Below are 57,671 nucleotides of genomic sequence, written 5' to 3' on the forward strand. Positions count from 1 at the left end.
GAGACTGTTTCTAGGTCTGCCACCTTCTTGCTCAGTGAAATCATGAACTTTTTGATAATCTGCCCCGTCTAAGCCAATGGAAAAAATCACCCCTTGACCATATTTCCCTCCCATGTTAGTCATTCCCCAAAGCCTACCTTCGTGCTCAATGAGTTCACCTAATGGCATGCTGCCATTCACTCCATTAAAGGCATGAACATACTTGAAATTAGACCCATCTGCATTCAGATTAAAAATGGCTCCATGCCCCGCACTCTCTGGTGAACTCGGGCTTCCAGTACGCCCCATAACCATGCCCCATAGTTTTTCCTTAGTCTTTGTTAGACTAGCAAAGGGATAGCCATGGACTCCATCAAAGTCATGAACTTTGGTGAAATCAGAACCATCGTTATCGATGTAGAAAATTGTTCCGTATCCATGTGCTCCATTATTGGATGTCACACTCCACAGCTGTGTGTTTTGTGCAAACCCAATCTGGTATAGCAACAAAAAACCTAGAAAAAACTTCAGAGGCAGTCTACTCATTACGCAAAAGGTCTGCAGGATTTTGAATGGCTGCTTTGCGAATTTCCCAGACAATTGAGACTCCGCCTATCAAAAGGACTATAACAAAACCTGATAATAACTCTACTATGCCAATAGTCGCTTTGTAATCGTATGTCATCAAGAGTTTTTCATCCACAACATAGTATGCGATAGGAATAGAGATCGTTCCTGCGATCAAAAGCATCCAAACAAAGCTTTTCGAGAGAATAAACATCAAATGACGCACACTAGCGCCTAAAACTTTCCTTACGCTTATCTCTTTCATTCTACTTTCCGTGGTGAACACTGCCATGCCCAAAAGACCTAAAACTGAAATAGATATGGCTAGAAATGCTAAAAATGATATTAGCGTAAAGGTTGTCTTTTGTGATGCATAGGTCTTTGCAATATCATCTTTGTAAAATTTTGCTTCAAAAGAACTTTCTCCGTCATGTAATTTATAGCCTGCCTCTAATTTTTGCATTAGCCCCACCAAATCACTTCCTGTAAATTTTACACCCAATAAACCATCGTTCTGCCCATGTAAACGCTCTACAAAAGCAAAGCTCTTATTCATCATAATCTCTCCTTGCCCTTGGGTATTTATCGAGACATTGATAAAGTTCTTTGCCACACCTACTATTTGAAGCCTAGCCCCCCAATAGCCTCTCATGTGTATAAATTTGCCAACAGCCTCTTCCGGTGTTCCCAAATTAAGCGAAAGCAATGCATGCTCATTTAAAATGACTCGTTCTCGACTTTCACCAGGCAACATAGGATTAAGAAATCCTTCGCCAGCGAGTAATTCTATGGCATGCATTTCTAAGTACCGATGATCTATTGCATTCCAAAAGAGCATAACCTGCTCAGACTTATCATCTGGTTGAACAAGGGCCAATTCGCCATTGCCCGTACCCATAGTCATCATAGAGGTTGACATAGCACTTACTTGGGAAATTTTTGAATACTCATTTTCCAGAAGATCCAAATAGTCTCCTTTAACTTTGATATTCACAATGTTTTCAGTATCCAAGCCTATGTCATAATTCAATGCAAACTGGTATTGTTTGTTCACAATAACCGCACACATGATAAGACCTATTGATAAAGAAAACTGAAGTACTGAAAGTAGGCGTCTTAGATTAAGCCCTGCAAAGACCTTAATTTTACTTGCATCGCTAAAGATAACGGTAGACTTGAGCTTCGATAAGAAGTAAGCCGGCATAAAGCCTGCTATACATCCGACCAGTATGGTGAAAACGACAAAATATACCGCTTGTCGCCACCCAATTGACAGAGAAAACATATTATGCCCACTAGACGCAGGATTGGGTAGGTTTAAAAAGGTAGGCTTGATGATAGCAAACATGCCTAAGCCGACTAAAAGCGCCAGTAATGACAATATCACCGCTTCCACAATAAATTGAGTGAAAACCTGAGATCTTCTTGCCCCAGAAACCTTTCGAATTCCAATTTCTTTCGAACGCCTTAATGACCTAGCCAAAGACAAATTTGTATAATTAAAGCAAGCAGAAAGCAGTACAACAAGCGTGAGCACTAACATGATATTGAGTTGAGATCCAGAAAAACGAGGCCCGAGTTTATTTTCATATATATCACTTGTTACAATACTATTCATGGGCTGTAAGAAATGAGTAAGAGGCTCATCCTGTGTTTCGTTATATCCTGCTACGATCTGTTTCATGGACACTTCTACATCCTCTGGACTTGTATTTTCATTTAAAAGCAGGTACACGTAGTTATTTTGAAAATCTTGCGGATCATTTTTATAATTGACATTCCAGCCTGTGCCTGTAGCCGGTTGATCATAAGTATCCATCGAAACCAGTGCCTCAAATTGCAAGTGAGTATTTGCAGGAAGATCCTCCATGATACCAACAACTACCGCTTGAATTTGACGCGTTTGCCAACCACCGGTGCTTTGAAAATCTAAGGTTTTACCATAAGCCTCTTCGTTGCCGAATAACTTTTTGGCAGCTGACTCAGTCAAGACAATCTTATTTGGTCCATCAAGGACCGTCTCAGGGTTTCCTTGTTTCAACTTGAAAGAGAAAACATTAAAAAAATCATCTGTTGAGTATATACCAGAAAGGTGTATAAGTCCTGACGGCATTCGGATGTCAGCAGAGACTCCTTCTCTCATTATTACCTGATGCGCGATACCTGGAACCTGTTTACCAACTTCGCTACCAACAAAATACGAAGATGAACTCATGTTCATTTCCTGACCGTACATCAACTTATTAGAGCTAATTCGATAGATCGACTCGGAGTTTTCGTGAAAATCATCAAATGACTTGAGTTCTGAAATCAGCAAAATCATCAATATGCCTATTGACATGCTGATAGCGAGGCCTACTACGTTTATGGCAGAAAAAAGCGCATTGTTTTTAAGGCTTCTAAAAGAGGTTTTAATATAATTCTTAAACATACCGTATTGATTGAGTTGTTGATTGCCTTCAATTTTTTTTAATGACCATGGCTGTAGGAAATTGAGCACATGAAACCAGTAAAACACTTCTCGCTTCCATTTAGGCTTTGCTAGCAGTTCTTCTTTATACTCTGCCAAGTCGCCCAAAATCTCTTCTACAAATTCCGCTTTACAGCACCAAGAGAGCAATCGTTCAGAAAAGGACTTTGTCTCTCTATTCATTTCTCAAACTGTCTATGGGATTAGATATAGCAGCTTGGCGAATTTGCCAGCCAATGGTAAGCCCTCCTACTACCAGCACAACTAAAAACCCTGAGAGAATTTCAATAAAGTTGATTGGCGCCCTATCCCAGAAGGTGTTCAGTAATTGACTTTCCACTATTTGCAGCGTGACCGGAATTGCGATAAATGCCGCCAAAATCATGAATAGAAGAAAATTCTTAGAGAGGAGATAGAGCAAGTCTTTAATACGCGCTCCCAATACTTTTCTAATACCTATCTCCTTCATTCTGGTTTCAGTATTGAAAATGGCCATCCCTAAAAGGCCTAATGTTGAAATGCTAATGGCCATGATAGCGAGAAATGAAATAATGGTATAAGTGCCTTTTTCAGCTTTGTAAGTCTCAGCTATGCTGTCTTCATAAAAGGAAGCATTAAACGGATGAGTTTGGTCTTGATCCGCATAAACCTTCTCCATTTTAGTAAGCAAATCCACTAAGTCGGTACTCGAAACCTTTAAATTCAACGCTTTATAGTCAGTCGATTGATTGGTTTGAATAAAAGCCATCGGTTCAAGAAATTTTTTAGTCAAGCCAATACTAACCGCATCTTTGAAAACACCTTTAATTCTGACTTTGGTGCCATTATATAGAACTTGTTTTCCCAAGCTTTCTTCTGGAACACCAAGATTCAATTCTTTTAAAAATGCTTCATTCACCAAAATATTATTAGCCAAAGCATCTTTTCCTAGCGGTGCATCAAAAGTCTCTCCTGCTAGCATTTCAATGTCATGCATGTCCAAATAATTTTCATCAACCTGATTTAATAATGAAAGTGCTCTTCCACTTCTATCTTCTGAGAAAATCATCCCAACAGTAAGTCCATCACCTCCTACTCCAAGGACCCATCCTGATTTAGAAACTTCCTCTACCTCAGGTATTTTCGAATACTCATTCGCCAGTACATCTATATAATCACCGTGAATATCCACCGTTAAAACATCTTCTGTTTCATAACCTAAGTCATAGGATAAAGTGTACCTGTACTGATCATTAATCAAAACAGCGCACATAATTAGGCCAATTGACAGTGTAAATTGGAATACAATTAACACACTTTTGAGGCTCATTTTTCTGGGTAATCTGGCCTGAACCGAGCTCTTAAAAGCATTTATGGCTTGGACTTTGGAAAGAAAAATGGCTGGTAAAATCCCGGCCAACAACCCTACCATAATGGCTAGGAAAATGAAATAGATTATATGTTTGAGGCTGATCAGTAACTCAAACATTTCGAACCCGTTTGCCGATGGATTAGGTAATGATAAGAAGGTAGGTCTGATAAATATAAAAAGGCAAACACCAATAATTAAGGCTAAGAAAGAAATCACAACTGCTTCAACAATGAATTGGATAAATACTTGAAATCGAGAAGCTCCCACTACTTTTCTTACGCCAACTTCCTTCGACCTTCTTAAAGCTCTTGCTAATGAAAGGTTCGTATAGTTAAAACAGGCTGACAAAAGAATGATCAGTGTCAATGCTGACATGATTAATAACTTACGTTTGGAGAAAGTAGGGCCAGCACTATGATAAGTATCACTCGTAATAAATGACGACATCGCTTGCAAGTTGTGCGTCAATGGGTTGTCTTCTCTTTCGGTATTAAAGGAGGCCAGTGCACCAGACATCGCGTTTTCAACTTCATCGGCCTCCGCAGCATCATTCAATACTAAATAGACATAAAGGTTGTTAACAAAGCCGGGGTTGGTCTTGTGATTCAAACCTTGCTCTATAATTGTGCGCTCTTTAGTCTTCAGAGAAATAAGGGCTCCAAACCTCAAGTGAGAGTTAAGGGGTGGGTCTGCTACAACACCTGAGACCACTCCATTCTTTAAATCCGATACCGCAACAGCACCGTTTTGTAAATAACCGCTCATTTCAGCCGTTAACAACTGTCCGATTGGATCCCGATCTCCAAATAATTTCTCAGCTACAGATGCTGTTAATACAACTTGATTAGGTTCTGAGAGGACACTGCTCGGATTGCCTTTTATAAGTTCAAATGAAAATAAACTGAAGAAGGATTCATCCGCGAAGTAACAGTCTACTGGAATGGCTTTTTCTTCCGTTCCGATATCCAGTTTGGTCAAGGTGTTTGTCATCACCAACACCTCTTCCACGCCACTTACTTCGGCCTTTAATTGATCGGCAATGAAATAGGAACCAGTTGCTTGTTTTACCGTGACCCCGCGATTCCCTTGAACTTGAGTTGAAGTAACTCTATAAATTCGATCTCTTTTTTCATGAAAATTATCAAAGGAATAAACCTCTCCTAAAAACAATATCATCAGTACTGCCACAGACATACTCATGGCTAGGCCTAAAATGTTTATTCCAGAAAAAGCGATGTTCTTTCTTAGGCTTCTGACCGATGTTTTAAAGTAGTTTTTGAACATACCGTATTGATTCAGTTTTTGACTTCCTTCTACTTTTTTAAGTGCCCAAGGCTGTAGAAAATTCATGACATGAAACCAGTAAAATAGCTTCTGTTTCCAAACAGGCTTTGACTTCAATTCCTGATCATATTCTGCTAAATCGCCTAAGATTTCTTCGATATAATCATTGCGACAAAGCAGTTTTAAAAACCTGTAAGACAGTCTGTTTGATTTTTGAGTTTCCAAGGAACCGTTGTTAGTTATTGCCAATCGAAAGTTCTGGAATCTGAGTCCAAAGACTGACCTTTACGTCTTGACTCTTTTGAAGTGCTTTCTTGCCTGATGCTGTAACAGTAAAAATTCGCTTTCTTCTGCCTCCACGTACTTCTGTGGCATCGCTCATATCAGACTCAACGAAACCTTTCTTTTCTAAACGGTTGACCGTTCCATGTACAGCCCCTATCGTAACCGTTCTATTGGCTTGCTCTTTAAGTGCCTTGCGAATGGCAAACCCATAAGCCTCTTCTTTTAACATGACAACCAAGAGTAAAATCAACTCTTCTAGTTCGCCTAAATGCTCTTTTTCCATTTATATGTTCTATTTAATAGAACTAATTTACGGAAGAGATTTTAATATGTTATACTTTATAGAACAAATATTAAAGCAAAACCTCTTAAAAGGCCGTTAAGGGTTGAATTGGAAGATTATTTAATTGAAAGTTTCGGAAAAACAGGAGGAGTTTTCTCTTTGTACTTCTGAAACGCTTCGTTTTTAGCATAGCGTCTTTCGAGCATCGGCACCCCAGAAACATAAAGCAATAAATAGGTGATCAGCAATGGACTGGCTAATCCAATCCATCCATAAGGCATTGGTAAAACAATAATTGCTATCCCCCACCACATTAAGATTTCACCGAAATAATTCGGATGGCGCGAATACTTCCAAAGACCTGTTTGGAGTACTTGTTCTTTATCTCTTCGAACCTTCTTGAATTTGCTCAACTGTCGATCCCCTACAACCTGCCAGTAGTAACCTACGACCCATAGCACAGTACCAAAACCAGATATAAAAGTCAGCTCCCCATCGATTGATTGAGCCGTTAAGACGATCGGAATACTTACCACCATTAAAAGGGCAACTTGTAAGATATATACTTGCAAATAAGACCTCCAATAGAAATTACTTCCCCAAGCCTTTCGCCATTGGTTATACCTAAAGTCTTCTTTCTTTTTACTATTTCTTACGCCGATATGTAAGCTTAATCGTCCACCCCAAAGACCAACCAATACATATACCAATAAACTGAGATCGGATTGATAACCACTTAAAAATAGATATAAGCAAATCCCAACATAACCCATTCCCCAGGCCACATCAGCAATATCATTTCGCTTTGTTATTAATGATATAATGAACCATAGATTGGCATAAGCGAGCCCGAAAAGGAGAATATTGGTTACAATACTGGTCATAACATTAACCAACTGGTAATAACAAAACCTGCTGTACTGACAGAAGCGGTAAGTATTGAACCCCAAATAATATCGATAAATACGATTTTTATAGGCCAGTCTCTCAAGGTGGCAAGGTTCGTTAAATCATAAGTAGCGTATGTAAAAAAGCCAAAAAGTGCTCCTTTTATAACAGCCGACTCTAAGGAAGCCTCATCTAATGACGGTACAATGGCAAAATAAAATATACCGACTATAAAGAGTAAGTAGAACACGATAGCGGCAGCCCAATTCACCTTAGGCGCCAAAAGCTTCCTCAGGTGTTTGTTATATAAGTTCTTCGCGATAAAACCCAACCATAGAATATCGATCGCAAAAAATACGACGGTTGTTAGAAGGTAAGATTTGACTAAAAGTGCAAAAGACATAACTGTAATACCTAAGGTAACTCCCTGATTATGGGATTGTTCAAAAACAGTTGATCAATTGTTTGAGATAGCACAACCTATAATCACCGCTTATCAAAATGGCTATTTATGGGGATAGCTCTCAATCTACAAGAGGTTTAAATTACGTCTAAGAAAATCGATTGATGTAACAAATACACACTCTCTGCCTAACCAATTAGAATCAACTTAAATACAACTGATGAAATATAAAACAGAGTTAAGAGATATATCCTAGATGATAAGAAAAGTAGGTTTGTATATTTTATCATTATGGTTGCTATTTTTCTTTGTAATTATAGTTACTGTTCAAGTTCCCGTCTCATTTAGTGATTCGGCTCAATTCATTGGATTCAAAAACTTATTGTCGTCCAATTATCTATCATTAATCTCTTTTTTCTTCTTAATAGTTGGATTTATAGTTTACTCTAAATTCAAATTTGATTTAAGTGGGACAACTAATATTCCATTTACAATTGTCAAAATTGAAAGCGTTAATTATGAACATCTTACGTTTCTTGCTACTTATATCATACCCTTAATTTGCTTTAATTTATCCAGCCCTAGATATCTGGTGGTCTTACTTTTTTTACTAATCGCAATGGGGTTCATATATATCAAAACTGATCTATTTTACGCTAACCCTTCATTGGCATTACTTGGTTTCCATATCTATAAGGTTGACGGCAACTTTAAAACTGGAGAAAGAGAAAATATAATTTTATTAACGAGGGAAAGACTTGTAGAAAATCTAAAGGTCTCATACATAAAATTGGATGAGAGAATTTATTATGTCAAAACATTGAAAAATGAATAAAAAGCAACTGATAGAGTCACTAAACTTTTTTATTAACAATGACCAACTAGGAATTACAGTCTACTGTCTTCTTAAAAAAGATGAAAGTTTTATGCCGAAGGCGCTTGATATCAAAGATAATGATGTAGCATCTCTGACGCAGTTATTTACAACAAGTATTAGTCAAAATTTATTACATAAAGAAGAACTAAGCGTCCTGCCACTTTCATCTTCTGACGAACGCAAAAACGTCATTTATGAATATGACTTAGAAATCCCAGAAGAACTAAAATCATTAGATACTATTTTGAGTACTGACAATATACCAAAGTTCAGTTTTCAAACTGATGATTTCTTAGATATAAAAGCACTATTGATCGAGATAGGTAACAATGAAAATCAAATCGTCTTATATAAAACGATGGCTCCAATTAATATTTTTGGAAGAAAAAGCTTCTTTTTGAAACAGGTTCTATCCAACGAAAGGTTTGAAAAAATAAATGAAGACTTTATTCGAATAAGTTCAGGTTTTCAACTATTGAAAGTTAACAACTCACTCTTCGTTATTGATTTAGAGACTATTGAAAAATTCTTTGGGTTCCATGATATAATAAAAAAAGAAGCAACCCAAAGCCTGGATGTCATCGAACAGATTAAACTATTAGAGAATCCAGAAACCTTGAAGGAGCTAATCGAAGATGTAACTTTCGCTCGTAAGTTGACGAAGGTGGCTAAAAACTCTCCGGTAATAAAAACTGGGATCCCCAACAAGGATATTATTGGATTCACTTTAACTCATCCAGCGGTAAAAGGAAAACTGAGGTACAATCAAACAAAAGATAAAATTCAGCTGGATACAAAGGTTTCTAAAAATCTTTTCGTGAAACTGCTTAATGACGATTTCCTTACTTCGGAGTTGACCAAGTTATACTATGACAGTCTCGCAAAAGATGGAGTATCAGAAGAGCAATCAACTAATGATATCAACTAACTAAAAACATTGTTAATAACCTTTAAAGACACGCAATTCATTTAGATTCATATACTTTAATAATACATGTCCTAAACTTATAATTTCACTAACCCCTGACATAATATGTCATATCTTGTGCGTAATTTGAAACACAAGAATAATGAACCACCTATCTAGACTTTTATCAATACTTACCATACTCAAATCAAAAAGAGTAGTTACTGGTCCTGAGTTAGCTAAAAAGTTTGAAGTGAGTCTTCGGACTATTTACCGTGATATAAAAAAACTCGAGGAATCCGGCGTGCCTGTCATCACTATTGAGGGAAGAGGTTACTCCATTATGGATGGATACATGGTTGCCCCTATCATGTTCGATGAAATGGAGGTAAATGCCCTAATTACCGCTGAGCAATTAATTGCCAAGACCAATGACGATTCGCTCATTCAACACTTTGAGCAGACCCTACAGAAAATCAAGTCAGTTTTTAAAAGTAGTCTTCAAACCAAGGGCGAAATGCTCGAGAGCAAAATGCGTGTCTTCAAAAACGATACGGATCCTACTAGAACCTCATCGCTCTCCCATGTGCAAATGGCAATCATCAATTTTAAGATGATCGAAATGACGTATCAGGCCAAAGGCAAAGCAACCACTTGGCGAAAAATAGAACCATTGGCCATCTATAGTTTCAATGAAAAATGGATCGTTTTAGGTTGGTGCCATCTAAGACAAGATTATCGGGCTTTTCGGCTCGATCGGATTCAGAACTTTAGGATTTTGGACGAAGTCTTTCAAGACAGACATTTTGATCTCGCCCAATATTTTGTAAGATGTTCAGAAATTGAATACAACCCCTGACACAATATGTCGCAATCACTTTTTAAGTTTACCGTATATTAAACTAAAAATCATCAATTATGACAACACAAGAAATCGCAACTAAATGGGCAGAATATTGCCGCACAGGTCAAATGGATAAGGCACTACTGGAACTTTACAGTCAGGACTGCGTGAGTCTTGAAATGGAAGGCGCACAAGGTTTCCCTCAAAGAGTAGAAGGTATGGAAGCCATCCTGGAAAAAGGAAAAATCTGGGAAAGTATGGTCGAAGAGTTTCACGGACTGGAAATCGAAGGGCCAATTGTGGCTGGAAATCACTTTACAGCCACTATGAAAATGGACATCACCATGAAAGGTCGACCAAGAGGAATAGATGAGGAGATTGCTTTGTACAGAGTCGAGAACGGCAAAATTGTTTCTGAGCAATTTTTTTACGCCCTGTAAAGAATTTTTGGTCCAAATGTTCACCCTGAGCATTTGGGCTTTTTATTGATTTTGAAAAGGGTGGTAAATTAAGCCCGCTCCTCCTCTATCGTAGAGATTCCGGGTCACCCCGAAATTTCGGGGCGGAATGACGACAACCTCCTCCGTCCTACGGACACCTCCCCCCAAAGGAGGAAAAACAGATGCCATTTCTGTCCCCAAGCCACGCCTCGTTTTCCCTGAAGAAACGAAAGGACTTCTACATTGACACAATGTTCCCTCGATAAACTCGGGATAGAAAGGTGAGAGGACATATCTATTCCAGAAAGCGAGAGTTGAACAAGGTTTTGAAAAAAATCTTAAATTGAAGAAACGAGTAAAATGAGTAAGAAAAAAATCAACTGGCTAAGTCTCTTTTTAGAGTTCTTCGTAGTGCTTGTAGGAATCCTCATCGCATTTCAACTCACCGAGTATGCCGAAAGTAAGAGGCGAGAGCAGAACTTAGAAACGCATTTTAACGACATTTTTAAAGAGACTGAATACAACCAGCGCAACTTCTCTTACGCTAAGTCCATAGCCGATTGGAACCTTAAAAAAATTGACTCTACCCTGACCTTGATTTTGGAAAAAGGCGATCTAAATGAAATCAACAGACTATCGCATGATATACTAAATTATGGAGGCTTGTACATAAGGCAAAATGCTTATACCTCTTTAGTAGAATCCGGAGACATGAAGTATTTCAAGCGTTTTGAAGAAAGAAAAGCGGTAGTCGACCTATATGAATACTATGTATGGGTCCAGCTGATAGAAAGCCTATCGTCTAACAGTTTTTCAGAAGACATCATCCCATATTTCAAGGCCAATTTTGACTTAGTAAATCAGACTGTGCAACCTAGATCGAGCTATGATAACAAGCAATACCTTAACGCGCTTGCCACTTACCGCATGTCAATTGCTCAGAAAATTACCAAGTATGCAGACTGCGAAAAAATCATCGCAGGTTTTATCAAGTTCTATAACGAACGTTAGCCCATGTCTAAAGACCTTATCATCAGGCCTGTCGAATTGAAAGACGCAGAAGCACTTTGCACGCTTGGCAGATTCACTTTACATGAGACTTTTGAAGCGCCGAACTCCAAAGAGAACTTAGACACTTATCTAGATAAGAGTTTCAGTTTAGCCAATGTTGAGGCCCAGTTCAAGTCTCCACCTTCCGAATTCTATTTTGCCACTCTTCATAAAGAGACCGTTGGCTACTTAAAGCTTAATACCTCTGACCAAGGCTTAGAGATAGAAAGTATCTATGGAATCGGTTCAGCGCAAGGTAAACGAGTTGGTAAAGCACTGTATACCTTCGCCCATGATATTGCGAAAAGCAAAAAATCCGCTTGGCTTTGGCTGGGTGTATGGCAAGAGAATGTCAAAGCAATTGAATTCTATAAGCGTAAGGGCATGGAAATATTCGATACACGTCAATTCCAATTGGGCAGCGAACTTCAAGATGATTTTTTAATGCGTATGCGAATCGTTTAGCAGCGACAAACTCACAATTGGATCTCCAAAAAAGTAAAATGAAATCAAACACAGTATTAACTAAGACAGTTAGAAACTCATGAAGCCAGAAGAATTAGCACAACTATCGGATGAAGCATTGCTTAAAGAAGCGGGAAAAATTAAATCCTCCCCTATCACAGATGCTTTTTTGATTGGTTTTTTGATTGGCATACTCATTTTTGGAGCGGCTGCCAGTGCCTGGGGTTTTCTTGGCCTACTTCCTTTGTATCTAATTTTCGTATTCCTTAAAAAAGGGAAGAAGCACAGTTCACTGCAACAAGAATTGAAAAGACGAAATCTAAAATGACAATGGTCATAACTGCAATAGTCATCACTTAAATCAATCGATACATTCAGAAAGATTAGAAGATTTCCGCTTATGCGCGAATCATGATAGAAAACATACAGTATCTATCTTCCTGAAATAGGCGGACTAAAACTACTAGCCTTCCAGCTCGACGACTAAATCATCTTGTTCTACCATATCGCCAGCTACTAGATAGACCTTTTTTATCTTTCCAGCCATAGGAGAAGATACAGTAGTTTCCATTTTCATGGCTTCAATCACAAAGAGCGCTTGATTGTCTTTAACCACATCACCAGCTTTCACTTTTACTTCGGCTAATCGGCCTTGCAATGGCGATCCAATTTCATTTTCAGCTTCCGCTTTCTTATTGGATACTTTCGTCACGTTAAAAGCGAGATCCTTCACTTTTATGACTCGGCTCTGGCCATTTAAAGCAAAGTGTACTTTTCTTAAGCCCTCTTCATCAGGTTCCCCGATATACACCATTTTTACAATGATGTGTTTTCCCCTACCAATCTCGACAAAGACTTCTTCATCTTCCTGTAAAGCATAGAAAAATGCCTTGGTTGGTAGCTGAGAAACTTCACCATACTTCTGCCAGTGCTCGTAGAAATCTCTAAATACTTTAGGGTAAAGCTTATAGGACAGGAAGTCGAGCTCGTCGCAATACTGATCAAATTCTTTTTGGAAAACAGCAAATTCCTTATCGAAATCTACTGGTTCCATATGAGCATTTGGCCTATCCGTAAATGGTTTTTCGCCTTTTAGGATAATCTCTGTAAGCTTTTGAGGAAAGCCTCCCGGCGCTTGGCCTAATTCACCCTTAAATAGACTCTTTACAGACTCTGGGAATGAAAGTGTATCACCTCTTTCTAGCACATCTTCCGGGGTTAAGCCATTGGAAGTCATATAAATGGCCATATCTCCTACTACCTTACTCGAAGGAGTTACTTTCACTATATCGCCAAACATATGATTGACTAAGGCATAGTTCTTCTTTACTTCTTCAAACTGATCTTCCAAGCCTAAAGCCGCTGCTTGAGGCCTTAAATTTGAATACTGCCCTCCCGGTATTTCATGGTCATACACCTCAGCTGTTCCAGCTTTTAGGCCACTTTCAAACGGATAGTAGAACTCGCGTACATCTTCCCAATAATTGGAATATTTATTCAAGCAATTCACATCTATTTTAGGATCACGAGCATGCCCTTGCAACGATGAGGCTAAGGAATTAAAGTTCGGTTGGGAGGTGAGTCCTGACATGGAAGCAATTGCCACATCTACAATATCGACACCTGCTTCAATTGCCTTAAAATAGGTGGTGGCTTGCATGGAAGAAGTGTCATGCGTATGCAAATGAATCGGTAAATCGGTGGTTTGCTTCAATGCACCAATTAAGGCTGTCGCTGCATCTGGTTTAAGCAGACCAGCCATATCTTTTATGGCTAAAATATGAGCACCAGCATCTTCTAATGCCTTGGCCATATCCACATAATACTGAAGATTATATTTGGTATCCTTATCCAAAACATGCCCTGTATAACAAATACAAGCTTCGGCTATGGAGCTAGTTCTTTCTCTAACTGTTCGGATGCTTACTTTCATTGCTTCAACCCAATTGAGCGAATCAAAAATTCTAAAAACATCCATTCCATTCTCAGCACTCTTTTCAATAACCTTTTCGATCAGGTTGTCAGGATATGCCTTATAGCCCACGCCGTTCGATCCACGGAAAAGCATTTGCAACAATATGTTTGGAACCGCCTCCCTAATTTTCTTAAGTCTATCCCATGGATTCTCGTTTAAGAAGCGCATGCTCACGTCGAAAGTAGCTCCGCCCCACATTTCCATGGAAAAAACATTGGGATGGTTTTTGGCAAAGCCTTCCGTTACTTTCAGCATGTCTAAAGAGCGCATTCGCGTAGCTAGCAAAGACTGATGTGCGTCTCTTAGCGTAGTATCTGTAAATAATATTTGTGGCTGATCTTTAATCCATTGTACCAATGCATCTGGACCACCATTTTCAAGGATTTGTTTGGTACCTGAAGGGTAAGCTCCCAACCTATCGAATTCAGGCACTTTTGGCACTCGGAATTTCGCCGATGGGTCAATCTTTTTCACATTTGGATTTCCATTTACGGCTACCTCACCCAAATAATTCAGTAATCGAGTTGCCCGATTCATATACCGCGGCATACTGAAAAGCTCTGGGTGACTTTCTATAAATTTGACAGTCGCTTCTCCTTTGTAAAAGGTCGGGTGTCTCAATACATTTTCCAGAAACCCCTTATTGGTCACTACACCTCTAATTCTAAACTCTGAGAGCGCTCGTTCTAAGCGTTGGGCGGCACCGGTAAGCGTACGGCCAGATGCGGTAATTTTCACCAACATAGAATCGAAGAATGGCGATATGGTTACGCCTGCATAACAGTTTCCTGCATCTAGTCGAATTCCGAACCCTCCCGGAGACCTATAAGCGATTATAGTTCCGTAATCTGGTTTAAAACCGTTAGCAGGGTCTTCTGTCGTAATTCTACATTGTATAGCATAGCCGTTTATCTGAACATCTTCTTGGCTCCTGATAAAGATTCTTGGATCGCTCAAAGGGTAGCCTTGTGCTATTTCAATTTGTGAACGTACAATATCAATTCCTGTAATTTCTTCGGTAATGGTATGCTCAACTTGCACTCTAGGGTTTACTTCTATAAAGTAGATATTCTCTTCTGCATCGACTAGAAATTCAACGGTACCCACATTATTGTAATTGACCTCTTTGGTGATCTTCAGGGCATATTCGTAGAGTTTTTTCCTTGTCTCTGATTTTAAACCGATCGATGGTGCCACTTCTACTACCTTTTGGTAGCGCCGTTGTACAGAACAATCGCGTTCATACAGGTGAACCAGGTTCCCATAATTATCGCCCATAATCTGTACTTCGATGTGTTTTGGGCTATCGATAAACTTCTCTATGAAAATTGTGTCATCACCGAAGGCTTTTAAAGCTTCGCTAGCTGCCTCATTATATGCTTTTACTAACTGGCTTTCTTCTCGGACCACACGCATGCCTCTGCCACCACCACCAGATGCTGCTTTTACCATCACTGGAAATCCAATTCTTTTAGCTTCCGCCAAAGCGACATCGCCATTAATTAAGTCTTCTTCGCTATCCTGAATGATTGGAATTTCTGCCTTTATGGCCACCAGTTTTGCCTGAAGCTTGTCTCCTAGCTGCTCCATTACCTCAGGTGCTGGCCCTACAAAAGTGATCCCTTCTTCGCGACACCTTCGAGCGAGGGTAACGTTTTCTGAAAGGAAGCCATAACCGGGGTGAATCGCATCGACATCTTCCCTTTTGGCCACCGTTAAAATTTCTTCTATGTCCAAATATGGCTTTAAAGGAGCGTTATCTTCTCCTATTTGATAGGCCTCGTCAGCCTTGTAGCGATGCAAAGAGTAGCGGTCTTCATAGGTATACATGGCCACCGTCCTAATCTTCATTTCAGACGCTGCACGGAGAATACGGATAGCAATTTCTCCTCTGTTGGCTACTAATAATTTGGTAATTTTCTTAATCCTTGGCTCCATGGTTTCAAGCTAAAAAATGATGAGTGCTTTTCTACTGCTAAACTAACATTTATAGAGACCTTACCTAGCATATACTTCTTCTTGTATGCATCCGATTGAAAACTGCTTTACATTATTTCTATTGCTTCTTAAGCATTTAAGTCAAAAGATAGTTTATCAGGATTTGTCGGTTAATATTCCTCTTGATTCAATCAGGCAGGTTATTTTTACAGAACTTTTGAATATGCTACTTACCAAGTAAATGAGTCCACTATCTATAGATATTAAACCAGTGCAAACTTCAGAATTGGAAGAACTCCGATCTTTTGGTGAAGCTAGGTTTCGTGAGACTTTTGAGGATCAAAATGATCCGGAAAACTTAAACGCTTATTTAAAAAGCAGCTTTACACTAGATAAGATTGGCGCTCAATTAAAGAATTCAAATTGTCAATTTTATTTTGCCAGGGTAAACGATAAAACGGTCGGATACCTTAAACTCAACCTTTCCGAAAGCCAAGTAGAAATTGAGAGAATCTATATTGAGAAGGCTTATCAAGGGCTGAAAATCGGGAAAGCACTTTTTACAAAGGCATTAGAAATTGCTAAACTACACACTGCCAAATGGCTGTGGCTTGGAGTTTGGCAAGAGAATAAAAAAGCGATCGCCTTTTATGAATACTTAGGCTTTCGAACTTACGACACTCGACAATTCAAACTGGGTAATGAGCTTCAAGATGATGTTCTGATGCGTTTACCCATTACCTGATTATCGGAAAGAAGTATCTGAAAACATCTACGAATTATAAATGCTCTCAGACCTTTCTAATCAGTTTACTACTTCACTCTGGACAAGATCCAGTCCGAAACGAGATTTAATACTTTTGGAGACATAGTTTCTTCTATATTGTCATACTCATTCATAGCTCCGGTTTCTGCTACTTGGAAAAAATGATTCATGCCTTCCAAAGCAATTACCTCAAAGTCTTTATTTCCTCCTTTTACTAGTGCCTCACGGATTCCTTTCTGATTTATATCGGCCACAACTTGTTGGTCTTTAGTACCATTAAGAGAAAGTACGGGACAGCTAACTTTTTCAAGTACGTCGGCTGGATTGTAATGATAAAAGTGGCGTATCCATTTTGTAGTCCTCATTTCTACCAAACCTTTTACAATTTGTTCTTTTTGAGGGCTATCCCCGGCCATGGCATTGAAAAAAGGTGAATTATTGTAAAATCCAGTAAGCTCTTTTTGAATTTCAGCCACATCTCCATCAGCAGAGGCAATGTCTAAAGCGTCGGTAATGAACTTATCGAAGGCTTCTTCATCTGGCACGGGGCCTCCTCTTAAAGTTCTGGCTTGAATCCTTGAAGTTTCATATCCCGAAACGCCAGTACCCGCTAATAAGACTATAAAGTTTACATCATTAGATTTAGACGCTACCAAAGGCGCTATAATTCCTCCTTCACTATGCCCAATTAAGCCGATTTGGTTTACGTCTATATCATTTCTAGTCTTTAAATATGAAATTGCACTTTCTACGTCTGTAGCAAAATCAGCCGTCGTTGCATCTGTAAAAATGCCCGTTGACTCATTCACCCCTCTATCATCATACCTTAAAACGGCCACTCCTAGTTTTGTCAAATGATCGGCCAACACTAAGAATGGCTTGTGTCCAAAAATCTCTTCATCCCTGTTCTGTGGACCACTTCCAGTAATCAATATCGCCACAGGGTGTTTGCCTGCTGTATTTGGAATAGTGATTGTACCTGCAAGTGTTACATTATCCTTTTCATTCTGGAATTTAACATCCTCAGATTGATATGGATATGGTGCAATTGGTTCTTGAGGTCTGACCTTCTTGGCAATTAATTCTATTTCCTCTTGTTTCAAGTTTAGAGGTACTTGATTTGGCCCTTCTATCATGTGCCCGTTCATCTGTTTAGTGGCACTATCGTAAACGCCTTTATATTCGAAGCCAAAGTTCTTACCATCGATATGCAGTTGATCTTTTATGAATGTTGTTTTTTGAGTTTTTATTCCCTTTAGGCTCCTAATTGGAATGTCCATAGTTGTTTCTAGACCTTCTGCAGTTTTACTGATATGAAATATGAATTGCATTTTACGCGCTCCAGCACCCAATTCACCATACCAATCGCCAGTTACTTCTTGCGATTTTAAGACCATTGCCGTGGTAATGGTCAATACAATTATTATTAATCCTCTTATCATAATTTTTGATTTATCGTAAAGGCATACCAATCCCAGTCAACCTTCCGTCTGATTTTTTTACTTTAAATATTATTGTTGAATTATAAGGCGCTTTGCGATGATCTGCGGCCTCAGCAAACAGTTATTGTTTAGCGTTATAACATGTCATCAATTGATGATTCAGGCCCTTCGTTTTCCATGCGCACTAACTTTTCTCGCATCGACCGAAGGTCTGTTTTTTGTGATGCATAGAATGTTCTATGCTCCCATTTTGCCGCCATATAGGTAATTGCGAAAAATATTGCAACCAAAACTAACACCCACCAAGCTGAGCCTGCCTCTAAAAGAGATGTCATGGATAGTATGACAATACTGAGCAAGTAAAAACGACTAGTTTTAGAGAATTTTACCTGATAATCCGCTGTCGCAATGGCATTGTCTAAGTCCCCCAACATGCTTTTATCGAAGTTGTCTTGAGATTTTAGTCTTCTGTTCCTTTTATTTATTATTACCCCTGCGGTGATCAGCATTAAAAGCGCCATTAATAGGCCAGAAATACTCACTTTATTTTTAACCACAGTTGGTACTATTATCATAGCACTTGATAAAATATTGGCTACGATAAACACCTTCTCAGTTAAATCTGCCGTTCTTCGGGCCTTTTGTTTTTTATTAATTACCCTATTGTGTAGCGCAGTTTCGTCAATCGCATACATGGCTTGACCATTTTGCGCGTCCCATATTTTTTTCATTTCTTCAAATTCCATCTTACGTTACTTTTTCTGATTGTTGGGTCAAGTGCTTCTTAATTCTATTAATTCTCACACCGACATAACTTTCTGAAATACCCACGATCTTGGCCATCTCCTTATAACTAAATCCATCTAGCATAAGCAGACATAAAGATCTATCTACATTATCCAATCGGGCAATTTGCTCATAGAGCCAGCCAAGTCGTTCATCTTTAAATTCTGATTGTTCGGTCAGAATATGTGCTTTGGCTATATCTTCTCGTCCTTCTTGGTGCTTCCGTTCCTTGCTACTCCATTTTATGGCATTATTCAAGGCAATTCGGTACATCCAGGTGGAAACTGCGCAGTCGTTCCTGAACTTCGGGACAGATCGCCAAACTTGAACAGCTATCTCTTGAAAAAGATCTTCTTGGTCTTCAAGATTGACCCCATAGGCTCTGACTACTTTAAAAAGTATGCCTTTGTGCTTTTGCAGCCAGTCGTTAAAGACTTCGTTTTGTTGTTGTTCTTTCATTTAGCGAATTGTCAATAAGTTAGTACTTAGCAATTCACTATTTCTTACAACGACGAGAAGTTTTTTTGAAAATAAATTACATTACACTGATATTCAATCGCTTACATAGCGATTAATTTACCTCATATTGACTTTTACGAGGTGCATTTTTAGTAAATCGAGCAAGCGATAATGAAGATGGTATTGGTTTATCTTCTAAAACATGGTCTGCAATGAGCTTACCGATCGCTGGGCCCATTTTAAAACCATGACCTGAAGAACCCGCCAATATAATGGCCTTCTTACAACCTGGAATTTTATCTATAATGAAGTCACCATCTCGAGAATTTTCATAAACGCAGGTATGGTGCTTTAGCACTTCTGCATTCGTAAGTTCAGGAAAGCGATTCTTCAGCACCTTACGCATATGGTGTAAAATTTCCTTGGTAACCCCTCTTTCATCTTTATTCAGGTCCAGTGCCCAAGTTCTTTCATCATAAGCAAACTTGAACCCCTCCTTAAAATGGTCTGGTATACCGTAGAACATTTGATCTGCGGCTCGAAATTCTAGCCAAATGGGAAGGTTGTAAAAATGAGATGGCGCTTTGAAATAATATACTTCCTGACGAGAAATATGTATATATGGCCTTATGGCAGGCACTAATTCAGAGAGCCAAGGCCCACAAGCGAGAATAGTGTAATCCGCCGATAGTTTTTCTCCTGAATCAAGGATTACACCTTCTACTTGATCATCAGTTTGAAGAAGTTTAATCACATTGGCTTGAATATATTTGCCACCCAGATGCTCAAATCTATCTTTAACAACTTCACAAGCTCGATTAGCTTCTAAATACCCTGCTTCAGGTTCGATAAAGGCGCTAGTGATATCCGAGAAGTTTATTTCAGGGTATCTCTCTTTTAAAGACTCAATTGGCTCCTTAGCGAGACAATAGCCTCTTTTTTCCATTAAAGGAATAGAAAGTTCGGCGTATGTAGGAGGCACTTCACGAAACAACCACAACGCCTCTTTTTGATGGAAAAGATCTTCTTCCCACGATTCAGAATAATGCTTCCAAAGCTTTAGTGACTCTTCTGTCAAGTCGGTATAATCCTTATTCCCGCCATAGGCGAGTCGGATAATCCTGCTTTTACCTCCACTGCCTGCCCATGGATTACCTGGCCCTTGCTTATCAATCAAAGTGACTTCGCAACCTGATTTTTGCAAATGATAGGCTGTCCAGCCACCCCAAGCCCCAGCACCCACTACGATAATTCGTTTAGACATAATCCTTTTACTTCTCGTCTGAATTTATACAATCTATCCATTAACTTAAAGGCACGCGCCAACAGACAACATCAAAAGTTATGAGTAAACTCTTACACCTAGAAAACGACTTACAGGAATTATTTGTAGACCTACATGCCTCTGGCCTTTGGGCTGATGGTAAGGAAATTTCGGATGCTATTACTCATATAAACCCAAAAGAGATTCTTGCCGCCTACCGATCCGAAAAGCAAGATGACAACTTCGATATAAAAGCTTTTTATGAGCGCTGCTTCAGTAAGGCGCCTACGCGTGAAATAAATTATAAAAGCGATACTTCAGCACCTGTTCAAGATCATATCCTTAAGCTTTGGGAAATTCTTTCTAGAACGCCTGAGAAATCGGAATTCCATTCTTCTTTGGTAGAATTGCCCTATCCGTACATTGTGCCTGGTGGCCGATTCAATGAGATTTATTATTGGGATAGCTATTTTACCATGCTGGGTCTGGCAGTAAGCGGAAAAGTTGACATGATTGAGGCGATGGTGAAGAATTTCGCTTATATGATCAATGAATTTGGCTTTATCCCTAATGGGAATAGAAGCTATTATTTAGGCCGATCACAACCACCATTCTTTGCCTTAATGGTATCACTTTTAGCCGAAGAAAAAGGCGACGAGGTACTTAAGACTTTTCTTCCTGCTTTAATTAAAGAGCATGACTTTTGGATGACTGGAACTGATCAAGTTACAGCAGGTAATAGTTCTTTTAAACGCGTAGTTCGCATGCCCGATAGTAGTCTTTTGAATAGACACTTCGACAACATTCCGAACCCGCGGGCAGAAATGTATTCCGACGACGTTGAGTTGATTGAGTCTAAGGGTGATGCTGGTAAAAAGACATTACTCGACATTAGGGCTGCTTGTGAATCTGGATGGGATTTTAGTTCACGTTGGTGTGAGAATGCTGAAAGCCTTGAAACAATTCGAACTACTGATTTGGTGCAGGTAGATTTGAATTGCCTTCTTTATTTTCTAGAAAACCTGATCGCCAAAGCCAGTGACAATTCAGATCAGCACGACAATTATTCTAAAATGGCAGATGATCGGAAGCAGGCCATTCAGAAGTATTTCTGGAATAGTGAAACTTCTTATTACCACGATTTCAATTGGGTTGTAGGTGAGCAAACTAGCTCCATTAATGCAGCAGCGGCCTATCCTCTTTTCTTTGAAATTTCCAGCAAATCACAAGCCATTGACGTAGCCAAAACAATGGAGAAGGAACTGCTAAAAGATGGCGGTTTATTAACCACCAATTTTGAATCTGGCCAGCAATGGGATGCCCCAAATGGCTGGGCACCGCTTCAATGGATGGCGATTAAAGGCTTGCGTAATTACGGACAGAATAATTTAGCCAATCAGATTAAAAAGAATTGGATTGGCCTGAACACCAAGGTGTTCAAAAACACGGGTAAGATGATGGAAAAATACAATGTGGTCGACACCAACTTACTAAGTGGTGGTGGTGAATACCCCGTTCAAGATGGTTTTGGCTGGACAAACGGGGTGCTCTTAAAGCTACTATCAGAATAGTCTTGCTATTTATTAGGCCGATCATCTACATAGTCATAACCATGTAGTTTATCATCTTGCGCTGTAATGCCGCTTAACTTAGATAAAACTTGATCCGTCGCTTCTAGCTTGTCCATAAATATTTCAAATATCTGCCTTTGGTCATTACTCCAGACACGCTCCATCATTACAGGAAGCCTCTTTCTTAAGCTTCTAAACTCCGAGGTTTGCGGTTGCTCCCATGCGCACATTTGAGCACCAATAATTTGGTTTGTTCTTTCTAATTGGATCGGTACAAAGGAAGGAGCACGAGGAAACCAGTTTTCCCAACGCCAAACATTCCAATTGTAGATGGTTTCTGGTGCAAATTTCTTTCTATTCACAACATAAAGAGGTTTCCAAGATGTATTTACCACCGTATAACCATCTCTTACCAGGTCATTGGGCAAATAGCGATTAGTTTCAAATTCATAGACAATGATGTCTTTAGGAATCTCCACCTCACCATCAGTCCTAAAGCCTTCCCAAACTGCCATTTGCTTGCCATACTTCTTCACCATATCGTTCATTCTAACCAGAAAATGACGATATAATTCGTGTACGTCTTCACCTAAATTATTGGCTTTCATGTAGGACTGAACATGTGGATCATTATCCACTTTATGGAAAATAGCCTCGTCTCCACCGATATGGAAATATGGTGTTGATTTAAAAATTGGTATTAGCTCACCAATGATTTCATCCAATGCCGTATAAACCTCTTCTTTACCCATATTGATCGTCCATGGGTTTTCTTTGATATCCTTTAAACGAAAAAGCGCTGGATAGGCCTGAACTATTGAGCTCGCATGACCAGGTATGTCAATTTCAGGTATAATAATGATGCCTCTTTCCTGTGAATATCGTTCTAGCTCTTCTAAATCTTCAAAGGAATAATGTCGATCCTTGGTAGATAGATTCGGGTATTTCCTAGAAGGTAAGGTGTAAGATTGGTAATCAGTAAAATGAAGATGAACATAGTTCGACTTGTAGAAAGATGCCATATCAATTAGGCTTTTCAAGTTTTCTACCGTGTGCCAGTTCCTTGCCAAATCGATCATTAAACCTCTGTATTGAGAGTCAGGCCTATCGTCTATTGTGGTTACTGGAAATGCCAACTGGCCTTCATCATCAACAGCGGTTTGTAAAAGCGTAGACCTTGCCATGGCCAAAGCGGCGTAACTTCCCCCACTTACTTTTACAGTATTTGAAATCTCTATTATATATGCCTCAGGTCCAAACGAATCGTCTAACATAAAGACAATATCCGCTGAATTACTTGCAGATTCTGCGACTTGTAATGAATGACCAGAAATAGATGCCAACTCCTTGACAAACAGTTCCATTAAAGGCTTTAATGCTTCATCTGATGCATAAACTTCGCTGGCATTTGACAACCTCACTAATTGATCGACGGGTGTAAAAGACTTTGGTACCGGCACCAAGTTAAAGGCATACTCTTCTTGTATATTGTGTAAAGAAGTGGTTTTGTCACAAGAAAAAATTGTGAATACTAGTACGAAGAGTAAAAGTGAATTTCTCATTGGTTAGGTTTATTTGAATTTAAAGGACATTGCCTTTTCGAGGTCAGAACTTTGATTCATTAATACTTGACCACTCTCGTGATCAATGATTTTAACGTTCGTTTTGTTGCCATCCCTTTTCACTTCTAAATCGAAGTTTTTACCAAAGGCACGAATGCTTCGCAAGGCCATTTCATTCCAGCCTTTTGGAAGCCTTGGTTGTAAATTAAAACTGTCGAACCCAGTGATTTTCATGCCAAACATACCTTCGATAAATACACGGCAATACAGCCCACTTTCTGCTGAAAGGTGGGCCATGCTACCTTCTGGAAATGCTTCTACAACATAAGGGACTCGATTTCCAAGTAAACGAGTATTCGAAAATTCTTGGAGCTTATTTAGAGAAACTTCTGTGGCTCCTGAAAGAAAAGTGCCTCGTAAAGCATACAAGGTACCGCGATCCCAAAAGATTTTAGTCACGGCTTCATTGTCACTATTCTTTTCCACATGAACTCCGTTTTCAGTCCATAATCGATCAAATAAGGCTTCAATAGTTGCATCCTTACGATCATTGATACCTACTACCAATGGTAGACAAATCCAATGTCTCAAGTATTTATGTTCTTTGTAATACTTATACGTGTCTAGGCCTTCTACATTAGCACCAAAATATTTTTCAATGTTTTCAGCAAGCGTTTTTGCTTGCTTCCGATAAGTATTAGAAACTTTTCTTGGTTGGCCAAGGGCTTTCGCCAAATCAGCAGCATGGTCTAGTGCACCATAGTATAACGCAGCCGTTGATAAATTGGCATCGCCGGTTTCAATTCTACCCTCCATTTCATCCGACTCAGATTTCACAACCCCCTCATCATTTAGCTGGCGACGGTTATATTCTAATGACCATTGAATAAGTGGCCAAATTTCCTTCGCGACTTCTTTGTCGCCAAGTGCCAGAGCAAATTGACTTGCTCCATAGGCAATCATTGCAGCATCTCCTCTATCTAATGGTGAAGGAGGTCTTTTATCTTCAACTTCGAAGGCATATCTAATCTTTGTATAATTTTTATCAGTATCTGTAGCAAAGGCTTTATAAGTATTAATAGCGGATTCATTGCCTACATTATACCCTAGAAATGGAAAGAAAGGACTCACGTATTCTGCCTGATCGTTGGCCCAAATGCCTACATAATACCGTCCTCCTCCTGGCGAGTGAATTAGGCCCAATTTTGATTCAAAAATGCTTTCGGAGGCTCTAATTTTAGAGAACTCAAAGAGTGTGTTTAGCGTTTTATCTGGCGTTTCCAATACCAAGGCATCTGACATCTCTTTCAGGAATTCTTGCCGCTCATTTAATGCTTGGCTTGCAGGTTGCGCTGGCAATACTTCTTCCGCCATTTGCGCCATAATCTTTACTGAAAAAGAAAATGATTGCCCTGCTTTTAAACTAATACTCTTTGGGGCATCTGATTTTATGGTAGTAATAAATTGCCCCGTTTCTCCACGATCTGAATACTGTTTGGTTACCTGACCAATCTTTAAGTCTAATGTAGAACTAGCGATATTAGTGAGCGTAATTTGCTCAACAAACATCCTTTCAGAAGGTGAAGGAAAGAGTTTCCTCGACATAATTATCCCTGATTTTGAAGGATTATGCTCGAAATTGATAATACCATTAATGGTAACTTTCTTCAGTGTTCCGGGCACTATGCGTTTATCACTTAGAAATATTTTCGGAAGTATATCGTCTTCGTGAATGTCATTTAAATATGATCTAAAAACGAACCATCCTGGGTCAGTTGATTTAATGAATGGATGCAGTTGTGGAAAAAAAACTTGCCGTGACAAACTAAGCATTCCGTTTGCGTCAATTTCATAAGTCACAATTGCGGCAACTCTTTTCCCCGCCATCTCTATATTATCGCTATGCGGAAGTTTATGATCCTCTGAGAGCTCCCATTCAATAGCGTGCCTATCTTTTATTTTCCAGTAACCATTTTCTGTTTGAGCAAATGCATTTATCGAGAAAAGGAAAATTACTGCTAGGGAAAAAAGTCTGAACTGAGTGATCATATAACTTTGAACATTTGCCTATAATTTAAGAACAAAATGCTAAGCCTCCACTTAGACTTATAAAGGTGTCTAACCTGTGGTACTTTTGATGATTATTGACTTTTAGTTATCTCAACTTATCAGTTTAAACACTCACTAGCTTCTTCTGGCTTCAATGATCGAAAGCATGAATGTACAGAGGCAGCAAGGGCCTTCGGTGTACCAATTCTAAAAGAAATAAGTTCAGCAATGTTAAGCGGAAAAAAGACTAAAATCGGACCTTAAGGAAAAGAGTCAGTTTTGTCATCGAAGAGAATAATCGTGTAGCGAGTCCTAACATTTTTTTGGATCAAGGTGCGCTGAAAGAAATTGGCCAACTGCTCTATGCATCTCACGCTGGACTCAGCACTATGTATGAAGTTAGCTGTGAAGAAATGGATTTCTTAGTTGAATCCACCATCGATATGCCATCGGTGATCGGGGCTAGGATGATGGGTGGTGGTTTTGGCGGGTGTACAATTAACCTACTGGAAACCAGCTATATCAATATATTGAAAGAGAATATTTCTTTAGCCTACGAGGATAAATTCGGAATAGCACCCAGATTCATTGATGTGAACATCGCTGATGGCACCAATGAAATGATGGCTTAGCCGTTATTCGTTCGAAATAACCTTTACCAACCAAAGCACAAGATATACCCCAATTCCTACTCCAAATGCAAAAATCGCTATTACAAATGCGATCCTCACTTGTTGTTCGGTGAAACCCATTTTATCACCCAGCCAACCTGATACTCCTAAAATCATAATTCTGTTCTTTTATATCGCATGATAGTAGTTTTCTGCGATGGCTGCAAGAAGATAGGGTCTGAAACAAAAAAAAGCCCAGCGTGAGCTGAGCTTTTTTAAAGTAGTCCGTAGGGGAATCGAACCCCTGTTACCAGGATGAAAACCTGGCGTCCTAACCCCTAGACGAACGGACCATTCTTTAACGGATTGCAAATATAGATGCACCGCTTTTATTTGCAAAAAAAACCTTCGTAAAAAATTTCAATCGTTGCCAATGGAACTAAGTCAGAGTTAGGTTCATTTATATTTGAAAAGGCGTTGGGCTTTGTTAGCTTTGCACCTCGAAAAACAACCTTTAAACCGTTAAGGATTATGTCTATGACAAGAGTAGCGATTAATGGTTTTGGAAGAATCGGAAGATTGACTTTCAAAGCATTATTAAAAAAAGAAAACATTGAAGTAGTAGCAATCAATGATTTGACTGATACTAAAACCCTTGCTCACCTATTAAAGTACGACTCAGTACATGGTAGGTTTGATGGAACTGTCTCTGCCACTGCAGACGGTATCATGGTAAATGGTAAGGAAATTAAAATATACGCTGAAAGAGAGCCTAGAAACCTTCCTTGGGGTGACTTAGCTGTTGATGTAGTGCTAGAATCTACTGGTTTCTTCTTAGATGAAGCTGGTGCTGGACAGCACATCGAAGCTGGCGCTAAAAAGGTAGTAATTTCTGCCCCTGCTAAAGGTGGCGTTCCTACTGTAGTATTGGGAGTAAATGACGATACTATGACTGGTGAAGAAACTATCCTTTCTAATGCCTCTTGTACAACAAACTGCCTTGCCCCTATGGCAAAGGTATTGGATGATGCTTTTGGTATTGAAAAAGGATACATCACAACTGTACACGCTTATACTTCAGATCAGAGATTGCAAGATGCACCTCATAAAGATTTAAGAAGAGCAAGAGCCGGAGCATACTCTATCATCCCTACATCTACAGGAGCTGCCAAGGCAGTAGGATTAGTACTCCCTCACCTTGCTGGCAAATTAGATGGTATTGCGATGAGAGTTCCAATTCCTGATGGTTCTTTAACTGACCTAACGGTTGTCTTGAAAAAAGAAGCCACTAAAGAAGAGGTTAACGCTGCAATGAAAGCTGCTGCTGACGGACCAATGAAAGGTATTTTAGAATACACTGAAGATCCGATTGTATCAATTGATATTGTTGGCAACCCTCATTCAAACATTTTTGATTCTTCTTTAACTGCTACCCAAGGTACGCTAGTGAAAGTTGTAGGTTGGTACGACAACGAAGCTGGTTACTCAAACAGAGCTGCTGACTTAATTGAGAGAATCTCATAAACAAAAGATCAGAATAAAATATCAAGAACCTATCCGATGATTTCGGGTAGGTTCTTTTTTATAAAGGACTTTACTATTCCTTAATCTGAGGTTAATGGAACTGAAAAGAGAGAATTGTAGTTTTACAATTGAAATGACAAACCCAAGTCGCTATAACATGGGGCAATTATAATGTAAGTGACATCCCTAAGTCGATAAAAAAGGTCATTAAGAAACCGCTCGAAAGAGGGGTTATTTTTTTGCCTGCTTTCGTCTGACCAACTATTGGTTTTGAAGTAAGCTTAGTTTCTTCAATACTTCGCTAGATCTTAGCGCCATATCGCCAGACTGACGAATTTTCATGGCCAATTGCTTGCTATAGTTAGGGTTATCGGCCAAGAAATCCTCGATTATTTCTGTCACTTCTTCTTTGTTATACCTTCCAAGTGTTTGACCAAGCCATCTCGACGGAAAAAAAATATCTCCAGTAATTTGAATCTCTTGGAGCAGTTCTAAACTCGGTTTTACATACTTTAAAGATTCTTTTTGTCTTAATGGATGATGAAGATATCCAAGTCCCCCTAGCACCCAAGATTCAGTCTGACGGTTTTTTTCATCTTTAAGCGATTCGAAGAAAGCATCTCGGTCAGCAACCTCACTAGAAAGGGCTGGCATTAAAAACTTAAATCGTTTTTTCCGATCAGGGTTACTAATCTTCGATAATTGCTCTTCTATTATTTTACTTGCACGATCAGGCATTTTAATAGCCAATTGCCCAGCTAAACTAGTCTTATCATTTTCAGAAAGACGAAGCCCTTGAATTTTGGCATTCGGTTCTTCTTTCCAAACGCTGTAAAGTCTTTCTAAATTGACTTGACTGAGCGTAATGTTCCTGAAAGCATTAAAGAAGGTCTTCTTAATGGCCGGATCTTCTGTTAAGTCATTCATGGCATGATAAAGCGTTCGTTCAAGATCGGGCGATATACTTGTTCGTTGGTCTTCAGTAAGGAGGTTCCAGTAAACAGAATTGAGCTGACCGAGTATTAGATTAAGGATCAACTGATTCTTTTCTCTTACAACCATCCACTTTATTAACTCAATGTACTGCGTGGGAGAATATTGACCTTCTTTTCCATGGTTTTCAGGCTCAATCAAATTCTCATAAAGGTTCACCATAAGCGTTCCTTTCTCTAGCTCACTTAGCTCACCCCATCTCGACTGAACTAGTTGATAGGCTGGCGGGAAAAGTCCATAGCCCATACCATTAGAGTTTACCAAGGCCTCAAAAAAGTTCCAGTCAGGATCCATTTTAAGCTCAAAAGATTCTTCTCCAGAATTAACCTCAGATTCTTTTACCGAGGGCTTTTCAAGGTTATATAATTTCATTCTTAGTGCTTGAGGCCAAACACGGTCTCCATCAGGATCACTTTGATTTAGCTTAGCTATTACACTTTCATTTTCCTTTTCTACTGTTAAGTCAAAATTTGGTCTACCTGCAGTATTCACCCAAACCTCGCTCCACTCTTTTAAGTCTGTAGTAGTCTTTTTATCCAGAATACTAATCAGATCGGGCCATGTTGCATTTCTATTTGAGAAGGTAGAGAGGTATTCTTTCATCCCTTCTTGAAATTTATTCTCTCCCAACAAAGACTCTAGTTGCCTCATCATAATTGGCGCCTTATTATAAATGATGGCGCCATACATTTGGCCTGCCTCATTCAAGTTTGGCAAAAATTGCCTGATGGGATTTGCACCTTTAGTTCTATCTACGCCATAGGCTGATGGATAATGTCTTACTACGAAATTTAGTTCATGGTCTATTTCAGGGAAGCTTGGGTTAACCATTTTTGCGGCCATAAAATTGGCAAATACTTCTTTGGTCCAAACATCATTAAACCAGTCCATTGTTACTAAATTACCAAACCACATATGCGCCGTTTCGTGGGCGATTAAACTGGCCCTTCCGAGCAATTGACTTTGTGAAGGGTCCTTATCTAGAAATAACGAATTTGCCCTGTATTGTATAGCCCCTACATGCTCCATTCCTCCATACTGAAAGCTCGGTATTAAGGCAAAATCGAACTTTTTAAATGGATATTTAATCCCTGTGTATTGTTCCAACCATTGTAGTGAGGCCGCATGGAGGTAAAATATAAAATCAACATTCCGTGCTACTTTTTCATCATCAGTTTCCCGATGTAGCATGGTCATTTCTCGGCCTGAAACATTTCTAGAGATTACATCAAACTCTCCGGCTACAAATGAAAATAGATAGGTACTGATCAAATCTGATTTCTGGAATTCGTAGGTCTTTCTTTTATCCTTAATCGTTGCAGTGAATATTGGACCATTGGCTATGGCCGACCAATTTTCCGGCACATCTAATATCAGTTCAAAGGTTGCTTTCAAATTTGGCTGATCGAATACTGGAAATGCAGTTCTGGCTCTATCGGGCACAAAAAGGGTATATAGGAAATCTTCTTTTCTGTTGAGCGATGATTCTCCTGCAAAGAAGTTAACCTCCACTCGATTGAAGCCTTTTTTTAGGTTTTCTTTTTTAAGTATGATATGCTCATTCTCGATAACCAACTCCTGACTTACACCATTGACTACAAGTCCTTTTAGGTGATCTAGGCTTTCTTTAAAGTCTAACTGAAGGTCGTTCGAGTTATCGGACAGGCTAAATGTAAGTTCCTCTAATGCTTGAATTTTCTGATTGTAATCTTCTGGAATGCGAAATTCTAGTTTGTAGTTTACAATGGAAAGCACTTCTTTTCTGTACTCTGCAAGTTCCAGAGAAACGCCATTTTCAATTTCAATTACTTCTTCTTTCGAGTCGCAGGCGAAAACAAAAATGATCAGTAAAAGCGCTAAGAGGTTTTTTTTCAACATGCTAAATCAATATTAAGTCTTTTCTCAGTTCTGGTGGAATACCAAAGTTTTCACCCATGAAATCATCCATTTCATCTTTAGTTTCTTTCGACAAAAGGGCATTCATTTCTTCCATTGCTAATCCACCAATCATAAAAGGAGGAATATAGTTTGTCATTAACCGATCGCCTTTAAAGCAAGCGCCCATTTGAAACTCTGTCAATTCTTCTTTTGGCGTTCCTTTGATCATGCAATGCGACAGCCATTCTTCTGGTTGATCAGGGTAAAGGGTCATGCGCGTTTGTAAAGCTTGAAAATCCGTCTTAGTTGCCATATAAGCGGAAAGGTTTTGCATACTTTCCTTAGACAATTGCCCACGCATATTCTCATAGCAATTTGAGCAAACGGCATATTCAAAAAGTATTTCGGTCTTTTGAAAGGAGGGATATTTCTTGAATACTTTTTCAATTACATAGAACCGATCGCCACTCAAAAGCTCATAATCGCATTGCACGCAATTCGTCATGGGCCCCTTAGTATCGCTATTTAAAAAGATATCAGGAATCGGTAGTCCCTCTGGCTTATGCTCCTCTCCTAATTCGTTCTCATCCATGTCAAATTACTTTTTATCTACTATTGTCGATGCCACTTGAGCCGTAGGCAATATCATTGTATCGCTAATATTGACATGTTTTGGCCTAGTAACGATAAACCTTATTAAATCGGCTACATCATGAGCTGTTAAGGCATCAAAGCCTTCATATACTCCTTTAGATCGTTCCTCGTCTCCTTTAAAGCGAACCATTGAAAATTCTGTTTCAACTAAGCCCGGACACACTTGAGAAACTTTTACTCCTGTTCCAACAAGGTCCATGCGCATGCCATTATTGAGCGCATCTACTGCATGCTTTGAAGCGCAATACACATTGCCATTAGGGTAAACTTCTTTACCCGCTATTGAGCCAATATTTACAACATGACCGCCGCCTCTTTGAACCATTCCTGGCACTATAGCTTTGGTAACATACAATAAGCCTTTAACATTTATATCGATCATAGCGTCCCAGTCGTCAATACTTCCATCCTGAAGTTTGGCAAGTCCGTGTGCATTACCTGCATTATTAAGCAGTACATCAATTTGTTTCCAAGAATCAGGTAGAGAATCAAGCGCGTCTTTTACCGCTTCTCGGTTGCTAACATCAAAAACCAATTGTAGCGTTTTTGTGGGGATTTTTTGACTTAATTCTGTCAACCTTTCTGCTCTTCTGCCACACAGGATTAGATCATAACCTTCTTCGGCTAATAATACGGCACTTGCCCATCCAATTCCTGATGAAGCGCCTGTAACCAATGCAATTTTGCTCATTCAAATCTGTATTTATGAGCAGTGAATTTAAGAGAAATAAGTCAACGACGTAGACAAAGTTTGATTAGTCGGAGAAATGGAGATATAAAGTGAAACTATGGGTGCTAATTCTATTCAGTCCATTGTGGAAAAAGTTGTCTTGCATGTTCATTACGTTCGAAAGACCTCTTGCATACCTGAATTCTGGCGAGAACTTAAAAAACTCAAAGTAATTGTCGATGCCAATGCCAACTTCGAATTTCATATTGGCTTTTCGAATTTCCAAACGATCCTCGTTGGTGACTAAATCTTCTTTACCTGAACGGATAGAGCCACTTATTCCTGCAATCAGATACATACGCGTATTATTTCGGCGTATACTTCTGTATTTCATAAAGATCCCTGGTTCAATACGAGTACTTTCAATGAGTTGTTCCTGAATGGTTCCGTCAATATTTTGGTACTCTACTGTATTCTGATAAAGGCCAATTTTTACGGGCACTACTCGAATGGACAATTGGTCGGCCAACCTAAGATTGACCATAAAACCTAAATCAAAACCAATGTTTCGTTGAGATGTAATGGAAGATGTTTGATCGTAATCTGGCGTATCGAAACGTTCGGAATACTGAATACCATAACTATTATTATGTACCCCTAAAAGAAAACCATATTTGAATGTTTTTTGGTCGCTGTCCAATCGGTGTAATGTAACACCAGATTTTCGGCTTTGGGCTTGTAGTCCTGCCCAAGGTAAGGCGATCAATAAAGCAACGACAATTATTTTTGTCCGATGTAAATTGAGCTTATTCCAAATGTCAAAGGTCTGCATTCAATCTTCTTATATCCAACTTCACTAAGAATATCCAGAAAATCTTGGCCATCTGGAAAGGCATCTACCGATTCCGGTAGATAAGTGTAAGCTGATTGATCCTTAGATATCAGTTTACCAATAATCGGCAGAATCGATTTAAAATAAAAATTGTAAAGTTGCTTCATTGGAAAAGTCCGTGGTCTTGAAAATTCAATAATCACTGTTTTCCCTCCTGGTTTTACGACTCTATGCATGTCGCTTAAGCCCTTTTTTAGGTTTTCGAAGTTCCTTACACCAAAAGCAACGATGGTGGCATCAAAGGTATTGTCTTCAAAGAGAAGCTTTTCACTATCTCCCATCTGCATATCAATGATATGATCGACTCCCTTCTTTTTCATTTTTACTTTACCCATTTCCAACATTCCTGCAGAAATATCGACGCCCACTACTCTGTCCGGGTTAAGTGCTAGTGCTTCTAATGCAAAATCACCTGTACCTGTAGCTACGTCTAGGATTTGCTTTGGCTGATCTGCTTTCAATAGTCTGATCGCTTTCTTTCTCCAAAGAATATCTATGCCTAGGCTTAAAAAATGATTTAAGAAATCGTAACGGTGGCTGATGTTATTAAACATCTCAGCTACTTGCTCTTTCTTACCGCTTTCTTTCTCTTTATAGGGTACAACTGCCATCTCATTCACAATCTGGGTGCAATAATACGAAGGAAACAGGCCGATTAAATTAATTGTTCATCAAAAGATTTAATGATAAGCGCTAAAGCATGACTTTGCTACTCTTTTCGCCTCAAAATCCCCCTTTGGAAACCAATAGCCAAGTGTTCTGGCATGATCTGAGACTCCTCTCTTCGGAGTGAGTATCGTCCAAAGAATTTCCAGTGACTCGATATTTTGTAATAGCCGATAACTTCAGGCAACGGATCGAAACTCAACGAACCTTTGATGTCGGCGATTATGCCCAAACCTAAGCCAAGGTCTAATCTTTTATTAGATAACAAATAATGTTCGAGCTTAGCGCCAACGACAAGTTCAGTGTTTAAGCTGGTATTAAGGAAGGTTCTTTTGCCGATAAACTTACCCATTTGTACTTCCACTGCTGGAAGGCCTCCAACATTTGAACTATTACTAAACCGACCTAAATACGCTGTAGAAAAGAACCATGTGTATTCAGATTCTGGAAGCGCATATTCATACTTAGAAGGCGGTGTAAATCTATATTGAACTCCTGCTCTAAATGTAAAGGAATCAAAACGAGAAATACTTGTTGGAACTGCCGTAGCGAATATTCTCCACCGACCTTCTGGTCTTACATCAAAGAGCAGTCCTATCCCAGCTGTGATGGAGTTATCTGAAAATAATCCCGATCCATTGACCTGTACGGTGGCATAAGGTTTAAATCGCATTTGCCCAAAAGTATAGTTGTAAGACAGCCTGAAATCATTATTGAATTGATTAGCGAGACCCGCTCCGGCTTCTAAAAACGCCCGTTGCGATAGGTAATAGACAACATCCATGCTCACTTGTGAACCAACAGTGGTTTCATAGCTCTGCAAAATGGAAAGCCCCCAGCTTCTGTACTTTAAGGAATCATTTACAAAACGTTCGTTGGCTATATCCATTCCTCGAGCAATACTCAAGGAGGTCTTTTGAAGTCGGATGTCACCATTTATTTCAGGATCAGTCAACGTACTACTAAAATCAATATCACTTCTTATTCTTGACTTTACAATTGGCAAAGGACCTCTGTGCCCATTAGTTAGAATATCATCAGGTTGATCAGTCATCACTTCGTCAGTCATGGACAAATCTCCTAAGCTCGAACCAGCTGTTTCATTCTCAACATTGTCGGCATTTTTTGCCGTAAAAGCATCTTTTGGAGAAGCATAGGATTGCGGCTCTTCGTTACTTTGCTCGTTACTATTTTCTGTGACTAAATTCGCTGTATTAGTCGGTCGTGTTTTGATTAAGTCGACATTCGACTTTTGGTTGTCGTCACTTGTCAGTCCACTTTCTTTACCAATAGCACTTCCATTCTTTTGGGTTAAAGAAGCACCAGAATAGTGCTTTTCGGTAGCTCGACTAGTGGTTTTTGGTGTAGAATCGTTTATTCGAAGATCATCTGATTTTGAATTACCGGATGTCTCTTCCTTTGGTTTTTGAGAGCTTTTGTACTCAAGATCAGTATTGTCTTCTTCTTTCTTAATACCGGCTATTTCCGAGTTTTTGTTTTGCTTTTTGTAGACATCAGAAATTACCGTTTCCTGCTCACTCAAATTAAATAATTTGTTTTTGCCTACTCCTAAGGTTATCAAACCTGAAGCGACAATGATGATTAAAATGAGGTAACCATAATTACCTAAGTATATTAATTTAGCGCCATTTGCCATAAGTCCATGTTTTTGTATACCAGCCCAAACAGACTTAGATGGTGGTTTTTCGAAACTCGAAAACCTATCTTGGAAAAACTGATCTATGTTATCTCTTTCGCCTTCCATCACATCATTTTTTGAGTTGTAACTTGTTGCTTCAAAACTTCTTTCGCACGCATCAGCCTTACTTTTGAATTGGCGACACTGATTTCAAGCATTTCTGCCACCTCCTTGTGTGAATATCCTTCAATTGAAAAGAGGTTAAATACGGTTCTATATTCTTCTGGAAGATTTTGAATTAGATAGAGTAAGTCATCTGTACTCTGGTTGCTCTCGGGACTAAAGGGTAAATCCGTTGATTGAGCATCCAGCGTTACATGGTGTTCTGTGTGTTTTTTGTTCTTCCTTAAATGCCCTAATGCAGAATGGACAATTACTTTTTTTATCCACGCCGGCAAAGCTCCGTTTCCTTCGAACTGTTCTAATTTTGCAAAAACCGTAATAAAACCTTCCTGCAACATATCGTTGGCTTCAGATTCGGAATTGGCATATCGTAAACAAATTCCAAACATGGCATCTTTAAAAGCATCATACAATTTTGCATGTGCTTTACGCTTGCCTTTCAGGCAGCCTGCTACAATTTTATTTTGTTCGTTTTTATCCAAAAGCCCTTTTAAAACGAGTTCGTACCTAAGCTCAGTACTACCTAATCGAAACAAGGATGAAAGTTATTGGCCAAAGGTTACAAATGGCACAAAAAAAACCTCATTGTCTAAATGAGGTTCTTAATTAATTGTTTTGCAAGTGTCTTAACCAATCTCTACGAGTTCGATATCGAAGACAAGGTCTTTTCCCGCTAAATCATGATTAGCATCTATCACAACTTTATCTTCATGCACTTCTTTTACTTTTACTGGTAATTGCTGACCATTTGGTTGACTCATTGCCAGTTGCTGACCAACTTCTGCTACCATATCAGGTGGTAGATTAGTTTTAGGTACATCAAAAATCATGTCTGCTCTTGATTCACCGTAAGCTTCAGCTGCTGGGATTTCAGCCGTTACTTTAGCGCCAACTTCCATTCCATCAACGGCTGCATCAAATCCTTTGATCATCATGCCAGCTCCCACTTCGAAAGCTAATGGCTCTCTACCTTCAGATGAATCGAAAATAGTTCCGTCTGTTAATTTCCCTGTGTAGTGAACCTTTACTTGATCACCCTTTTTTGCTGTTTGCATTTTCCTTTGTTTTAAATGGCTGGCAAAGGTATGGTTAAAATATTCAATCCAAAATTCATGTGTTATTACGTGGTTTTCTTTAGAGTCTCCTCACAATAGTGCAAACCGTATTATCTTACCTCACGGTAGTGGGAAAATTCATAATAAGATCTCAGGCTTTTACAGTTCTATTCAAGATTTTTCTGAAGGCAGAAGAGTGAGGGATTGGCTAGCGGATCAGAGTTATGAATTCAGTATGAGTTTGGCGTTAAAACATTAAACGATTTCGGATGGGTTTGGACATATTAAAAAAACAACGTCTTAGTAATGACTTAGAGAATTTCATAAAACTATGCATAGCCCACCACAAGGCTAACCTTGAAGGAGATTATGTAAGGGGAAATAAGATAATGGAAAATAAGTTAGAGATTATTCAGAATCTCATTAACGAAGACAAACTTGGAACTTTAAAACCATTGCTGAAACACAAAAACCCATCGGTTAGGTATAACGCAGCTACCTACTTTTTAATGGTAGATGATAAACCTGCACTTCCTGTTTTAGAAAAACTGGTGAAAGAAAACCATAAATCGATTTCTTTCTCGGCAAAAATTGTAATCGATCAATGGTTGTCCGGTGATCTGACTTTTAAGCATCTAAAAAAATAATATGCCTTTTGAGAAAGACATAGGAATTATGATTCAAAGAGACTTTGAATCGGATAGAGATAAAGTTATAGTAATCGATTTTTTGAAAATCATAGCCGAAACTAAGTGGAACGTAGGTACTCAACAGCTTAGCAGGGCAATAGTGTACCTTATAGATGGAGATGTGAATAATCTTAAAAAGTTTGACCCAATTTCTGATCCGAGAGACATTATTATGGAAGCTGAAATTAAAGCCGGCAACCCTGGTCATTACTTTACCAAACCCTTTTTCACTTAGGTATCTAAAAACATGTACAAGAACAAAAATGATTAACGATTCTGTTGATTAACTTTGCGGCATGTTTGATAAAGCTGAGTTTGTTGTAAGCAACACCGACTATACTAAATGCCCTAAACCCGATAGACATGAATTTGCCTTTATTGGGAGGTCTAATGTGGGTAAATCCTCGCTTATCAATATGCTTACTTCCAGAAAGAGTTTGGCCAAAACATCGGCAAGTCCAGGAAAAACTCAGTTGATCAATCATTTTCTTATTGATGAGAGCTGGTATTTGGTCGATTTACCTGGCTATGGCTATGCCAAAACGAGCAAAAAGAATCGCTCAGCTTGGGAATTAATGATCCAAGACTATCTACTGAACAGGGAGAATCTTCAAATAGTCTTTGTATTGATTGACTCACGTCTCGATCCTCAAAGAATAGACCTTGAATTTATTCAGTGGCTTGGTGAGTCGAATATTCCATTTGCGCTCATTTTTACTAAGGCAGATAAGCAGTCACTCAATAAAGGGCATCAGTCTATCGCTAAGTTCAAGAAAACGATGAAAAAGACTTGGGAGGAGCTACCAATGATGTTCTTTACCTCTTCTTCTACAGGTTTAGGCAAAGGTGAAGTTTCAGAATACATTGCGCACATTCTTGAAAGTTGAGTTTTTCTTTGATTTAGACCTCGGTGTGAATTTACTTTGAACCTCAATTGAATATTTTTATTTATGAAGTTTGAAGAAATAGCAGCAGTATCTGGAAAAGGTGGATTATATAAAGTACTTAAGCCTACTAAAACCGGTGTAATCCTAGAGTCCTTAGATGGTAAAAAATCTAAACTCGTAGTTGGTGCCGATGCACAAGTTTCCATACTGAGCGAAATTTCTATTTATACCCATACAACAGATGGCGCTACACCTTTGAAGGAAGTAATGGAAAAAATCCATAGCGAATTTGAAGGTGATACTGGTCTTGACAAAAAATCTGGCCCTGATGAACTCAAATCTTTTTTAAAGCATGTGCTTCCTGATTATGATGAAGAAAGAGTTTATGTTTCTGACATCAAGAAACTGGTGACTTGGTATAATTTACTTTCAGAAATCGCCCCTAGTTCATTTGCTTCTACTGAAGAACAGAATTCATCTGAAGAAGAAGTGTCTACTGAAGAATAATTCCTATATGAGTACCAACTCGGATGATTTAATGAGTGGCTTGGCGCTAGTAGAAAAGGACTTTAAACTAGAAAAGTCTTATCTCAATCTATCTGAAAGATCGGAAATAGGTTACGACCAAGCTTTTTTATTGGTTATGAGGGTTGTGGAAGATTTAATGGCTAGAGACTTCAACCAGTTGATCAATGTCCTTTATAGAATCGATGTTTCTGAAGAGAAACTAAAAGAGGCATTGGCCATCACTAATGATAACCCTGCCTCTATTATTGCTAATATGATTATTGAAAGGGAGCTCCAAAAGGTGGAAACGAGAAAGAAATATTCTCAATCTTAATTCGAAGCTTCTTCCACCATATCTTTACTCCCCACAAAAAATGGTACTCTTTGATGAAGCGCACTAGGGGCTATCTCTAAAATTCTTCCGTTTCCATCAGTAGCCGCACCGCCAGCTTCTTCCGCAATCATGGCCAAAGCATTGCACTCATATAACAAGCGTAGCTTCCCGTTAGGTGCTTTTTCCGTAGAAGGGTAAATATAAATCCCACCTTTGAGCACATTACGATGAAAATCTGCCACTAAAGATCCAATATATCGAGCCGAATATTGTCTTTCCTTACACGTATTTACATACTGTTGAACCGATGCTGGGAAGGAATTAAAAGAACCTTCATTGATCGAATAAATAGAACCAGATTTGGGTATGGTCATATTCTGATGCGAAAGTAAGTACTCTCCCAAGGATGGCTCGTAAGTGAAGCCATTTACCCCTTTACCCGTGGTGTACACGAACATGGTTGAAGAACCATAAAGAATATAACCAGCGGCTACTTGATCTTTACCGGGCTGCAATACATCATCCATTTGAACAGGGCCTCCTAGCGGAGAAACTCTTCGGTAAATAGAAAAAATAGTTCCGATGGAAACGTTCACATCTATATTTGATGAGCCATCTAACGGGTCGATGGCAACGATGTATTTAGACCGAGGGTTTTGAAGGTCAATAATTTCTTCAGCCTCTTCAGAAATAATCGCTGCGACCTCTCCTCCTTTTTTCAGGGCACGCGTAAAACGGATATCCGCTGCAACATCTAAATTTTGTTGCTCTTCGCCCTGAACATTTTCAGCACCATATGCCCCAGTAATTCCAGCTAATCCCGCTCGATTTATTTCTCTGTTGACAATTTTACCAGCATAAGCTAAGTCCCTGATTAACTGCGACAACTCTCCACTTGCGTAAGGAAAGTCTTCCTGGTTTCTCATAATAAATCGGTCGAGGTTGGAGCCAACTGGCAACGCTATCCTCGAATTTTCCGCTTTTCCCATAGGTATCGATAATTTTTTTATCGGAAATCGTTAATAACTTGCAGCGAAATTAGTAAAATTTATACACGTCCCTTGAAAGTATTTAAGTTTGGTGGTGCCTCAGTGAAGGATGCCTATTCAGTAAGAAACATGAGTGCCATTGTAAAGGCCCATTTAGATGCACCTTTATTAGTATTGGCTTCGGCAATGGGCAAAACAACTAATGCTTTCGAACGCCTCCTAGCGCTCACTATGGAGGAAAAAGACCATAGTTCAGCGCTTAAGGAAATTGAAGATTACCATTTGAATATCATTGCAGAATTGGGCCTCGCTTCAAATGAAGTACTGACTTCTGATATCAACAATATTTTTGAGCAATTAAAAAACGCACTTAATGAATTTAGCTCAAGTATGGGCTATGATTATATCTATGATCAGACAGTCTCTTTAGGAGAAGTTCTTTCAACTAAAATATTATCCTCTTTTATGAATCAAGAGGGAATTCCTACGACGTGGCTAGATGCGAGAAAAGTAGTGAAAACTGATAGCCTCTATAGACAGGCACAAGTTGACTGGGGGGCGTCACAGGCCATGATCAAGTCGCAGGTTAATCAATATATTGAGACTGGTGTAGTTTTATCCCAAGGGTTTATTGGTAGTGATTCTGATTTTAAAACCACAACGCTTGGTCGTGAAGGAAGCGATTTTAGTGCAGCAATTTTTGGTACCTCTTTAGGAGCAGATTCAGTCACTATTTGGAAAGATGTTCCCGGTGTATTAAATGCCGATCCGAAGAAATTTGATAACACCTTACTATACGAGCGACTACCTTATAAAGAAGCAGCTGAAATGACATATTATGGTGCTTCTGTAATTCATCCGAAGACGATTAAACCGCTTGCCCAGAAAAACATTCCACTTCATGTAAAATCGTTTCAAGCCCCTTCAGAAAATGGAACGATCATCGAAGAATGTATTGTACCCAACTTGGCTCCTGCAATAATTCACAAGGATAAACAAACAGTTATCTCATTCAAGATCAGTGACTTTTCTTTTATAAACGAACATCATATTCACTTAATATTTGAACACATTAAGCGTCTAAACTTGGTAATTAACCTCATGCAGAACTCTGCGACATCCTTTACAATCTGTTTAGATGACAACCCTAAGAAGCGTGAGCAATTAAGAACTGCATTGATGGAAGAATTCCTTATTTATTACAACGAGGGGCTAGAAATCATAACTGTCAAAAATTATGATCAGGATACGATAACAGAATTAATGGAGGGGAAAGAAATAATTATTGAGCAACGATCCCGAAATAACTTTCAAATGGTTTATAAGAACTAAACCTCACTTCAGTTTTCTGATAATTTACCAAGGTGATCTAAAAAATTATTCACGGATCGATCTAGAATTTCGAATACTTCTTGAAAACCATTTTCTCCACCATAATAAGGATCTGGCACATCTGATCCTTTGGCTAAATCGTCAAAGGCCCTCATTTTTATGACTTTTGCCTTGGCCCCTTGTGGTACTAAACTCATGGCATCGATGTAATTAGAATCATCCATTGGTATAACAAAATCAAAATTATCGAAGTCGTCTTCATTCAATTGCCTTGCAGCGTGCTGATAGCTAACTCCATTTTTCAGCGCATTGGCAACTGACCTTTGGTCTGGAGACTTCCCAATATGATATGCAGCAGTTCCACAAGAATCAATTTCAAATAAATGAGCAATTCCCCTTTCTTCCACTCTTTGTCTAAGTATTCCTTCTGCCAACGGGGAACGACAGATATTCCCTAAGCAGACAAATAAGATTTTAACTTTATTCATTGATCTCAATTAGTACCTTAAATTAGCAATAGAATTATCAACTAACAGCTTAAGGAAATCAAACCTATGGAATTCATCAAAGTCGAAAAAGCCTACGCGAAACATATCGCACTAATTCAACTCAATCGTCCAAAAGAATTAAATGCCCTCAACCTACAATTAATGGGGGAAGTGAGGGATGCTTTGAAGATGCTCGATCAGGATGATGATGTTAGGGTAATTATTATCACTGGAAACGAACGCGCTTTTGCAGCTGGTGCCGACATAAAACAAATGGCAGGCAAAGGCACTATCGATATGTGGAAAGTAGATCAATTTAGTACTTGGGATCAAATCAATAAAACAAGAAAACCAATAATTGCTGCCGTTTCTGGCTTTGCGCTTGGCGGTGGCTGCGAGTTTGCCATGACATGTGATATGATCATTGCGTCGGAAACTGCTCAGTTTGGTCAGCCTGAAATTAAAATCGGTGTGATGCCTGGCGCTGGTGGCACCCAACGACTGACGAAGGCCTTAGGTAAGGCTAAAGCTATGGAATTAGTGCTCACAGGTAAATTCATTAGCGCAGAAGAGGCTTTGGGCTATGGCCTTATCAATAGAGTTGTGCCAGTGGAATTGTACATGGAAGAGACCATAAAACTTGCGCAAGAGATTGCTTCCATGTCTCCTATAGCTGTTCAAATGGCTAAAGAATCAGTTAAGCGATCTTTTGAAGTACCGCTGGAAGAAGGACTACATTTTGAAAGAAAAAATTTCTATATGCTATTCTCGGCTAATGATCAAAAGGAGGGCATGAACGCTTTTATAGAAAAGCGTAAGCCTGATTTTAAAGGAAATTAAATCCAAAACAAGATCAATTTTATTAAACCCCAATAAAAAAGGGCTCCGTTAATTCGAAGCCCTTTTTCTGTTAGTTAGTAGTAAAATCTTATCGAATACTAATACCCACACCTGCGGTTAAGGTATTGTATTCCTGTAATGCATACTCTCCTGTAAGCGTTAAGAATAAAAGCTTTAAACGCAAACCTACATTGGTACGGATTCCATTGTCTTTAAAGTTAAAACCTATTGGATCTACTAAAGTGCCTGATTCTGTATTGTATGAACCTAACATTGCAAAATCAACATCGTAATTTGAGTAACCGAGGCCTCCAAAAACAGTTAGGAACGCAATTTTCTTAGAAGCGACTACTTGTAATACCCAAGAACTGGCATCAAATTTTGCTGACTGAGTTTTTTCATCATTCACAAACACCTCAGTTGTTAAATTAGTATAGCCTGCAAAAATCGACAAGTCTATCGGTATGAGCTTTTCAGCAGGAAAATACGAGGTGATGTCATGCATAATTCCAATACCAAACATATTCACATTACCATCATCTCCAAGGGCAACTTCAGGCAGGTAACGTAGCTTAACCTCTGTACCTTTAAATAAGCCAATACCTATTTGAGCCATTGGTGTTGGCACCGCATTAAATGGAAGGTCATTATCAATTCCTAACCCTGTAGGAGCTGAAATTCTAATGAGTTCCTCCATTGTATCACCGTCATTATCAATATCATCGAAATCTCGGAAAGATAACTCTGGTAGCTCATCAGCTCCTAAATTTGGACCAAAAAGTGTTGGTGTCCTAACTGAAGTGCCCTGACCATAAAACACGTTCGTGTAATCACTGTTTTCAAAAGTAAAAAACTGACGCGAGTCTGGAACTCTAGCCATAGAAAGTGAAGCGCTAATATCAAAACCAAGGAACTTATGCGGTTTAGCAGTATTGTACCACCCGCTATTCATTCCATACCCAAGCCCTTCAAATACTGGTTGCATATATAATTCTAGCAGACGGTTAGCGTCGCCAACTCCCGCTTCTAAAAATGAGTCAAAATCGATTTGACTGTAAGACTTCTTGCTAACACCTACAATAAGGAAAAAAGCAAATAAGACTTGAAAAAATCTTTTCATAGTACTGTGCTTTGGTTGAATTGATAATTAGTTATCTAACTGTACCCTTGCGGTTAAATCGAATAACAAATTGATTTTAAAATTCTCTGTAAGATCTGCTCCCGTTTTTGAACTAGTAATTTCAATCTCCACTGTCCTCTTATTCAATACAGCTTGTTCAAAGGCCGTTACGACGCTAGTATTGGCAAGTCCGGGATTAGAAGCATCTGTGCTATATAGTAGAACAGGGCTAGTAGTATTAGCTACTGGAACATTTGCAATACTAACCAAAGCTTCTCCATCTGTAGTTGAAGCAGTATTATTGTCAAAATCTATTCTAATTTCCAAATCGAGAGTGGTTGCAGGCGCACCAGAGAGTTCTAATATCTCAAATTCCAATTGGTTAAGCGTAAACATCTCAACATCTGAGATATACTCATCAAAATCTTCGTTGGCAAAATCAAACGATTGAGCTATCGTTGATCCTAATGCGAGATTCAAATCAGATGCGGCAATTTCAAAGTCAAGCTCACTAGTTTTTGATATATCAGATTCAACTCCTGCCTCTCCACATCCTAAAAGAAGGAAAGGTAAAGTCAAAAGAATAATTAGTTGTTTACGCATTGGTTCAGTTTTTAGTAAATGTGAAGTTTTGTAGAAATACAAATGAATGCAATTCGACTCTAAATTTTAAATTAAAAATACTTAATAATCAGTCAGTAGTCGTAATAGTAGTTCGAGAGGATATTATGTTAGGGAAAAATTACCCTTCGATAATTCAGTCTTGAATTCAAATAAAAATAAGCGAACCTAGTAATCGCTTAACCCAAAAAAATCAACCTCCGCCAGATGTAGGTTGAGCAACAGATGCTGTAATATCCCAAGCAATAGAAATGTCAAAATCACCATCAATATCATCAGTAAAATCTCCGGTTACAATCATTTCAAATGGCTCTAAATTATCCATAATAGACTCTAAACTAGCCACCTGAGCTGCACTCAACGCAGATGCTGGGTTACCATCTTCAAAGGCAATGATTTCTCCTGTATTTTCAACTACGAGGCCAAATATTGTCAGTATATCATTTGTATTTCCATTCACTTTGGTCTGAATAGTCAAATCCATCAATACTAAATTACCGCTTGTATTTTCATAGTTAGAAACTTCATAAACAAGTTTATCAAGTTTAATACTTTCAATTTGTTGAGCGTCTTCATCAAAAAACTGGGTAATATCCACTGTCTCACTTCCTGAGAATAGATTATCAGGATCAGCGTTAATCTGACTTGAAGGCATTGCAAAAGAATAGCTACTTGAAGCAGGTACGGTGATGATTATTCCATCTTCGCAAGCCATAAACAGTAGCAGAACCAAAAGTAAACTCAGTTTTTTCATGTTTATAAAGTTACAATTTTTTATATACAGTCAGCATGTTTTTTTATGTATGGTCACAAAATTAATCAGGCTCTAATTCTAAAGGCGAATCTGACTTAGTTTCCTATTTTTGCATGCAATGGTATTTTTCTACAACCTTGGAACAAGGTTTTACTATTTATTGATAAAAATTAGTAGCCTTTTTAATGCAAAAGCTAAACTTGCCATAAGAGGAAGAAACACTGTTTTTGAAGGTTTAAGTGCCTTTAGGAATAGCCTAAAGAATGACATTGTGTGGTTTCATGCCGCTTCACTGGGTGAATTCGAACAAGGTCTACCCGTTATGACGGCTTATAAACGAGACTATCCGAACCATAGCATATTAGTTACTTTTTTCTCACCCTCAGGATACGAACAAAGAAAGACTCACCCTATTGCTGATCATGTTTGTTACCTGCCATTTGATTCGAATACAAATGCTCAACGTTTCTTAAGCATTGTGAAACCGAAACGAGTGTTTTTCATAAAATATGAATATTGGTATCACTACTTAAAGTGCATCAATGAACGACAGATTCAATTATTTAGCTTATCTGCGTTATTCACCTCAAATCACGTATTCTTTAAATGGTACGGTGGCCTTTATCGTAAGATGCTCACATTTTTTGACCATACATTCGTTCAAAATGAGTCTTCGCTAAACTTATTATCTCAAATCGGAATTACCGAAGTATCTATTTCAGGAGATACGCGCTTTGACCGTGTGCTTAAAACCATTGCCAAACCTAATGAGTATCAGGAAATACAAGATTTTAAAGGGAGTGCTTTACTTTGCATCGTTGGGAGTGCCTGGCCTAGCGACATGAAAGTGCTCTTATCTTTCATTAATGATCAGGAAAACCTAAAATTCATCATCGCTCCTCACCTTATTGATGAGGCCACGGTAAGGAAAATCTCACAGGGGTTAAATGCTCGAATTCATCGATATTCAAATAGCAAATCCATTCCTGCGGATACAAATGTCTTGATTTTAGATACTATGGGCATGCTTTCTTCTGTATATCAGTATGGTGATTTTGCATACATTGGTGGAGCATTTGGAGACGGATTACATAACATTCTTGAAGCAATTGCCTTTGGATTGCCTGTTGTTTATGGCAACAAAGGGCTAGAGAAATTCCCAGAATCTATAATATTAGAGCAGTTGAAGGGTGGCTTTATTATTAAGGATGAGGAGGAAGCTGAAAATGCTTTTAAAAACCTTCTCGATGACGCTTTTCGATCCGAAACTTCAGATATCTGTCGGGAATTTGTTGCAAAGAACGCGGGTGCCACAGCACACATTTTGGAATACTTAAAGGCAAACGAGCGATGAAAGGGCAAGTCATAAAATCTACGGGTAGTTGGTATGAAGTCAAGAATGAGGAAGGCCGTATTTTTAGGAGTAGGTTGCGTGGCAAATTCAAATTGGACGGTATAAAAATCAATAACCCCATAGCTGTAGGTGATTGGGTGGTTATTGAAGAAGAGGAAAAAGGCGATAAATCTGCCGTGATCAAGGAAATTATTCCAAGAACAAACTACGTTATCCGTAAATCGACACGTAAAACAGGCTTTTCTCATATTCTAGCTGCTAATGTGGACCAAGCCTTACTATTGGCCACGGTGACTTTTCCAAAAACATCGTTAGGTTTTATAGATCGATTCCTAGTCAGTGCTGAATCTTTCCGTATTCCCGCACTAGTTGTATTCAACAAGAAAGACTTACTGAATGATCAGGGGATTGAGTTTTGCCATGAATTGATCAATATGTATGAGCAAATAGGTTACAAAGGTCATCTTATTTCAGTCTTAGAAGATGAAGGCATTGAATCTTTGAAACTTTTGCTAAAGGACAAGACCACCTTAATTGCTGGGCATTCTGGCGTTGGCAAATCAACACTTTTGAATGTGTTGGCACCGCATCAAACACAAAAAACAGGAGAGGTTTCGAGCTACGCGAATAAAGGCACACACACAACCACCTTTGCAGAAATGTTCGAAATGGACGAATCCACAAAACTCATCGATACCCCCGGCATTAAGGAATTAGGTCTTGTTGACATGGAGGCTTCAGAAATTAGCCATTATTTCCCTGAAATGAGGGCTTTTTTAGGAGAATGTAAATTCAATAACTGTCTTCATACCAATGAACCGGGCTGCAAAGTTCTGGACGCTTTTGAAGCTGGAGAGATTGAAAGTTCTAGATACCATAGCTACCTTAGTATTCTAGAAGATTACGACAATAGACGATAAATAAACACAAAGCTTATGAATCCTTGGCATGATGTCTCTCCTGGAGACAATCTCCCTAAAACTGTAAATGCGATCATCGAGATTCCGAAGAATAATCGGGCTAAATATGAATTGGATAAGGAAAGTGGGCTTTTAAAAATGGACCGTGTCATTTATAGCTCCATGTATTATCCGCATAACTATGGTTTTATCCCTAAAACATACTGCGATGACGATGATCCATTGGATATTCTAGTAATTTCTCAAATTCCAATTGTCTCTATGTGTATTGTCGAGGCCAAAATCATTGGGGTAATGAGAATGCTTGATCAGGGAGAAGCCGATGATAAAATCATTGCTGTGGCAGAACATGATAAATCGGTAAGTCATATCGACAACATTGAAGAATTGCCAGAGCATACTTTAAACGAATTGAGAAACTTTTTTGAAGATTATAAGAAGCTTGAAAATAAAGAAGTTGTCGTGGAGCGTTTTCAAAACAAAAAACTTGCCCAAGAAATCTTCCAAAAGAGTATAGAAGACTACCAAGACAAGTTTTCTTAGTCAAGTGATTTCAAACTGAGGTTAATCCTCTTGAAGCCGATCTTTTACGTATTCTACTTGTGTTTTTCCATGGGCAAACGGCTTTCCGTCTTCCCCTAAATTTACCATTACAATCTTCTCAATACTTAGTATTTCTTGCCTAGTGAGTTTATTTCTCACTTCGCAACGGAGTGTAATGGAAGAGCTACCAAAGCCAATAGCCTCGATTCCTAATTCTATAATGTCTCCTTGTACCGGAGCATTTATAAAATTAATCTCAGACATGAATTTGGTAACAATGTGCTTATTCTCTAACTGCACAATGGTATAGAGCGCAGCTTCCTCATCTATCCACTCCAATAGTCTTCCTCCAAACAAAGTCCCATTGGGGTTTAAATCCTCTGGTTTTACCCATTTTCTAGTGTGAAAATTCATAAGCCTAGTTTAAAAATGATTTCAACATCCAGTTCTGCTTTTGCAGTTCTTGAATATAGCTCGTAAAGATATCCAGTGTTCCTTCATCCCCTACTTCATTAGCCTCTTTTAGCAATTCATTAACATTACCAATCAGCGTCTTATTGGCATCAACAATAGAGGCTACCATTTTATTCGCTTCCATTACCTCGGCATGAGACTCAACATTCGCGTTAGCCAAAATATTCTTTAGAGAGCCTTTTGGTGTTCCATCAAGCGCTAAAATACGTTCAGCCACCTCATCTATTTTCAAAGCTGCTTCATTGTATAACTCCTCAAATTTTTCATGCAGAATGAAGAAAAACGGACCTTTTACATTCCAGTGAAAAAGTCTCAAATTCTGATAATGAACCTGGTAGTTTATTAATAATTGATTCAGCCTTTCGACTACCTGAGTTTTATTTAAATCTTCCATCGTTCTATTCTTTAGTGTTAATTAATTTGTTTTCTATAAAACTTCATTTACTCGTTTTATGTTCCTAGATTTATATTGATTATATCAATATGACATTACAACAACTAGAATACATTGTAGCGCTTGATACACATCGGCATTTTGTGAATGCTGCTGAAAGTTGCTTTGTAACACAGCCCACCCTAACGCTTCAGATAAAAAAGTTAGAAAAAGAGATGGGTACGCAGATTTTCGATAGATCGACCTACCCTATTGAGCCCACCAAAACAGGAGTCAGAATTATAGAGAGTGCTCGGCAAATACTGAGAGAAGTAAACGGTTTAAAGGATTTTGTGAACACAGAGAAAGATGACTTAAGCGGAACCTTTAGGATTGGAGTCATACCTACTGTTGCTCCTTATTTAATGCCATTGTTCTTGAAAGACTTCACTGATAATAACCCTAAAATCAAATTGGTAATTAGGGAGATTGAATCAGAGCAGATTATAAATGATATTAAAAACGACTTATTAGATATTGGCATATTAGCCACCCCACTTGAAGAGAATAGTATTCGTGAAATCCCGCTATACAACGAACCTTTTCTGATCTATACCGCTGAAGAACACCCATTATATGCGAGCAAAACGATAGACCCTGCCGAGCTACCGGTTAAAGGCTTGTGGTTGCTCAATCAAGGACACTGTTTACGAAACCAAGTCTTGAATATTTGTAGTCAGAAACGAAATAGCCAGCAAGACAATCTTAGCTATGAAAGCGGGTCTATAGAAACCCTCAAAAACTTGGTGAAAAATCATACAGGCTACACTCTTGTACCTGAACTTTCGGTAAAAGACACCATCAATTCTGACAAAAGAATAAAACGCTTTATCAAACCAGAACCTACTCGTGAAATTAGCCTAGTTGTGCATCAGAGTTTTAATAAAGAGGCTATCTTGGAACATATGCGCACCGCAGTTTTAGCTTATATTCCAGACAATTTTAATAAAGCGAAAACTTATAATCGAATTAAATGGCGCTAATCAGCGACTAGTCAATTTTCAGGCCATTATCACAAAACTTTATCATTCCTTGATTCAGAAAATTGGCCAAACCAGGTTTTACCGAATCATAATGCGCTTTAAATCGCTCATCTTCTACGTAAAGCTGAGCCAAACCTCTGTATCGCTCTTCAGACACTTCATAGAATTTGTTGATATGCTCAAAATGCAGCTTAATTACTTGTTGAACTTCAACATCATCCACCGGTTTGTGAATCAAGTTGCCTAGCCACAAGTTAATCTCTTCTGCCTCTTGCTTAGTATCTTTCCAGCCTTGCTTACTCATGGACTGAATTCTTTCTTTAGTCCCGTCCACTTCGTCACCCCAACGCTTTCTTGCCTCCTGCTCTAATTGTTTTCCTTTCTCTACAGGAAACCCATCATACATCTCTTCATCCGTGATCATACCCTCTTTGTTTTTTAATTCATTAATCGTTTTATCAATAGTTCCGATCAACTTAACCAACGTTGTCTTTTTATCAAGTAAAGCTTCACGCTGTTCTCTTAAAGATTGAATCAAATCAAAGCCTTCATGATCCAAGACCTCTTTGATCTGAGCCAACTCATACCCTATTGTTTTATAAAACAAGATTTGCTGAAGCCTTACCAGTTCTGGTCGATCATAATATCGATAGCCTTTACCCGATCGATTGGAAGGAGATAATAGGCCTATGTCGTCGTAGTAATGCAGTGTTCTTACACTTACACCTGCTAGTTTCGACAAGGCGGTAATTGAATATTGCTGATTATTGTTTTTCATTTACCACAAAGGAAAAGGCTTACGCTACGTGAGAGTCAAATGAAAATTAGTCTTTTTTTTAATTATTCATGATGCAGCGTTTCAGCGGGGTTTTTAAGCGCTGCTTTTATGCTGTGAAACGAGACTGTAGACAAAGCGATAGCAATTGAGGCCAAAGTGGCAATCACAAAAACAAGCAAGTTTATTCCGATCGCGTAAGCAAAAGATGCAAGCCATTCTTGCATCATAAAGAAGGCAATGGGCCATGCAATGATGTTGGCGATCAGGAGTAATTTCAAAAACTCCTTTGATAGCAAACTTACTATGCTCGTTGTGGAAGCTCCTAAAACTTTGCGCACTCCTATCTCTTTTCTTCTTTGAGAGGCTAAAAAAGCGGCTAGTCCGAAAGCCCCTAAACATGCTATAACAATGGCTATAAATGAAAAGGCCGAGAATAGTTTCCCACTTCTAGCTTCTTCTTCATACAAAGCACCAAATTCTTGATCCACGAAAGAAACCTGTATCGGACGTTCTTGTACAAATTGATTCCATGTGCTTTCCAGAGAAGACAAGGTATTGGCCATTTCGGAAGCATTAACTTTAGCAATGAACACATTAGCCCTTTGTGTTGACAAGTCGCCTGCAAAAAGGGCCAAAGGACCAATGGTTTGATGCAGCGATTCAAAATGAAAATCTTCCACAACTCCTATTACTGTAAAAATTGGCCCGTTGATCGGCTGAAGCTGCTTGCCGATAGGTGAAGACCACCCGAAAGTATTCACTGCAGATTGGTTTACTATAATGGCTGTTGAATCAGAAACTATAGAAGGATCAAAAGCTCTTCCTTCAACTACATTCAAGCCCATTGTATTAATCAAATCATAATCACCACGGATATTCGGCATGAGATAGCGTTCACTCGCACTTCCGGTTACATCAGTAAACGTTCCGCCAGTAATTTGTCTTCCCGGTAGCGTATTGGTTCCAGAAACTGCACTCACCTTCGGATTTTGTAGAACTATGTCTTTGAAAGTTTCGATTTGTTCACCCAAAAGATCTGCCCGCTCAAGAATCACTAATTGGTCTTTATCGAACCCAAGTGGTTTATTGTTCAAGAATTGTATCTGCTGATAGATTATCAGTGTACCAATGACAAGAATTATGGAAACCCCAAATTGAAAAACAACTAAGCCGTTTCTTAACCATGCATTTCTAGCGCCACTGCTCATTTTCCCTTTCAACACTGTAACTGGGCGAAAGGATGACAGAAAAAATGCCGGATACAAACCAGCAACTACACCTAGAAAAATAGAAAAAACAACTAAACCTAAAAGTGCTTCAATAGTCAAGAGGTCCGAAATACCGAACGTTTTCCCTGATAGCTCATTAAAAAATGGCATGGCTATTATGGCCAATACTAGCGCCATTGCTGTAGCCACAATGCACATTACAATTGATTCAGCTAGGAACTGAGTCACCAATTGCTTTTTCAAAGCTCCTAACACTTTTCTCATTCCTACTTCTTTTGCTCTATTGGCCGCTCTGGCAGTAGTAAGGTTTACAAAATTTACGCAGGCAATGAGGAGTATAAATATTGAAATAGCAGCAAATAAATAAACTATTGTTTCGCTTCCATTTGGTTCTAACTCCCATTGAAAATTTGATTTCAGATGAATATCTGCCACCGGCTGTAGAATGTAATTATGATCATTTCCTGCAGCTAAGTATTGTTCCCAACTTATACCAAGAAAACGCTGTATCTGTGGTTCCATATAAGTTTGAATAACCTCTGCTACCTGGCTTTCAATCTCAACTACAGAAGTACTTGGCGCCAACATTATATAGTTATAGGCAGTATAGGAACCCCAAAATTGATTTCTATACAGGTTTGGCATTGTACTTAATGAGAATAAAAAATCGAAGTGGAAATGTGTATTGGGTGGCATAGGCGACACCACTCCCCTGACCAACATTTCACCTACCCCTTGAATAGTTAGTTGCTTGCCTAATGGACTCTCATTACCAAAGTACTTGGTAGCCATAGCATTGGTAATGATCAGGGAGTTTGGGAGGTCTAAAGCTGTAGATTTATCTCCATCTAGAAAGTCGACTTCAAAAAACTCAAAAAATGTTGAATCAACGGCTAATACACGCTGTTCATCAAAGTATTTATCGTCCAACTGAAATGTGAGTGTACCAAAGTCATTGAAAATTCTAGTCGAATTGATAACATTGGGTAAATCGTTGCTCAAAGTGCCTCCCATTGGTAAAGGACTTCTAGCATACTGAAACTGATTATCAGGAAACTTCCGGTCTAAGGCTACACGATATATTTCATCAGCATTCGGGTGATAATTATCATAGCTTAACTCCTCCAAAACGTAAGTTAAGATGAGTAAACAGCAAGAAATCCCTACGGCAAGTCCCGTTATGTTAATGGATGCATAAAACTTCTGCTTGCCGATGTTGCGCAGCGCTATTTTAAGATAATTTCTAACCATAGTCTTTAATTAACACAATTAAGATATTGATTAGTTATCAGTTAATTCTTGCGGATTTTATCGAAGGCTTATTCTTTCCAGAAAGAGATTTTAATCCAAGTTTTCATTTCTAGTTTCTCTCTAGTAATGGTTTGGTTTATCAAAGGATTTCCTTGAAAATTAAACCTATTCACTTTTATAACATGGCGGCCTCTCTCTAAATTTCCAATATCAAGAACAGTCTTTATACCTCGTTCTCCCTTATTAGAATGCCTTGTAAAAAAGAACTCATTGTTACTTACTAACTCATCATCAAGATAAATTTCATACATGCTACTCAAACATTGTACAGATGACTTCACCAAAGCTTCATATTTGTCATCGGTGCCCAGAATATCTTCGAATGTAAGCGTAGAATCCCTTTGAGATTGAAATCCTGCGTTAAATGATTCCGAGAAAGACAAGCTTCTCTCTAAACCTCTAAATTCAGGGCATAGCAAATCTAGAATCTCATTACTTGAAGGTGAATATCGGATAAAGACCGGTAAGAAATCTCTTTGAACATACATGGAAGGAATACTCGCAGATGTAATATAGCCTCCAGTGCGTTCATCGTCATAGTTAGACTTCCTTAAGGCATACTCATTAGCATTAATAACCTCGGGATAGAATGAATAGGTATTCCAATTATTAATTTTAAAAACTACGAGTAAGGTTGTGAACAATACTAATGTCACGGCTATAATCTGTTTTTTAGAATAATTTGTGATGAGGTGATAGTAGATACTTCTATAAATAAACGATAGTGAAATAACGCTGTAAAGTCTATATATCGGGTAGTATATAACTGAAAACCATTTCGATTTTTTGAATGCGCTAAATAGAATTGTATCCAAAAAGAAAATGATGGCTCCTACGAGTAATAAAAAGACAACACAGAAATTCAACAAGAGTATTATTGCTCCTGCTGCAGCATTCGACCCAAATGATATTTGAAGATAAGTTCCGACCCCTAATACGGAAAAGAGGAACGAAGCCACTAAAACCACTGAAATAATGGAAAAGGCCAACAGGTAAGTATAGGAGAAAATTACACTCGAGACTTGGTCCAAATAGAATATTAAATCATCTAGTGTCTTTACTTTTTCTGGTATCCGTTTCTTGAACTTCCCTTTCAGGTTCAAAGAATCAATATCAATGACATTGGATACTGAACTTAACCCAACGATTCCGATCCAGAATCCTCTTAAAAGCAAATGAACCAGTAAGCTGATTAAAAAGAACTTAAGGGCAATAGGAATGGTATTGATAATAAATAGTCCAGAATCAATAAAAATAACGCTTGAAGAAGAGGTAGGTACCAGCTTGTTGAAAACGAAGGATTCACGAAAATTATCGTATTGATCTATACTTGTGGCTAAAAGGAATATGGAAAAACCTGTTATCAGCAGTTCTAATTGCCAACTTTCTAGCTGAAGGTTGGAAACCCACCGTCTTAACTTACCCTCTTCATTATTAGGCTTATCGTTATCATTCGGTTCAGGAGTCTTCAGTCTTTTCATAATCTACGTTTCTGAAATGAATTTAAGTAAAATTCAATATCACGAACAAACATACGAATGTCTTGAACCAAAAAATGCCAACTAATAGCTGGCATTTTTTTAATTCTCTTTGGGTTAATGCTTAACAACATCCACCGCCGTCATAGAAATAGGTACTTTCCGACACCCAAATGTCATCATTACCTAAATCAGTAAGGTTTCCTGCAGTTTTATCACAAACAGATAATGGTTGGTTTGGCAGCAAAACATGACCTTTATGATCATCGAAATATTCCTTATCTCCAGTATAGATAGCCGTTCTACCTGTAAAAATACATGGACCATCTTCTGGCATTGGATCCTTTATAGCCGCTACTTCAACGCTCTCAATCAAAATTGACTTCGGCGTATCATAATTCTTTGTATCCAGGATTCTATATGGACGCTTTGCCCGAATCTCGATGGTACCGAAGCCTGCATCTGTTATCATTTTAATGTAACGTTCTAATGGTAGCGCACCACTTAAACAAAGTCCTCTGAGTCTTTCATCGAACTTTAGCGCGTCAGGCATTTCTTGTTCAGCAATAGGGTCAGACAATACCAACCTTCCTCGTGGTTTAAGCACGCGATACATCTCTGCCAGGGCTTTTCTAAGGTCATCTTCATGGAAGATATTGAACAGACAGTTTTGAGCTGCTACATCAATAGATTCGTCCTCTATAGGCAGATTCAGCGCATCTCCTTTTCTTACATCGATAAACGATGGATCGAACCAAGCATTCTGATTGGCTGCTTCTCCCATATTATTCCTACAGGCATCCATCATTTCGTCCACTACATCCACCCCAATCACGCCGTTTTTTTGTCGACTGAAATAAGCAAACTGCAGTAACTCCATTCCTCCACCTACTCCTACGTATAGAATTTTTGGGGAATTGATTAAGTCTCTCGGGTGAACAGTACTACCACAACCGTAATTCATGTCGAGCATGATTTGTGGTATTTCCAATTCAGGAAATGCCCAAACGGGTGTAGTTGTGCAGCAAAGCCCAACATCTGGTGTTTCGGCAGCTGCTTTATATATATCTTTTGTTGTTTCTAAATACGATTCCATTCTTCTCTATTTTGTTGTTGTTCCACCACAACTGGATCCAGCACCTGCTGTGCAACCAAAGCAATGCTGGTTAATTATTATCTCTCTATTCTTTACTTTTTCGTAATCAAAATCTCTTACATGATCAGGCACACCATTTTTTAGCTTTAATTCAAGCATTTGGTTAAAATCGCAATCATATAAATAGCCATCCCAACCTACTGACACCATACTGCGACACATTACTCCTGCAGCAGCCATTGGATTGTAGGCGTTGGCCAATTCATTCATATATTCTTCGTAATTATCGGTGCGTACCAAATAATCTAGGAAACGACTAACTGGTAAATTTGTAATAGCAAAAAGATCATTAAAGACAATTTCATAAGTCTCTTTGAGTTTGCGTTTATATTCCATTTCCAATACCACCTGATCATCTGGTAAGTAGGCACCTGAAGGGTTATAAACCAGGTCCAGTTTGAGGCCTGTACCTTCTTTGCCATAACCTACTTCATTCAGCATTTGCAATGCTTTTATGGATTTTTCAAATACTCCATCGCCTCTCTGTGCATTCGTTCTTCTTGCCGTAAACGATGGCAAAGAAGAAACCACATTTATGTTATGCTTCTTAAAAAAAGAAGGCAGGTCGTTATACTTCGGGTTGGCCAAAATAATGGTAAGATTACAGCGCACTATAATCTGCTTTCCTAATTTGGACAATCCCTCCACAAACCACCGAAAGTCAGGGTTCATCTCAGGGGCGCCTCCGGTTAAATCGACGGTAGTGATTTTTGGATCGGCCAGCGCATCAAGGCATTGCTGCATTGTATCCCGTGTCATGATTTCCTTCCGATCGGGCCCGGCATCTACATGACAGTGTTGGCAAACTTGATTACACATTTTACCAACATTGATCTGAAAGACTTCTACACTTGTTGGTTTCAAAGGAAGTAAGTCTGTTTCAGCCAACTTTTGACCAAAGGATCGGATTCCCACTTTCTTAAAATCACCCAATACTTCTATTTGTTTTTCAGGTGTTGAAAGCCAATGATTTGTCTTTTTTAAACTTTTGGTTGCTAATGCCATATTACATCAGTTTATCTTCCATTTCATTCATCATTTGTACGCCATGTACAAGTACGGCACCACCCTTTATAGCAGCGGCTACATGAACTGCCTCCATCATTTGCTCTTCATCTGCACCTTTTTTCATGCAAGAATCAGTATAAGCATCGATACAATAAGGGCATTGTACGGCGTGAGAAACAGCCAATGCGATTAACGCTTTTTCTCTCGCCGTAAGTGCTCCAGGTTTAAAAACGCTTCCATACCAATCAAAAAATTTGGTACCCATTTCTTCTTGTAATTCAGTAATCTTCCCGAACTTCTTCAAGTCCTCGGGTTTATAATATGTCTTAGCCATTGTCTAAAAAGGTTATTGAAAGAATGCCAAACGAATAGTTTGGTAATAAGAGTATGCGATTTTAGATAAGACTTGGAGGTCCTCTGTAAGAAAGCGCAACTTGAAGTTTTTGATGAGATAGGCGCTGACCTCTGAATTGCAATATGGTCAATGACCTTAAAAGATTAAGAAGGAAGGTAAATATACCACGGCCTAAACCATTCTTAGATTTAATCAAATCACGTATGTCTGATCTTTCATTTAAATCATGTTTGATAGCAAGTTCATAAATAGACTCCAGCTGTAATTTTAACTGCGTAAAAACTGCATTTGAATTCCACCTAACTTCTGCTAATCTTGACAGATCGAATGATTCAAAATCAATTCCGATAAGATAGACTCCACCTCTCTTGTTTTTCCCTAAAACATGGCACCCATTGGCCAATTGCTTTTCGGCAAT

The 57,671-nt window shown here is 38.7% G+C and carries 58 protein-coding genes and 1 tRNA gene (2 of these 59 only partly in view); 22 read left to right on the top strand and 37 right to left on the bottom strand.

Annotation, left to right across the window (positions count from 1 at the left end):
- From JXQ92_RS09160 to JXQ92_RS09185, 6 genes are all read right to left on the bottom strand, one after another.
- A protein-coding gene (locus JXQ92_RS09160) for a choice-of-anchor tandem repeat GloVer-containing protein (RefSeq protein WP_421986299.1) crosses the window boundary here: on the bottom strand, positions 1-525 show its 5' end (the start). Its footprint begins 606 nt before the window's first position; only the first 525 of its 1,131 coding nucleotides appear in the window; the start codon lies at positions 523-525; its stop codon lies off the left edge, out of view.
- Entirely contained in the window at positions 518-3,199 is a 2,682-nt protein-coding gene (locus tag JXQ92_RS09165) for an ABC transporter permease (RefSeq protein ID WP_421986300.1), read from the bottom strand. Before JXQ92_RS09165 ends, JXQ92_RS09160 begins: the two co-directional genes overlap by 8 nt.
- Positions 3,192-5,876 carry an ABC transporter permease gene (locus tag JXQ92_RS09170; protein ID WP_421986301.1) on the bottom strand — a complete coding sequence of 895 codons (2,685 nt, stop codon included), beginning with the start codon at positions 5,874-5,876 and terminating at the stop codon, positions 3,192-3,194. The genes JXQ92_RS09165 and JXQ92_RS09170 overlap by 8 nt, the downstream gene beginning before the upstream one ends.
- A 10-nt stretch (positions 5,877-5,886) precedes the next feature.
- On the bottom strand, positions 5,887-6,219 hold the full coding sequence (locus JXQ92_RS09175; RefSeq protein WP_421986302.1) for a PadR family transcriptional regulator: 333 nt from the start codon (positions 6,217-6,219) through the stop codon (positions 5,887-5,889).
- Between the two features lie 116 nt (positions 6,220-6,335).
- Complete coding sequence (locus JXQ92_RS09180) at positions 6,336-7,103, bottom strand: DUF1295 domain-containing protein (RefSeq protein WP_421986303.1); 768 nt, start codon at positions 7,101-7,103, stop codon at positions 6,336-6,338.
- Entirely contained in the window at positions 7,100-7,510 is a 411-nt protein-coding gene (locus tag JXQ92_RS09185) for a DUF2177 family protein (RefSeq protein WP_421986304.1), read from the bottom strand. The genes JXQ92_RS09180 and JXQ92_RS09185 overlap by 4 nt, the downstream gene beginning before the upstream one ends.
- Before the next feature lie 256 nt (positions 7,511-7,766).
- On the opposite strand from JXQ92_RS09185, the gene kwaA reads away from it, so the two are divergent.
- The 7 genes from kwaA (at position 7,767) to JXQ92_RS09220 (ending at position 12,421) form a co-directional block, all read left to right on the top strand.
- On the top strand, positions 7,767-8,345 hold the full coding sequence (kwaA, locus tag JXQ92_RS09190) for an anti-phage protein KwaA (RefSeq protein ID WP_421986305.1): 579 nt from the start codon (positions 7,767-7,769) through the stop codon (positions 8,343-8,345).
- Positions 8,338-9,315 (top strand): anti-phage protein KwaB, encoded by a 978-nt coding sequence (gene kwaB, locus JXQ92_RS09195; protein ID WP_421986306.1) that lies wholly within the window; start codon positions 8,338-8,340, stop codon positions 9,313-9,315. Before kwaA ends, kwaB begins: the two co-directional genes overlap by 8 nt.
- A 142-nt stretch (positions 9,316-9,457) precedes the next feature.
- Positions 9,458-10,153 carry a helix-turn-helix transcriptional regulator gene (locus tag JXQ92_RS09200; protein ID WP_421986307.1) on the top strand — a complete coding sequence of 232 codons (696 nt, stop codon included), beginning with the start codon at positions 9,458-9,460 and terminating at the stop codon, positions 10,151-10,153.
- 59 nt (positions 10,154-10,212) lie between these two features.
- Positions 10,213-10,578, top strand: a complete 366-nt coding sequence (locus JXQ92_RS09205) for a SnoaL-like domain-containing protein (RefSeq protein ID WP_421986308.1) — start codon at positions 10,213-10,215, stop codon at positions 10,576-10,578.
- A 360-nt stretch (positions 10,579-10,938) separates the two neighbouring features.
- Positions 10,939-11,589 carry a hypothetical protein gene (locus JXQ92_RS09210; protein ID WP_421986309.1) on the top strand — a complete coding sequence of 217 codons (651 nt, stop codon included), beginning with the start codon at positions 10,939-10,941 and terminating at the stop codon, positions 11,587-11,589.
- A gap of 3 nt (positions 11,590-11,592) precedes the next feature.
- Positions 11,593-12,093 (top strand): GNAT family N-acetyltransferase, encoded by a 501-nt coding sequence (locus tag JXQ92_RS09215; RefSeq protein ID WP_421986310.1) that lies wholly within the window; start codon positions 11,593-11,595, stop codon positions 12,091-12,093.
- A 79-nt stretch (positions 12,094-12,172) separates the two neighbouring features.
- A complete protein-coding gene (locus JXQ92_RS09220) occupies positions 12,173-12,421 on the top strand; it encodes an FUSC family protein (protein WP_421986311.1) in 249 nt (82 codons plus the stop codon).
- Between the two features lie 135 nt (positions 12,422-12,556).
- On the opposite strand, the gene JXQ92_RS09225 is transcribed toward JXQ92_RS09220, so the two are convergent.
- Complete coding sequence (locus JXQ92_RS09225) at positions 12,557-16,006, bottom strand: pyruvate carboxylase (protein WP_421986312.1); 3,450 nt, start codon at positions 16,004-16,006, stop codon at positions 12,557-12,559.
- A gap of 241 nt (positions 16,007-16,247) precedes the next feature.
- On the opposite strand from JXQ92_RS09225, the gene JXQ92_RS09230 reads away from it, so the two are divergent.
- On the top strand, positions 16,248-16,751 hold the full coding sequence (locus tag JXQ92_RS09230; RefSeq protein ID WP_421986313.1) for a GNAT family N-acetyltransferase: 504 nt from the start codon (positions 16,248-16,250) through the stop codon (positions 16,749-16,751).
- Positions 16,752-16,819: 68 nt separating this feature from the next.
- On the opposite strand, the gene JXQ92_RS09235 is transcribed toward JXQ92_RS09230, so the two are convergent.
- The 4 genes from JXQ92_RS09235 to JXQ92_RS09250 all read right to left on the bottom strand — a co-directional run bounded on the left by JXQ92_RS09235 (position 16,820) and on the right by JXQ92_RS09250 (position 20,723).
- Positions 16,820-18,214, bottom strand: coding sequence for an alpha/beta hydrolase family protein (locus JXQ92_RS09235; protein ID WP_421986314.1), 1,395 nt, complete (start codon positions 18,212-18,214; stop codon positions 16,820-16,822).
- Between the two features lie 134 nt (positions 18,215-18,348).
- Complete coding sequence (locus tag JXQ92_RS09240) at positions 18,349-18,945, bottom strand: hypothetical protein (RefSeq protein WP_421986315.1); 597 nt, start codon at positions 18,943-18,945, stop codon at positions 18,349-18,351.
- A 16-nt stretch (positions 18,946-18,961) separates the two neighbouring features.
- A complete protein-coding gene (locus tag JXQ92_RS09245; RefSeq protein WP_421986316.1) occupies positions 18,962-19,459 on the bottom strand; it encodes an RNA polymerase sigma factor in 498 nt (165 codons plus the stop codon).
- A gap of 112 nt (positions 19,460-19,571) precedes the next feature.
- Positions 19,572-20,723, bottom strand: coding sequence for an NAD(P)/FAD-dependent oxidoreductase (locus JXQ92_RS09250; RefSeq protein WP_421986317.1), 1,152 nt, complete (start codon positions 20,721-20,723; stop codon positions 19,572-19,574).
- Between the two features lie 80 nt (positions 20,724-20,803).
- Between JXQ92_RS09250 and treF the strand changes: the two genes are divergently transcribed.
- Positions 20,804-22,294: an alpha,alpha-trehalase TreF gene (treF, locus tag JXQ92_RS09255; protein WP_421986318.1), complete on the top strand. Its 1,491-nt coding sequence runs from the start codon at positions 20,804-20,806 to the stop codon at positions 22,292-22,294.
- A 5-nt stretch (positions 22,295-22,299) separates the two neighbouring features.
- Here treF and JXQ92_RS09260 read toward each other — a convergent pair whose 3' ends face one another.
- Positions 22,300-23,856 (bottom strand): family 20 glycosylhydrolase, encoded by a 1,557-nt coding sequence (locus tag JXQ92_RS09260; RefSeq protein ID WP_421986319.1) that lies wholly within the window; start codon positions 23,854-23,856, stop codon positions 22,300-22,302.
- A 9-nt stretch (positions 23,857-23,865) separates the two neighbouring features.
- Positions 23,866-25,905 (bottom strand): hypothetical protein, encoded by a 2,040-nt coding sequence (locus JXQ92_RS09265; protein ID WP_421986320.1) that lies wholly within the window; start codon positions 25,903-25,905, stop codon positions 23,866-23,868.
- Between the two features lie 323 nt (positions 25,906-26,228).
- Here JXQ92_RS09265 and JXQ92_RS09270 point away from each other — a divergent pair, with 323 nt between their 5' ends.
- Positions 26,229-26,537, top strand: a complete 309-nt coding sequence (locus tag JXQ92_RS09270; RefSeq protein WP_421986321.1) for a hypothetical protein — start codon at positions 26,229-26,231, stop codon at positions 26,535-26,537.
- A 3-nt stretch (positions 26,538-26,540) separates the two neighbouring features.
- Here the strand turns inward: JXQ92_RS09270 and JXQ92_RS09275 are convergent, their stop codons facing one another.
- The gene (locus JXQ92_RS09275) at positions 26,541-26,693 is read right to left on the bottom strand and encodes a PspC domain-containing protein (RefSeq protein WP_421986322.1); all 153 of its coding nucleotides are present in this window, start codon (positions 26,691-26,693) and stop codon (positions 26,541-26,543) included.
- A gap of 104 nt (positions 26,694-26,797) precedes the next feature.
- Positions 26,798-26,869, bottom strand: a tRNA-Glu gene (locus JXQ92_RS09280).
- A 178-nt stretch (positions 26,870-27,047) separates the two neighbouring features.
- Between JXQ92_RS09280 and gap the strand changes: the two genes are divergently transcribed.
- Complete coding sequence (gene gap, locus JXQ92_RS09285; protein WP_421986323.1) at positions 27,048-28,040, top strand: type I glyceraldehyde-3-phosphate dehydrogenase; 993 nt, start codon at positions 27,048-27,050, stop codon at positions 28,038-28,040.
- Between the two features lie 261 nt (positions 28,041-28,301).
- On the opposite strand, the gene JXQ92_RS09290 is transcribed toward gap, so the two are convergent.
- The 8 genes from JXQ92_RS09290 to JXQ92_RS09325 all read right to left on the bottom strand — a co-directional run bounded on the left by JXQ92_RS09290 (position 28,302) and on the right by JXQ92_RS09325 (position 36,670).
- Positions 28,302-30,911, bottom strand: a complete 2,610-nt coding sequence (locus tag JXQ92_RS09290; RefSeq protein ID WP_421986324.1) for a M1 family metallopeptidase — start codon at positions 30,909-30,911, stop codon at positions 28,302-28,304.
- Between the two features lies 1 nt (position 30,912).
- Positions 30,913-31,503 (bottom strand): hypothetical protein, encoded by a 591-nt coding sequence (locus JXQ92_RS09295; protein WP_421986325.1) that lies wholly within the window; start codon positions 31,501-31,503, stop codon positions 30,913-30,915.
- A 6-nt stretch (positions 31,504-31,509) separates the two neighbouring features.
- A complete protein-coding gene (locus tag JXQ92_RS09300) occupies positions 31,510-32,256 on the bottom strand; it encodes an SDR family NAD(P)-dependent oxidoreductase (protein ID WP_421986326.1) in 747 nt (248 codons plus the stop codon).
- A 64-nt stretch (positions 32,257-32,320) separates the two neighbouring features.
- Positions 32,321-33,067 carry an outer membrane beta-barrel protein gene (locus JXQ92_RS09305; protein WP_421986327.1) on the bottom strand — a complete coding sequence of 249 codons (747 nt, stop codon included), beginning with the start codon at positions 33,065-33,067 and terminating at the stop codon, positions 32,321-32,323.
- Positions 33,016-33,738, bottom strand: a complete 723-nt coding sequence (gene ubiE / locus JXQ92_RS09310; RefSeq protein ID WP_421986328.1) for a bifunctional demethylmenaquinone methyltransferase/2-methoxy-6-polyprenyl-1,4-benzoquinol methylase UbiE — start codon at positions 33,736-33,738, stop codon at positions 33,016-33,018. Before ubiE ends, JXQ92_RS09305 begins: the two co-directional genes overlap by 52 nt.
- A gap of 98 nt (positions 33,739-33,836) precedes the next feature.
- On the bottom strand, positions 33,837-35,558 hold the full coding sequence (locus JXQ92_RS09315; RefSeq protein ID WP_421986329.1) for a hypothetical protein: 1,722 nt from the start codon (positions 35,556-35,558) through the stop codon (positions 33,837-33,839).
- Positions 35,558-36,097, bottom strand: coding sequence for an RNA polymerase sigma factor (locus JXQ92_RS09320; protein WP_421986330.1), 540 nt, complete (start codon positions 36,095-36,097; stop codon positions 35,558-35,560). Before JXQ92_RS09320 ends, JXQ92_RS09315 begins: the two co-directional genes overlap by 1 nt.
- A 144-nt stretch (positions 36,098-36,241) precedes the next feature.
- On the bottom strand, positions 36,242-36,670 hold the full coding sequence (locus tag JXQ92_RS09325) for an FKBP-type peptidyl-prolyl cis-trans isomerase (RefSeq protein WP_421986331.1): 429 nt from the start codon (positions 36,668-36,670) through the stop codon (positions 36,242-36,244).
- 269 nt (positions 36,671-36,939) lie between these two features.
- Here JXQ92_RS09325 and JXQ92_RS09330 point away from each other — a divergent pair, with 269 nt between their 5' ends.
- From JXQ92_RS09330 to JXQ92_RS09350, 5 genes are all read left to right on the top strand, one after another.
- Entirely contained in the window at positions 36,940-37,317 is a 378-nt protein-coding gene (locus JXQ92_RS09330) for a DUF2019 domain-containing protein (protein ID WP_421986332.1), read from the top strand.
- Position 37,318: 1 nt separating this feature from the next.
- Positions 37,319-37,594, top strand: coding sequence for a hypothetical protein (locus tag JXQ92_RS09335; protein WP_421986333.1), 276 nt, complete (start codon positions 37,319-37,321; stop codon positions 37,592-37,594).
- 61 nt (positions 37,595-37,655) lie between these two features.
- Positions 37,656-38,246, top strand: a complete 591-nt coding sequence (yihA, locus tag JXQ92_RS09340) for a ribosome biogenesis GTP-binding protein YihA/YsxC (protein WP_421986334.1) — start codon at positions 37,656-37,658, stop codon at positions 38,244-38,246.
- 63 nt (positions 38,247-38,309) lie between these two features.
- Positions 38,310-38,753, top strand: coding sequence for a DUF5606 domain-containing protein (locus JXQ92_RS09345; protein ID WP_421986335.1), 444 nt, complete (start codon positions 38,310-38,312; stop codon positions 38,751-38,753).
- A 7-nt stretch (positions 38,754-38,760) separates the two neighbouring features.
- Positions 38,761-39,087 carry a hypothetical protein gene (locus JXQ92_RS09350; RefSeq protein ID WP_421986336.1) on the top strand — a complete coding sequence of 109 codons (327 nt, stop codon included), beginning with the start codon at positions 38,761-38,763 and terminating at the stop codon, positions 39,085-39,087.
- Here the strand turns inward: JXQ92_RS09350 and fbp are convergent.
- Positions 39,084-40,076 carry a class 1 fructose-bisphosphatase gene (fbp, locus tag JXQ92_RS09355; protein ID WP_421986337.1) on the bottom strand — a complete coding sequence of 331 codons (993 nt, stop codon included), beginning with the start codon at positions 40,074-40,076 and terminating at the stop codon, positions 39,084-39,086. The two genes, JXQ92_RS09350 and fbp, sit on opposite strands and share 4 nt — an antisense overlap.
- Positions 40,077-40,148: 72 nt before the next feature.
- On the opposite strand from fbp, the gene JXQ92_RS09360 reads away from it, so the two are divergent.
- On the top strand, positions 40,149-41,408 hold the full coding sequence (locus JXQ92_RS09360) for an aspartate kinase (RefSeq protein ID WP_421986338.1): 1,260 nt from the start codon (positions 40,149-40,151) through the stop codon (positions 41,406-41,408).
- An 8-nt stretch (positions 41,409-41,416) separates the two neighbouring features.
- On the opposite strand, the gene JXQ92_RS09365 is transcribed toward JXQ92_RS09360, so the two are convergent.
- Positions 41,417-41,896 (bottom strand): low molecular weight protein-tyrosine-phosphatase, encoded by a 480-nt coding sequence (locus JXQ92_RS09365; RefSeq protein ID WP_421986339.1) that lies wholly within the window; start codon positions 41,894-41,896, stop codon positions 41,417-41,419.
- 66 nt (positions 41,897-41,962) lie between these two features.
- Here JXQ92_RS09365 and JXQ92_RS09370 point away from each other — a divergent pair, with 66 nt between their 5' ends.
- Positions 41,963-42,736 carry an enoyl-CoA hydratase-related protein gene (locus tag JXQ92_RS09370; RefSeq protein WP_421986340.1) on the top strand — a complete coding sequence of 258 codons (774 nt, stop codon included), beginning with the start codon at positions 41,963-41,965 and terminating at the stop codon, positions 42,734-42,736.
- Positions 42,737-42,824: 88 nt separating this feature from the next.
- Here the strand turns inward: JXQ92_RS09370 and JXQ92_RS09375 are convergent, their stop codons facing one another.
- From JXQ92_RS09375 to JXQ92_RS09385, 3 genes are all read right to left on the bottom strand, one after another.
- Positions 42,825-43,856: a DUF6588 family protein gene (locus tag JXQ92_RS09375; RefSeq protein ID WP_421986341.1), complete on the bottom strand. Its 1,032-nt coding sequence runs from the start codon at positions 43,854-43,856 to the stop codon at positions 42,825-42,827.
- A 27-nt stretch (positions 43,857-43,883) separates the two neighbouring features.
- Entirely contained in the window at positions 43,884-44,459 is a 576-nt protein-coding gene (locus JXQ92_RS09380) for a hypothetical protein (RefSeq protein ID WP_421986342.1), read from the bottom strand.
- A gap of 211 nt (positions 44,460-44,670) precedes the next feature.
- On the bottom strand, positions 44,671-45,231 hold the full coding sequence (locus JXQ92_RS09385; protein ID WP_421986343.1) for a hypothetical protein: 561 nt from the start codon (positions 45,229-45,231) through the stop codon (positions 44,671-44,673).
- Between the two features lie 118 nt (positions 45,232-45,349).
- Here JXQ92_RS09385 and JXQ92_RS09390 point away from each other — a divergent pair, with 118 nt between their 5' ends.
- The 3 genes from JXQ92_RS09390 to JXQ92_RS09400 are packed head-to-tail and all read left to right on the top strand — an operon-like array spanning position 45,350 to position 48,048.
- Entirely contained in the window at positions 45,350-46,585 is a 1,236-nt protein-coding gene (locus JXQ92_RS09390; protein ID WP_421986344.1) for a 3-deoxy-D-manno-octulosonic acid transferase, read from the top strand.
- Complete coding sequence (rsgA, locus tag JXQ92_RS09395) at positions 46,582-47,505, top strand: ribosome small subunit-dependent GTPase A (RefSeq protein WP_421986345.1); 924 nt, start codon at positions 46,582-46,584, stop codon at positions 47,503-47,505. The genes JXQ92_RS09390 and rsgA overlap by 4 nt, the downstream gene beginning before the upstream one ends.
- Before the next feature lie 15 nt (positions 47,506-47,520).
- Positions 47,521-48,048, top strand: a complete 528-nt coding sequence (locus tag JXQ92_RS09400) for an inorganic diphosphatase (protein WP_421986346.1) — start codon at positions 47,521-47,523, stop codon at positions 48,046-48,048.
- Between the two features lie 21 nt (positions 48,049-48,069).
- On the opposite strand, the gene JXQ92_RS09405 is transcribed toward JXQ92_RS09400, so the two are convergent.
- Both JXQ92_RS09405 and JXQ92_RS09410 read right to left on the bottom strand, forming a co-directional pair.
- The gene (locus JXQ92_RS09405) at positions 48,070-48,462 is read right to left on the bottom strand and encodes an acyl-CoA thioesterase (protein WP_421986347.1); all 393 of its coding nucleotides are present in this window, start codon (positions 48,460-48,462) and stop codon (positions 48,070-48,072) included.
- Between the two features lie 4 nt (positions 48,463-48,466).
- Complete coding sequence (locus tag JXQ92_RS09410; protein WP_421986348.1) at positions 48,467-48,916, bottom strand: Dps family protein; 450 nt, start codon at positions 48,914-48,916, stop codon at positions 48,467-48,469.
- A gap of 89 nt (positions 48,917-49,005) precedes the next feature.
- On the opposite strand from JXQ92_RS09410, the gene JXQ92_RS09415 reads away from it, so the two are divergent.
- Positions 49,006-49,938, top strand: coding sequence for a LysR substrate-binding domain-containing protein (locus JXQ92_RS09415; RefSeq protein WP_421986349.1), 933 nt, complete (start codon positions 49,006-49,008; stop codon positions 49,936-49,938).
- 7 nt (positions 49,939-49,945) lie between these two features.
- On the opposite strand, the gene JXQ92_RS09420 is transcribed toward JXQ92_RS09415, so the two are convergent.
- From JXQ92_RS09420 to JXQ92_RS09450, 7 genes are all read right to left on the bottom strand, one after another.
- Positions 49,946-50,716, bottom strand: coding sequence for a MerR family transcriptional regulator (locus tag JXQ92_RS09420; RefSeq protein WP_421986350.1), 771 nt, complete (start codon positions 50,714-50,716; stop codon positions 49,946-49,948).
- Between the two features lie 62 nt (positions 50,717-50,778).
- A complete protein-coding gene (locus JXQ92_RS09425; RefSeq protein ID WP_421986351.1) occupies positions 50,779-53,196 on the bottom strand; it encodes an ABC transporter permease in 2,418 nt (805 codons plus the stop codon).
- A 68-nt stretch (positions 53,197-53,264) separates the two neighbouring features.
- Positions 53,265-54,737, bottom strand: coding sequence for a hypothetical protein (locus JXQ92_RS09430; protein WP_421986352.1), 1,473 nt, complete (start codon positions 54,735-54,737; stop codon positions 53,265-53,267).
- Positions 54,738-54,858: 121 nt separating this feature from the next.
- Positions 54,859-55,830, bottom strand: a complete 972-nt coding sequence (arsM, locus tag JXQ92_RS09435; protein ID WP_421986353.1) for an arsenosugar biosynthesis arsenite methyltransferase ArsM — start codon at positions 55,828-55,830, stop codon at positions 54,859-54,861.
- A 6-nt stretch (positions 55,831-55,836) separates the two neighbouring features.
- Positions 55,837-56,895 (bottom strand): arsenosugar biosynthesis radical SAM (seleno)protein ArsS, encoded by a 1,059-nt coding sequence (gene arsS / locus JXQ92_RS09440; protein ID WP_421986354.1) that lies wholly within the window; start codon positions 56,893-56,895, stop codon positions 55,837-55,839.
- 1 nt (position 56,896) lies between these two features.
- The gene (locus JXQ92_RS09445; protein ID WP_421986355.1) at positions 56,897-57,232 is read right to left on the bottom strand and encodes an arsenosugar biosynthesis-associated peroxidase-like protein; all 336 of its coding nucleotides are present in this window, start codon (positions 57,230-57,232) and stop codon (positions 56,897-56,899) included.
- Between the two features lie 61 nt (positions 57,233-57,293).
- Positions 57,294-57,671, bottom strand: partial view of a DUF2064 domain-containing protein gene (locus tag JXQ92_RS09450; RefSeq protein WP_421986356.1) — the 3' portion only. It continues 303 nt past the right edge of the window; only the last 378 of its 681 coding nucleotides appear in the window; its start codon lies off the right edge, out of view; its stop codon occupies positions 57,294-57,296.

This window comes from Roseivirga sp., assembly GCF_049099775.1.
Lineage (GTDB): Bacteria > Bacteroidota > Bacteroidia > Cytophagales > Cyclobacteriaceae > Roseivirga.

Coding starts and splice junctions, on each gene's coding strand:
- JXQ92_RS09295 (WP_421986325.1), bottom strand. CDS start 31,503: ATGGATGAGAACGAATTAGGAGAGGAGCATAAGCCAGAGGGACTACCG.
- JXQ92_RS09405 (WP_421986347.1), bottom strand. CDS start 48,462: ATGAATTTTCACACTAGAAAATGGGTAAAACCAGAGGATTTAAACCCC.
- gap (WP_421986323.1), top strand. CDS start 27,048: ATGTCTATGACAAGAGTAGCGATTAATGGTTTTGGAAGAATCGGAAGA.
- JXQ92_RS09220 (WP_421986311.1), top strand. CDS start 12,173: ATGAAGCCAGAAGAATTAGCACAACTATCGGATGAAGCATTGCTTAAA.
- JXQ92_RS09345 (WP_421986335.1), top strand. CDS start 38,310: ATGAAGTTTGAAGAAATAGCAGCAGTATCTGGAAAAGGTGGATTATAT.
- JXQ92_RS09330 (WP_421986332.1), top strand. CDS start 36,940: ATGGGTTTGGACATATTAAAAAAACAACGTCTTAGTAATGACTTAGAG.
- JXQ92_RS09250 (WP_421986317.1), bottom strand. CDS start 20,723: ATGTCTAAACGAATTATCGTAGTGGGTGCTGGGGCTTGGGGTGGCTGG.
- fbp (WP_421986337.1), bottom strand. CDS start 40,076: ATGGGAAAAGCGGAAAATTCGAGGATAGCGTTGCCAGTTGGCTCCAAC.
- JXQ92_RS09245 (WP_421986316.1), bottom strand. CDS start 19,459: ATGAAAGAACAACAACAAAACGAAGTCTTTAACGACTGGCTGCAAAAG.
- JXQ92_RS09185 (WP_421986304.1), bottom strand. CDS start 7,510: ATGTCTTTTGCACTTTTAGTCAAATCTTACCTTCTAACAACCGTCGTA.
- JXQ92_RS09290 (WP_421986324.1), bottom strand. CDS start 30,911: ATGTTGAAAAAAAACCTCTTAGCGCTTTTACTGATCATTTTTGTTTTC.
- JXQ92_RS09175 (WP_421986302.1), bottom strand. CDS start 6,219: ATGGAAAAAGAGCATTTAGGCGAACTAGAAGAGTTGATTTTACTCTTG.
- JXQ92_RS09425 (WP_421986351.1), bottom strand. CDS start 53,196: ATGGTTAGAAATTATCTTAAAATAGCGCTGCGCAACATCGGCAAGCAG.
- JXQ92_RS09410 (WP_421986348.1), bottom strand. CDS start 48,916: ATGGAAGATTTAAATAAAACTCAGGTAGTCGAAAGGCTGAATCAATTA.
- JXQ92_RS09215 (WP_421986310.1), top strand. CDS start 11,593: ATGTCTAAAGACCTTATCATCAGGCCTGTCGAATTGAAAGACGCAGAA.
- arsM (WP_421986353.1), bottom strand. CDS start 55,830: ATGGAATCGTATTTAGAAACAACAAAAGATATATATAAAGCAGCTGCC.
- yihA (WP_421986334.1), top strand. CDS start 37,656: ATGTTTGATAAAGCTGAGTTTGTTGTAAGCAACACCGACTATACTAAA.
- JXQ92_RS09390 (WP_421986344.1), top strand. CDS start 45,350: ATGGTATTTTTCTACAACCTTGGAACAAGGTTTTACTATTTATTGATA.
- JXQ92_RS09300 (WP_421986326.1), bottom strand. CDS start 32,256: ATGAGCAAAATTGCATTGGTTACAGGCGCTTCATCAGGAATTGGATGG.
- JXQ92_RS09350 (WP_421986336.1), top strand. CDS start 38,761: ATGAGTACCAACTCGGATGATTTAATGAGTGGCTTGGCGCTAGTAGAA.
- JXQ92_RS09420 (WP_421986350.1), bottom strand. CDS start 50,716: ATGAAAAACAATAATCAGCAATATTCAATTACCGCCTTGTCGAAACTA.
- JXQ92_RS09165 (WP_421986300.1), bottom strand. CDS start 3,199: ATGAATAGAGAGACAAAGTCCTTTTCTGAACGATTGCTCTCTTGGTGC.
- JXQ92_RS09315 (WP_421986329.1), bottom strand. CDS start 35,558: ATGGAAGGCGAAAGAGATAACATAGATCAGTTTTTCCAAGATAGGTTT.
- JXQ92_RS09240 (WP_421986315.1), bottom strand. CDS start 18,945: ATGAAAAAAATATGGGACGCGCAAAATGGTCAAGCCATGTATGCGATT.
- JXQ92_RS09375 (WP_421986341.1), bottom strand. CDS start 43,856: ATGAAAAGATTTTTTCAAGTCTTATTTGCTTTTTTCCTTATTGTAGGT.
- JXQ92_RS09365 (WP_421986339.1), bottom strand. CDS start 41,896: ATGAATAAAGTTAAAATCTTATTTGTCTGCTTAGGGAATATCTGTCGT.
- kwaB (WP_421986306.1), top strand. CDS start 8,338: ATGAATAAAAAGCAACTGATAGAGTCACTAAACTTTTTTATTAACAAT.
- JXQ92_RS09305 (WP_421986327.1), bottom strand. CDS start 33,067: ATGCAGACCTTTGACATTTGGAATAAGCTCAATTTACATCGGACAAAA.
- kwaA (WP_421986305.1), top strand. CDS start 7,767: ATGATAAGAAAAGTAGGTTTGTATATTTTATCATTATGGTTGCTATTT.
- JXQ92_RS09230 (WP_421986313.1), top strand. CDS start 16,248: ATGAGTCCACTATCTATAGATATTAAACCAGTGCAAACTTCAGAATTG.
- JXQ92_RS09325 (WP_421986331.1), bottom strand. CDS start 36,670: ATGCAAACAGCAAAAAAGGGTGATCAAGTAAAGGTTCACTACACAGGG.
- JXQ92_RS09370 (WP_421986340.1), top strand. CDS start 41,963: ATGGAATTCATCAAAGTCGAAAAAGCCTACGCGAAACATATCGCACTA.
- JXQ92_RS09430 (WP_421986352.1), bottom strand. CDS start 54,737: ATGAAAAGACTGAAGACTCCTGAACCGAATGATAACGATAAGCCTAAT.
- treF (WP_421986318.1), top strand. CDS start 20,804: ATGAGTAAACTCTTACACCTAGAAAACGACTTACAGGAATTATTTGTA.
- JXQ92_RS09275 (WP_421986322.1), bottom strand. CDS start 26,693: ATGATTTTAGGAGTATCAGGTTGGCTGGGTGATAAAATGGGTTTCACC.
- JXQ92_RS09180 (WP_421986303.1), bottom strand. CDS start 7,103: ATGACCAGTATTGTAACCAATATTCTCCTTTTCGGGCTCGCTTATGCC.
- JXQ92_RS09260 (WP_421986319.1), bottom strand. CDS start 23,856: ATGAGAAATTCACTTTTACTCTTCGTACTAGTATTCACAATTTTTTCT.
- JXQ92_RS09265 (WP_421986320.1), bottom strand. CDS start 25,905: ATGATCACTCAGTTCAGACTTTTTTCCCTAGCAGTAATTTTCCTTTTC.
- rsgA (WP_421986345.1), top strand. CDS start 46,582: ATGAAAGGGCAAGTCATAAAATCTACGGGTAGTTGGTATGAAGTCAAG.
- JXQ92_RS09210 (WP_421986309.1), top strand. CDS start 10,939: ATGAGTAAGAAAAAAATCAACTGGCTAAGTCTCTTTTTAGAGTTCTTC.
- JXQ92_RS09200 (WP_421986307.1), top strand. CDS start 9,458: ATGAACCACCTATCTAGACTTTTATCAATACTTACCATACTCAAATCA.
- JXQ92_RS09385 (WP_421986343.1), bottom strand. CDS start 45,231: ATGAAAAAACTGAGTTTACTTTTGGTTCTGCTACTGTTTATGGCTTGC.
- JXQ92_RS09225 (WP_421986312.1), bottom strand. CDS start 16,006: ATGGAGCCAAGGATTAAGAAAATTACCAAATTATTAGTAGCCAACAGA.
- JXQ92_RS09205 (WP_421986308.1), top strand. CDS start 10,213: ATGACAACACAAGAAATCGCAACTAAATGGGCAGAATATTGCCGCACA.
- JXQ92_RS09235 (WP_421986314.1), bottom strand. CDS start 18,214: ATGATAAGAGGATTAATAATAATTGTATTGACCATTACCACGGCAATG.
- arsS (WP_421986354.1), bottom strand. CDS start 56,895: ATGGCATTAGCAACCAAAAGTTTAAAAAAGACAAATCATTGGCTTTCA.
- ubiE (WP_421986328.1), bottom strand. CDS start 33,738: ATGGCAGTTGTACCCTATAAAGAGAAAGAAAGCGGTAAGAAAGAGCAA.
- JXQ92_RS09400 (WP_421986346.1), top strand. CDS start 47,521: ATGAATCCTTGGCATGATGTCTCTCCTGGAGACAATCTCCCTAAAACT.
- JXQ92_RS09415 (WP_421986349.1), top strand. CDS start 49,006: ATGACATTACAACAACTAGAATACATTGTAGCGCTTGATACACATCGG.
- JXQ92_RS09380 (WP_421986342.1), bottom strand. CDS start 44,459: ATGCGTAAACAACTAATTATTCTTTTGACTTTACCTTTCCTTCTTTTA.
- JXQ92_RS09335 (WP_421986333.1), top strand. CDS start 37,319: ATGCCTTTTGAGAAAGACATAGGAATTATGATTCAAAGAGACTTTGAA.
- JXQ92_RS09445 (WP_421986355.1), bottom strand. CDS start 57,232: ATGGCTAAGACATATTATAAACCCGAGGACTTGAAGAAGTTCGGGAAG.